The sequence below is a fragment of the Alloalcanivorax sp. genome (genome assembly GCF_964221125.1).
GTDB lineage: Bacteria > Pseudomonadota > Gammaproteobacteria > Pseudomonadales > Alcanivoracaceae > Alloalcanivorax > Alloalcanivorax venustensis.
In genome coordinates this window covers 1-43,399 of the sequence record NZ_CAXPXK010000059.1, presented here as the reverse complement: position 1 = coordinate 43,399, position 43,399 = coordinate 1, and the positions used below count along the sequence as shown (strand labels likewise).

General features: G+C 65.7%; 39 protein-coding genes. 21 read left to right on the top strand and 18 right to left on the bottom strand.

The window, feature by feature from the left end; translation table 11 throughout:
• On the bottom strand, nt 1–1,856 hold a 1,856-nt coding region (locus tag ACEQZD_RS07660), incomplete at its 3' end, for a TonB-dependent siderophore receptor (protein WP_370184783.1).
• 234 nt (nt 1,857–2,090) lie between these two features.
• Between ACEQZD_RS07660 and ACEQZD_RS07655 the strand changes: the two genes are divergently transcribed.
• The 6 genes from ACEQZD_RS07655 to ACEQZD_RS07630 all read left to right on the top strand — a co-directional run bounded on the left by ACEQZD_RS07655 (nt 2,091) and on the right by ACEQZD_RS07630 (nt 6,502).
• Nucleotides 2,091–2,768, top strand: a complete 678-nt coding sequence (locus ACEQZD_RS07655) for a phosphoribosyltransferase family protein (protein WP_370184781.1) — start codon at nt 2,091–2,093, stop codon at nt 2,766–2,768.
• Between the two features lie 56 nt (nt 2,769–2,824).
• Nucleotides 2,825–3,508: a 2-phosphosulfolactate phosphatase gene (locus ACEQZD_RS07650; protein ID WP_194854932.1), complete on the top strand. Its 684-nt coding sequence runs from the start codon at nt 2,825–2,827 to the stop codon at nt 3,506–3,508.
• A 111-nt stretch (nt 3,509–3,619) separates the two neighbouring features.
• Entirely contained in the window at nt 3,620–4,864 is a 1,245-nt protein-coding gene (locus ACEQZD_RS07645) for an acyl-CoA dehydrogenase family protein (protein ID WP_370184779.1), read from the top strand.
• A gap of 78 nt (nt 4,865–4,942) precedes the next feature.
• On the top strand, nt 4,943–5,287 hold the full coding sequence (locus ACEQZD_RS07640; protein WP_142948270.1) for a 4a-hydroxytetrahydrobiopterin dehydratase: 345 nt from the start codon (nt 4,943–4,945) through the stop codon (nt 5,285–5,287).
• 6 nt (nt 5,288–5,293) lie between these two features.
• A complete protein-coding gene (locus ACEQZD_RS07635; protein WP_335629208.1) occupies nt 5,294–5,944 on the top strand; it encodes a hypothetical protein in 651 nt (216 codons plus the stop codon).
• 99 nt (nt 5,945–6,043) lie between these two features.
• The gene (locus ACEQZD_RS07630) at nt 6,044–6,502 is read left to right on the top strand and encodes a PaaI family thioesterase (RefSeq protein ID WP_370184777.1); all 459 of its coding nucleotides are present in this window, start codon (nt 6,044–6,046) and stop codon (nt 6,500–6,502) included.
• A 181-nt stretch (nt 6,503–6,683) separates the two neighbouring features.
• Here the strand turns inward: ACEQZD_RS07630 and hemE are convergent, their stop codons facing one another.
• The 11 genes from hemE to ACEQZD_RS07575 form a co-directional block, all read right to left on the bottom strand.
• Nucleotides 6,684–7,748: a uroporphyrinogen decarboxylase gene (hemE, locus tag ACEQZD_RS07625; RefSeq protein WP_370184775.1), complete on the bottom strand. Its 1,065-nt coding sequence runs from the start codon at nt 7,746–7,748 to the stop codon at nt 6,684–6,686.
• Between the two features lie 5 nt (nt 7,749–7,753).
• Nucleotides 7,754–9,175, bottom strand: coding sequence for an FAD-dependent oxidoreductase (locus tag ACEQZD_RS07620; protein WP_194854937.1), 1,422 nt, complete (start codon nt 9,173–9,175; stop codon nt 7,754–7,756).
• A gap of 11 nt (nt 9,176–9,186) precedes the next feature.
• Entirely contained in the window at nt 9,187–13,650 is a 4,464-nt protein-coding gene (gltB, locus tag ACEQZD_RS07615) for a glutamate synthase large subunit (protein WP_142948265.1), read from the bottom strand.
• Nucleotides 13,651–13,822: 172 nt separating this feature from the next.
• Entirely contained in the window at nt 13,823–15,286 is a 1,464-nt protein-coding gene (locus ACEQZD_RS07610) for an SPOR domain-containing protein (protein WP_370184773.1), read from the bottom strand.
• The gene (gene aroB, locus ACEQZD_RS07605; RefSeq protein ID WP_142948263.1) at nt 15,276–16,355 is read right to left on the bottom strand and encodes a 3-dehydroquinate synthase; all 1,080 of its coding nucleotides are present in this window, start codon (nt 16,353–16,355) and stop codon (nt 15,276–15,278) included. The genes ACEQZD_RS07610 and aroB overlap by 11 nt, the downstream gene beginning before the upstream one ends.
• A gap of 33 nt (nt 16,356–16,388) precedes the next feature.
• Nucleotides 16,389–16,922: a shikimate kinase AroK gene (gene aroK / locus ACEQZD_RS07600; RefSeq protein WP_255442310.1), complete on the bottom strand. Its 534-nt coding sequence runs from the start codon at nt 16,920–16,922 to the stop codon at nt 16,389–16,391.
• Complete coding sequence (locus ACEQZD_RS07595; protein WP_142948261.1) at nt 16,919–19,066, bottom strand: type IV pilus secretin PilQ; 2,148 nt, start codon at nt 19,064–19,066, stop codon at nt 16,919–16,921. Before ACEQZD_RS07595 ends, aroK begins: the two co-directional genes overlap by 4 nt.
• 21 nt (nt 19,067–19,087) lie before the next feature.
• Nucleotides 19,088–19,624, bottom strand: coding sequence for a pilus assembly protein PilP (locus ACEQZD_RS07590; protein WP_142948260.1), 537 nt, complete (start codon nt 19,622–19,624; stop codon nt 19,088–19,090).
• A gap of 11 nt (nt 19,625–19,635) precedes the next feature.
• Nucleotides 19,636–20,322 carry a type 4a pilus biogenesis protein PilO gene (locus ACEQZD_RS07585; protein ID WP_142948259.1) on the bottom strand — a complete coding sequence of 229 codons (687 nt, stop codon included), beginning with the start codon at nt 20,320–20,322 and terminating at the stop codon, nt 19,636–19,638.
• Complete coding sequence (locus ACEQZD_RS07580) at nt 20,319–20,918, bottom strand: PilN domain-containing protein (RefSeq protein WP_142948258.1); 600 nt, start codon at nt 20,916–20,918, stop codon at nt 20,319–20,321. Before ACEQZD_RS07580 ends, ACEQZD_RS07585 begins: the two co-directional genes overlap by 4 nt.
• The gene (locus ACEQZD_RS07575) at nt 20,915–21,982 is read right to left on the bottom strand and encodes a pilus assembly protein PilM (protein ID WP_142948257.1); all 1,068 of its coding nucleotides are present in this window, start codon (nt 21,980–21,982) and stop codon (nt 20,915–20,917) included. The genes ACEQZD_RS07580 and ACEQZD_RS07575 overlap by 4 nt, the downstream gene beginning before the upstream one ends.
• A 197-nt stretch (nt 21,983–22,179) precedes the next feature.
• Between ACEQZD_RS07575 and ACEQZD_RS07570 the strand changes: the two genes are divergently transcribed.
• On the top strand, nt 22,180–24,717 hold the full coding sequence (locus tag ACEQZD_RS07570) for a penicillin-binding protein 1A (RefSeq protein ID WP_335629212.1): 2,538 nt from the start codon (nt 22,180–22,182) through the stop codon (nt 24,715–24,717).
• An 84-nt stretch (nt 24,718–24,801) separates the two neighbouring features.
• On the opposite strand, the gene ACEQZD_RS07565 is transcribed toward ACEQZD_RS07570, so the two are convergent.
• Both ACEQZD_RS07565 and rpmE read right to left on the bottom strand, forming a co-directional pair.
• Nucleotides 24,802–26,076, bottom strand: coding sequence for a malic enzyme-like NAD(P)-binding protein (locus tag ACEQZD_RS07565; protein WP_142948255.1), 1,275 nt, complete (start codon nt 26,074–26,076; stop codon nt 24,802–24,804).
• Nucleotides 26,077–26,207: 131 nt separating this feature from the next.
• Nucleotides 26,208–26,429, bottom strand: a complete 222-nt coding sequence (rpmE, locus tag ACEQZD_RS07560; protein WP_067612876.1) for a 50S ribosomal protein L31 — start codon at nt 26,427–26,429, stop codon at nt 26,208–26,210.
• Nucleotides 26,430–26,571: 142 nt separating this feature from the next.
• Here rpmE and ACEQZD_RS07555 point away from each other — a divergent pair, with 142 nt between their 5' ends.
• From ACEQZD_RS07555 to tatC, 13 genes are all read left to right on the top strand, one after another.
• Nucleotides 26,572–28,773 (top strand): primosomal protein N', encoded by a 2,202-nt coding sequence (locus ACEQZD_RS07555; protein WP_142948254.1) that lies wholly within the window; start codon nt 26,572–26,574, stop codon nt 28,771–28,773.
• 74 nt (nt 28,774–28,847) lie between these two features.
• Nucleotides 28,848–30,614 (top strand): arginine--tRNA ligase, encoded by a 1,767-nt coding sequence (argS, locus tag ACEQZD_RS07550; RefSeq protein ID WP_370184768.1) that lies wholly within the window; start codon nt 28,848–28,850, stop codon nt 30,612–30,614.
• On the top strand, nt 30,614–31,240 hold the full coding sequence (locus tag ACEQZD_RS07545; protein ID WP_142948252.1) for an SPOR domain-containing protein: 627 nt from the start codon (nt 30,614–30,616) through the stop codon (nt 31,238–31,240). The genes argS and ACEQZD_RS07545 overlap by 1 nt, the downstream gene beginning before the upstream one ends.
• A gap of 78 nt (nt 31,241–31,318) precedes the next feature.
• Nucleotides 31,319–31,855 (top strand): ATP-dependent protease subunit HslV, encoded by a 537-nt coding sequence (gene hslV / locus ACEQZD_RS07540; RefSeq protein ID WP_194854943.1) that lies wholly within the window; start codon nt 31,319–31,321, stop codon nt 31,853–31,855.
• Nucleotides 31,855–33,186, top strand: coding sequence for an ATP-dependent protease ATPase subunit HslU (gene hslU / locus ACEQZD_RS07535; RefSeq protein ID WP_067609724.1), 1,332 nt, complete (start codon nt 31,855–31,857; stop codon nt 33,184–33,186). The genes hslV and hslU overlap by 1 nt, the downstream gene beginning before the upstream one ends.
• Nucleotides 33,187–33,386: 200 nt before the next feature.
• Nucleotides 33,387–33,998, top strand: a complete 612-nt coding sequence (locus ACEQZD_RS07530; RefSeq protein WP_372530069.1) for a hypothetical protein — start codon at nt 33,387–33,389, stop codon at nt 33,996–33,998.
• Nucleotides 33,991–34,749, top strand: a complete 759-nt coding sequence (gene ubiE / locus ACEQZD_RS07525) for a bifunctional demethylmenaquinone methyltransferase/2-methoxy-6-polyprenyl-1,4-benzoquinol methylase UbiE (RefSeq protein ID WP_142948248.1) — start codon at nt 33,991–33,993, stop codon at nt 34,747–34,749. The genes ACEQZD_RS07530 and ubiE overlap by 8 nt, the downstream gene beginning before the upstream one ends.
• Nucleotides 34,749–35,375, top strand: coding sequence for an SCP2 domain-containing protein (locus ACEQZD_RS07520; RefSeq protein WP_370184762.1), 627 nt, complete (start codon nt 34,749–34,751; stop codon nt 35,373–35,375). The genes ubiE and ACEQZD_RS07520 overlap by 1 nt, the downstream gene beginning before the upstream one ends.
• Entirely contained in the window at nt 35,375–36,991 is a 1,617-nt protein-coding gene (locus ACEQZD_RS07515) for an AarF/UbiB family protein (protein ID WP_370184760.1), read from the top strand. Before ACEQZD_RS07520 ends, ACEQZD_RS07515 begins: the two co-directional genes overlap by 1 nt.
• A gap of 62 nt (nt 36,992–37,053) precedes the next feature.
• The gene (locus ACEQZD_RS07510; RefSeq protein WP_067609203.1) at nt 37,054–37,392 is read left to right on the top strand and encodes a phosphoribosyl-ATP diphosphatase; all 339 of its coding nucleotides are present in this window, start codon (nt 37,054–37,056) and stop codon (nt 37,390–37,392) included.
• 2 nt (nt 37,393–37,394) lie between these two features.
• Nucleotides 37,395–37,622, top strand: coding sequence for a Sec-independent protein translocase subunit TatA (gene tatA, locus ACEQZD_RS07505; RefSeq protein ID WP_370184758.1), 228 nt, complete (start codon nt 37,395–37,397; stop codon nt 37,620–37,622).
• 21 nt (nt 37,623–37,643) lie between these two features.
• The gene (gene tatB, locus ACEQZD_RS07500; protein WP_142948244.1) at nt 37,644–38,006 is read left to right on the top strand and encodes a Sec-independent protein translocase protein TatB; all 363 of its coding nucleotides are present in this window, start codon (nt 37,644–37,646) and stop codon (nt 38,004–38,006) included.
• Complete coding sequence (gene tatC / locus ACEQZD_RS07495) at nt 37,999–38,781, top strand: twin-arginine translocase subunit TatC (RefSeq protein WP_194854948.1); 783 nt, start codon at nt 37,999–38,001, stop codon at nt 38,779–38,781. Before tatB ends, tatC begins: the two co-directional genes overlap by 8 nt.
• On the opposite strand, the gene ACEQZD_RS07490 is transcribed toward tatC, so the two are convergent.
• The 4 genes from ACEQZD_RS07490 to dtd all read right to left on the bottom strand — a co-directional run bounded on the left by ACEQZD_RS07490 (nt 38,769) and on the right by dtd (nt 42,633).
• Complete coding sequence (locus tag ACEQZD_RS07490) at nt 38,769–39,725, bottom strand: alpha/beta hydrolase (protein ID WP_370184755.1); 957 nt, start codon at nt 39,723–39,725, stop codon at nt 38,769–38,771. The genes tatC and ACEQZD_RS07490 overlap by 13 nt on opposite strands.
• Nucleotides 39,710–41,530, bottom strand: a complete 1,821-nt coding sequence (locus tag ACEQZD_RS07485) for a DUF4105 domain-containing protein (protein ID WP_370184753.1) — start codon at nt 41,528–41,530, stop codon at nt 39,710–39,712. The genes ACEQZD_RS07490 and ACEQZD_RS07485 overlap by 16 nt, the downstream gene beginning before the upstream one ends.
• Nucleotides 41,531–41,598: 68 nt before the next feature.
• Complete coding sequence (locus ACEQZD_RS07480) at nt 41,599–42,078, bottom strand: DUF3015 domain-containing protein (protein ID WP_194854951.1); 480 nt, start codon at nt 42,076–42,078, stop codon at nt 41,599–41,601.
• Between the two features lie 117 nt (nt 42,079–42,195).
• Nucleotides 42,196–42,633: a D-aminoacyl-tRNA deacylase gene (gene dtd / locus ACEQZD_RS07475; protein WP_370184751.1), complete on the bottom strand. Its 438-nt coding sequence runs from the start codon at nt 42,631–42,633 to the stop codon at nt 42,196–42,198.
• A 106-nt stretch (nt 42,634–42,739) separates the two neighbouring features.
• Here dtd and ACEQZD_RS07470 point away from each other — a divergent pair, with 106 nt between their 5' ends.
• Nucleotides 42,740–43,285 carry a DUF3261 domain-containing protein gene (locus ACEQZD_RS07470; protein WP_335629219.1) on the top strand — a complete coding sequence of 182 codons (546 nt, stop codon included), beginning with the start codon at nt 42,740–42,742 and terminating at the stop codon, nt 43,283–43,285.
• Nucleotides 43,286–43,399 lie beyond the last annotated feature (114 nt).

Genomic DNA, 43,399 nt, shown 5'->3' with positions numbered 1-43,399 from the left:
TCCCCGTCCGGGTCCTCGGTGACCCGGTGGGTGTAGCCGGCCAGCATCTGCCAGCGCGGCAGGATCTCGCCGGAGGCGGTCAGCTCGAAGCCGTTGGTCTGGGCGCCGTCCACGGCCCGGTAGGCCTGGGAATTAGGTGGCGCATCAGGGCCGGGAAGAGGCTGCCCTGTGCCCTCGGCCAGGTTATCCTGGTCGACGCGGAACACCGCCACGCTGGTGTTAAGTCGGCCACCGCGAAATTCGCTCTTCAGGCCAGCTTCATAACTGTTGCCCTCTTCCGGCTCCAATACCTGATTGTTCAGATCCCGCACGGTCTGGGGCTGGAAGATGCTGGTGTAGCTGGCGTACACCGAGTGCCGCTCGGTAAGGTCGTAGACCACGCCCAGGAAAGGCACCACCTCGCCATTTTCCTGATGGTGCTCGTCCAAAGGTCCGGTCCAATTGAATCCGTCGAGGGTCCGGTCCCAATGCACCACTCGGCCACCGGTGATCACAGCGAGCGCATCCGTGGGCTTGAAGCGGGCCGTGGCATAAAACCCGGTTTGTTCGATGCGCTCGTTTTCGTTGGCGTTGATATCTCCCCAGGCAGGCTTGGCCCGGTTGCCGTCCCAGGTGAACAGATTGTCCAGGCTATTATCGAAATTCACCGACGGTTGACCGGTGTAATCACGTTTCGAATTGGAATGGCTGGCGCCGACGATCAACTCGTGGTGGCGGCCGAACAATTCGAAGGGCCCGTTAGCGTACAGATCGAAGGTATTCTGCTTCTTTTCTTCCCAATAACGGCCGGACCAGAGCGCCATACCACTGCCGTCACGGTTCAGACTGCCGCCGCCGGCGGAAGCAAGTTCCGCGTCGTAGTTGTTTTCCTGGTAGGTGTAGGCGAGCTTGCCGTACCAGCCGCCCTGGAACTGGTGCTCCAGATTGACGAAGGCGGTGCGGGCTTCCTGGGCCCAGCTGCTCCAGTCGGTGGCCGGGTTGGTGTCCCGGTCCAGATCGGCGATGCCGCCGTCGCTGTAGAACAGCGGCACGCCGCCCCAGGTGGAGCCTTCCGGGTCGTAGTCCATGGAATCCACGCCCAGGGTGATCATGGTGTCCTCGGACAGGTCCGCCTCGATAACGCCGTAGAACACCTGCTTTTCATTCTCGTAATGATCGAGAAAAGACTCGCCCTGCTGGTAAGCGGTGACGAAGCGGCCGCGTACCCGGCCGTCTTCGGTCAGCGGGCCGCCCAGGTCCAGCTCGCCCCGGTAGCCGTCCCAGCTGTTGGCTGAAAGTCCCGCCTGGCCGGCGAATTCCCGGGTGGGTTTCTTGCGCACCAGGTTGATGGTGGCGGACGGGTTGCCGATGCCGTGCAGCAGGCCGCTGGCGCCGCGCAGCACTTCGATGCGGTCGTAGATAAAGGTGTCCGCGTGGGCGCTCTGCTTGCCCAGGGTGCTGCTGCGCATGGACGGCATGCCGTCATAGAGAAAATTGGTGATCTCGAAGCCGCGGGCGCTGAAGGTGAGCCGTTCGGTGTCCTGGGCGTTGACGGTGACGCCGGGGGTCCGCTGCATCACCTCGGCGACGCTGTTGAGGTCGAAGTCTTCCATCTGCTCGCGGGTGATCACGGTCACCGACTGGGGCGTTTCCCGGGGCGAGAGCACCATGCGGGTGGCGGTGTTGCTGGCGCCGCTGGTGTAGCTGCCGGACCCTTCCGTGATCATGCCGGCGTCATAGCCGTCCACCGAAGCGCCGACCACGTCGACGGCGTCCAGCTCGTGGGTGTCATCGGTATCGTCGTCGGCGGCGTACAGGTTGGCGCTACCGGCCAGGATCAGACAGATGGAGAGGCGGGTAAAACGTAACGCAGACATAGCAGTCCCCCAGTTGGTGTTTTCGACGATGGCTGGGGTGGACCTGGCTACGTCACTGGGCGGCAATGATAACCATTCTTATCTTCATGTCAAAAATACGTGAACCTGTTGCTGCTTGGCTTACCGGATTTCCAGCCATGGCCTACACGGCTTTGGGTCGATGTCGGCTGGGCAGGGCCCGGCCGCCGCGCCGATGATGATGGCACCCGACACCAAGGAAGACGGAGGACACGGATGTTGTTCGACCTTGCCGAACCCTGCCTGCTGTGCGGCCGGCGCAGCCCGCAGGGCCTTTGCCGGTTGTGCGCCGGCGAGCTGCGTGACTGCGGCGCCCTGTACGACCCGCTCTGCCGCTGCGGGCTGCCCGGCACCGAGCAAGGGGGGCTGTGCGGACGCTGCCTGCAGCGGCCGCCGCCGTTCACCAGTACCTACTGCCACTGGGTCTATCAGTTTCCGCTGGACCGGCTGATCAACGCCTACAAACACAAGGGCTGCCTGCCGGCGGAACGGGCCCTGGAACCCTTGCTGCGTGAGCAGCCGCTGCCCTGGCCGGACGCCGAGGTGCTCTGCCCCCTGCCCGCCCACTGGCGGCGGCGGCTGGCGAGAGGCTTCGACCAGGCGGAGCGGCTGGCGCTGATACTGGCCCGCCACTGGCGGCGCCCGGTGGCGCCTCTGCTGTTGCGCCACCGGCCCACCGGCCACCAACAGGGGCGGGGGCGCGCGGAACGGGTACGCAACCTGCGCCACGCCTTCGTGGCGCGGCCCGACGCCCGCTACCGCCGGATTCTGCTGATCGACGACGTGATGACCACCGGCACCTCCGCCCGCGCCGCCAGCCGTGCCCTGCTGGAAGGCGGCGCCGAGGAAGTGCGCGTCTGGGCCCTGGCGAGAACATTGAACAGCGAACGCTGACACCGGCGGCGAACGTCCGTCATAATGTCCGCTTCGTTACGCAAACGGTCGCGCCCATGAAAATCAGCATCGCCCAAGGGCATAACCCGCCGCACAACATCAACGGCATCACCGTGATCATCGATGTGATCCGCGCCTTCACCACCAGTCACGAAGCGTTTCTGGGCGGCGCCAGCCATATCTACCCGGTGTCCAGCGCCGACGACGCCTTCCGGCTGCGCGAAGACTACCGGGAAGGCCTGCTGGTGGGTGAAGTGCAGGCGCTGCCCATCGACGGCTTCGACCACGGCAACTCGCCCTGGGAAATACGCCACACCGATGTGCGCGGCCGCTATCTGATCATGCGCACCACCAACGGCGTGGCCGCCACCCTGCGCGCCCGCGACAGCCGCCAGGTGCTGGTCGGCGCGCTGATCAATGCCGAAGCCACCGCCAACTACATCCGCGAACAGAACCCGGACACCGTGGTGCTGGTGGCGTCCCACCCCACCGGCGACGAGGACGTGGCCTGCGCGGAATACATCCGTGGCCTGCTGGGCGGCGAGGGCATCAGCCTGGAGCAGGCCCGCGAGCGCACCCGCAATGCCTTCGCGGCGAAGAAATTCCTGGACGGCAGCCACCCGCGCCTGCGCCCCCAGGACATCGACATGGCCGCCTCCAGCGCCGGCCCGGACGCCCTGATCATGGGCGTGACCTACGAGCCGGTGCCGCGCATCGACGTGATCCGACGCGCCTCCTGACCTTTTCCATCAACTCCGCCGCTCCCCTTGATCAATGACGGCCCGGCGGGCGCCTGATAGCGTCCCAGGGAGTTTTTTCAGAGGCTCCTTAACTCATTGATTGGAACCGTCATGATCGAGTGGAACGAACAACAGCAGATGATCCAGAAGATGGTGCGCGACTTCGTGGCCAAGGAAGTGGTGCCCAACCTGGACGATATCGAATACAACGGCGTACCGCCCTACGACATCCTGCGCAAGATGATCAAAACCTTCGGCATGGACGTGATGGCGACGCAGAACTACGAGAAGCAGATCGCCCGCGAGAAAGCCGCCGCCGAAAACGGCGAGGACGCCCCCACCAAGAAGAAGGACGGCCCCTCCGAGGGCGCCGGCGATCAGGCGGCGATGACCATGATCCCGATCATCGAGCTGAGCCGCCACGCCCAGGGGCTGGTGACCGCCATGGGCGTGTCCATGGGGCTCACCGGCGGCGCCATCATGAGCAAGGGCACCATCGAACAGAAAGAGCGCTGGGCGCTGCCGCTGCTGACCCTGGAGAAAGTGGGCGCCTGGGCGATCTCCGAGCCCAACTCCGGCTCCGACGCCTTCGGCCAGATGAAGACCCTGGCGAAGCGCGACGGCAACGGCGGCTACATCATCAACGGCAGCAAGACCTGGATCACCAACGGCCCCTACGCCGACACCATCGTGCTGATCTGCAAGCTGGATGAGGAAGGCGTGGAACCCAAGGACCGCAAGATCGTGTCCTTTATTCTCGACGCCGGCATGGAAGGCCTGGAGCAGTCCAAGCCGTTCAAGAAGATGGGCATCGGCTCGTCGCCCACCGGCGAGCTGTTCTTCAGTGACCTGAAGGTGGGCGCCGACCGCCTGCTCGGCGGCAGCGAGACCGGCTACGGCCGCTCCGGCGCCAAGGCCACCTTCATGCAGGAACGCGCCGGCGTGGCCGCCATGGCCCTGGGGATGGTGGAGCGCGCGCTGGAACTGTCCACCGCCTACGCCCGTGACCGCGCCCAGTTCGGCCGCCCGATCGGCGACAACCAGTTGATTCAGCTGAAGCTGGCGAAGATGGAAGTGGCGCGCGCCAACCTGCAGAACATGGTGTTCCGCTATATCGAGATGACCGCCGCCGGCAAGCAGATGAGCCTGGCGGAGGCCTCGGCGATGAAACTGTACGCCGCCCAGACCGCCATGGAGGTGTCCACCGAGGCGGTCCAGGTGCACGGCGGCTACGGCTACATGCGCGAATCCCGCGTGGAGCAGCTGATGCGCGACGCCAAGATCCTGCAGATCTACGCCGGCACCGACGAGATGCAGATCATCGCCATCGCCCGGGACCTGCTGGGCAGAGGCTGAGCGGCGCAAGCGGCAGGCTTGGAGCTTGCCGCTGGAAGCTTGTAGCCTTGAAGCTGCCAGCAACAAGGAGGATTCCCCATGGCACTACAGCAACAGCATTGCGAAGCCTGCCGCGCCGACGCGCCCCGTATCAGCGATGAGGAGGCGGGCAAGCTGCGCGGCGAGATTCCGGACTGGAAACAGGTGGAGGAAGACGGCGAAGAGAAACTGCAGCGCCAGTTCAAGTTCAAGGACTTCGCCCAGGCTCTCGCGTTCACCAACCAGGTCGGCGACCTGGCCGAAGAGGAGGGGCACCACCCTGCCCTGCTCACCGAATACGGCAAGGTCACGGTGACCTGGTGGACCCATAAGATCGGCGGTCTGCACCGTAACGACTTCATCTGCGCGGCGAAGACCGACGCGCTGTTCGACAAAAGGACCTGAGGTCGAATGGACGCACCCGCTCCCTGGACGCTGAGAGGGCACGCCTACGTGTGCGCCCTGGCGATGCCCGATGCCCTGCGTCGGCCGCAAGGCGGCACCGCCGAAGCACTCGGCCCGGCGACCGGCCGCCTCGGGGTGGTCATGTTCGTGGATTACCAGCGTTCAGAGGTGGGGCCGTATCGGGAGTTGTTGTTCATGCCCGGGCCCTGTCGCTTTCCGGACGGTCACCGGCGCTGGTCGATCGGCCGCATCTATGTGTCCAGCGAAGACAGCGCCCGCAACGGCAACCGCAACTGGGGCCTGGACAAGCGCGTGGCCTCCTTCCGGGTCGAGCGAACCCGCTACGGCGACAGCGTGACCGTGCGCTACCAGGACCGGGACATCGCCGGTCTGACCCTGAAGCGGCGCGGTCCCGCCCTACCCGTACTCGGACCCTGGCTGCCCGAGCGCTGGCGCCGGCTGGGCCAGGTGCGCGACAACCGGCAATTCGTCTTCGCGCCCTCGGTGCGGGGCCGCCTGGGCGTTGCCAGCCTGAGCGATGCCTGGGGCAACGGTAAGGATTTTCCGCAGTTGCAGTACGGACGCGGACGCGGCTCTCTGTACCTGCCGGACTTCCACCTCGACTTCCCCGAAGCGGATATCCGGCCCCTGTCCTGAACCTTACGGTGACCGGAAGCATCACCCGGCTGTCGCTTCGCGACAGCCGCCCCGCCCACGCCCTTTGCTAGCATGGGTCACGGCAATCAGGAGAGACCCATGGCTTTAAGCGAAGAGCAAAAAGAACAAATCAAAGCGGCGTCCGATAAAACCTTTCCGTTCGTGGAACGCTGCGGCGCCCGGACCGTGGACGTGGACCGTGGCTACTGCAAGATGATGATGCCGCTGGCGCCCAACCTGAACCACGTCGGCATCATGTACGCGGGCGCCCTGTACACCATCGCGGAGCTGCCCGGCGGCGTGATCTATATGTCGTCGTTCGACACGCGGCGCTTCTACCCGATCGTTAAGGACATGCGGATCCGTTTCCGTCGCCCGGCCGCCACCGATGTGACCGTGGAAGTACGCATCACCGACGAGGAAATCGAACGCATCCAGGCCGAGGCGGACGCCAACGGCAAATGCGATTTTGAATGGGATACCGAGATCAAGGACGAAAAAGGGGAAGTGGTGGCGCTCACGCATAACGTCTATCAGCTGCGCAAAATCGGCAGCTGAAGCGGTACAGGTGAAGGGTCAAAGCGACATCCGCAATTCGTTGCCGCTTTCGCAAAGGCGTATTGACAGGCTTTGTTCGTCGGGGCTAGCCTGAAATCGCACTCCGATGAGGCACGGAGCCCGGGGGTGCGTTTCCGACATGAGAGTCTGGAAATCTCGCGCGGCCTTCGGGCCGCGCTTTTCATTTACGCTCGCCCAGCTCCACCACCGCTTCGATAAATACCTTGGCGTGCTCCGGGTCCACTTCCGGCGTAATGCCGTGCCCCAGATTAAAGATGTGCCCCGGGTGATCGCCGAAGTCATCGAGGATGCGCGCCACCTCGGCGCGAATCGCCGCCGGTGAAGCGTACAGCACCGCCGGATCCATATTGCCCTGCAGCGCCACCCGGTCGCCGACGCGGCGGCGCGCCTCGCCGATGTTGATGGTCCAGTCCAGGCCCAGGGCGTCACAGCCGGTATCCGCCATGGATTCCAGCCACAGTCCGCCGTTCTTGGTGAACAGGATCACCGGCACCTTGCGGCCCTCGGCGTCCGGCTCCAGCCCGTCGACGATGCGCTGCATATAGCGCAGCGAAAACGTCTGATAGGCCTCCGCGGACAGAGCGCCGCCCCAGGTATCGAAGATCTGCACCACCTGGGCGCCGTGGCGGATCTGGGCGTTCAGATAATCGGTCACCGCCAGAGCCAGCTTGTCGAGCAGCGCGTGGGCCAGTTCCGGCCGGTTGTAGACCATCCCCTTGAGATGGCGGAAATCCTTGCTGGGCCCGCCTTCCACCATATAGGTGGCGAGCGTCCAGGGGCTGCCGGAGAAGCCGATCAACGGCACCCGCCCGTTCAACGCGCGGCGGATGGTGCTCACCGCGCGCATCACGTAATCCAGGTCCGCTTCCGCGTCCGGTACCGGCAGCGCGGCGATCTCCTGCTCGGGGCGCACCGTCTTGCGGAATTTGGGACCCTCGCCGGGCTCGAAGTACAAACCCAGCCCCATGGCGTCGGGAATGGTGAGAATGTCGGAAAACAGAATCGCCGCGTCCAGCGGGTAACGCTCCAGCGGCTGCAGCGTCACCTCGCAGGCCAGTTCCGCGTTGCGGCACAGGTCCATGAAGGACCCGGCCTGCTCCCGGGTGGCCCGGTACTCCGGCAAATAACGACCGGCCTGGCGCATCATCCAGATCGGCGTACGGTCCACCGGCTGGCGGGCCAGGGCTTTCAACAAGCGGTCATTCTTCAGCGGCGCGTGCACCATAAAATTCAAACGTCCAGGTAATCGAGGATGCCTTTGGCGGCTTCGCGGCCTTCCCAGATGGCGGTCACCACCAGGTCGGAGCCGCGCACCATGTCGCCGCCGGCGAAGATCTTCTCGTTACTGGTCTGGAACGGGAAGGTCTGCTTCTCCACGGCGGTGACGCGGCCGGCGTCGTCGGTGACCACGTTCTTGGCGTCGAACCAGTCGGACGGACTGGGACGGAAACCGAACGCCACGATCACCGCGTCGGCGGGCAGCACTTCCTCACTGTCGGGAATCGGCTCCGGACGACGACGGCCGTTGTTATCGGGCTCGCCGAGTTTGGTCTCCACCACTTTCACGCCCACCACCTTGCCGTTTTCACCGACCACCTCGATGGGCTGGCGGTTGAACAGGAACTGCACGCCCTCTTCCTTGGCGTTGGCCACTTCGCGGCGGGAGCCGGGCATGTTTTCCTCGTCGCGGCGGTAGGCGCAGACCACGCTGTCGGCGCCCTGGCGGATCGAGGTGCGGTTGCAGTCCATGGCGGTGTCGCCGCCACCCAGCACCACCACGCGCTTGTTGCTCACGTCGATGAAGTCCGCCGGATCCTTTTCAAAGCCCAGGTTGCGGTTGGCGTTGGCGACCAGGAACGGCAGCGCTTCGTGCACGCCGTCCAGATCCTCACCGGGGAAACCGCCTTTCATGTAGGTGTAGGTGCCCATGCCCATGAACACCGCGTCGAACTCTTCCAGCAGTTCGTCGATGGTCACGTCGGTGCCGACATCGGTGTTGAGGCGGAACTCGATGCCCATGCCCTCAAACACTTCGCGGCGCTTGGTCATCACCGGCTTTTCCAGCTTGAACTCGGGGATGCCGAAGGTCAGCAGGCCGCCGATTTCCGGATAACGGTCGAACACCACCGGCTTGACGCCGTTGCGCACCAGCACATCGGCGCAGCCGATGCCGGCCGGGCCGGCGCCGATCACCGCCACCCGCTTGTCGGTCCACACCACCTTGGACATGTCCGGGCGCCAGCCCATGGCCAGCGCCGTGTCGGCGATGTACTTCTCGGTGGCGCCGATGGTCACCGCGCCGAAGCCGTCGTTGAGCGTGCAGGCGCCTTCACAGAGACGGTCCTGCGGGCAAACGCGGCCGCACACTTCCGGCAGGGAGTTGGTCTGGTGCGCCAGCTCCACCGCTTCCATCAGGTTGCCTTCGCTGATCAGCTTCAACCAGTTGGGGATGTAGTTGTGCACCGGGCACTTCCACTCGCAGTACGGGTTGCCGCAATGCAGACAGCGATGCGCCTGGTGTTCCACTTCCCGGGTTTCATACGGGTAGTAGATTTCCTCGTAGCGGTCCTTGCGCTGCTCGATGTCCTTTTTCTTCGGGTCCACCCGGGGGACATCAAGAAACTGGAAATGGTTGTTTAAACGTTCAGCCATGTTGTTCCCCGTTATGCCGGATTCGCACGCGTGCTTTTGAGCAGATCTTCCAGGCTGGCCGCCTTGGGCTTAACCAGCCAGAATTTACGGCTCATGGCATCGAAATTATCAAGAATGTACTGGCCCCATTCGCTGCCGGTCTCTTCCACGAATTCATGGATCACGTGGCGCAGATGGCTGCGGTGGGATTCGGTGGCCTCGGAGCTGATGCGGTGCAGCTCGATCAGTTCCGGGTTCACCCGGTCGAAGAAATCGTTGTCTTCGTCCAGCACATAGGCGAAGCCGCCGGTCATGCCGGCACCGAAGTTATGCCCGGTGCGGCCCAGAACGGTGACGCAGCCGCCGGTCATGTACTCACAGCAGTGATCGCCGGAGCCTTCCACCACGGCGTGCACGCCGGAGTTACGCACCCCGAAACGCTCGCCGGCGGTGCCGGAGGCGAACAGCTTGCCGCCGGTGGCGCCGTACAGGCAGGTGTTACCGATGATCGCGGTGTCCTGGGTCTTGAACGGGCTGCCCTTGGGCGGACGGATCACCACCTTACCCCCGGCCATGCCCTTGCCGACGTAATCGTTGGCGTCGCCTTCCAGGTACAGGTGCAGACCGCCGGCGTTGAACACCCCGAAGCTCTGCCCGGCGGTGCCGGTGAAGCGCGCCCGGATCGGCGCGTGGTCCATGCCCAGGTTGCCGTGGTGCTTGGCGATTTCGCCGGACACGGTGGCGCCCACGGAGCGGTCGCAGTTGGTGATGGTGTAGTGGAACGAGCCGCCGGACTTGTTCTCCACGGCGGTGCGCATTTCCTCCACCATCTTGCGGTTGAGCGTGCCCTTGTCGAACGGCTCGTTGCGCTCCACCTGACAGTGGGTCGGCTTGTCCGCGGCGATGTGGTCGTTGCGCAGCATGGGCGTCAGATCCAGACGCTTCTGCTTGTCGGTGTTGCCTTCGATGCGCTCGAGCAGATCGGTGCGGCCGATCAGGTCCGGCAGGCTCTTCACACCCAGCGCCGCGAGCAGTTCACGCACTTCCCGCGCCACGAAGGTGAAGTAGTTGATCAGCAGTTCCGGGGCGCCGATAAAGTGCTCCTGACGCAGATCCTCACGCTGGGTCGCCACGCCGGTGGCGCAGTTGTTCAGGTGACAGATACGCAGGTACTTACAGCCCAGCACCACCATCGGCACGGTGCCGAAGCCGAACGACTCGGCGCCGAGAATGGCCGCCTTGATCACGTCCAGGCCGGTCTTCAGGCCGCCGTCGGTCTGCAGGCGGATCTTGTCGCGCAGGTCGTTGGCGCGCAGCGCCTGGTGCGCCTCGGACAGCCCCAGCTCCCAGGGGGAGCCGGCGTAGCGGATCGAGGTGAGCGGGCTGGCCGCGGTGCCGCCGTCGTAGCCGGAGATGGTGATCAGGTCGGCGTAGGCCTTGGCCACGCCGGACGCCACCGTGCCGACACCGGGCTCGGACACCAGCTTCACCGACACCTGGGCCGCCGGGTTGACCTGCTTGAGGTCGAAGATCAGCTGCGCCAGGTCCTCGATGGAGTAGATGTCGTGGTGCGGCGGCGGAGAGATCAGCGTCACGCCGGGCACCGAATGCCGCAGGCGGGCGATCAGCGCGTTCACCTTGCCGCCGGGCAGCTGGCCGCCCTCGCCGGGCTTGGCGCCCTGGGCCACCTTGATCTGCAGCACTTCGGCGTTGACCAGGTAATGCGGGGTCACGCCGAAACGGCCGGAGGCGATCTGCTTGATCTTGGACACCCGCTCGGTACCGAAGCGGGCCGGGTCTTCGCCGCCCTCACCGGAGTTGGAGCGGCCACCGAGGCGGTTCATCGCCGTGGCGATGGCCTCATGGGCCTCCGGGCTGAGCGCGCCCAGGGACATGCCGGCGGAGTCGAAGCGCGGCAGGATGTTCTCGATCGGCTCGACCTCGTCCAGGTCGATGGCGGGCACATCCTGGCGCACGTGCAGCAGGTCACGCAGGGTGGCGATGGGGCGGTCGTTGACCAGCGCCGCGTACTCCTTGTACGCGTCGTAGTCGCCGTCCTGGGTGGCCCGGTGCAGGGCATGGATCACGTCCGGGTTGAAGGCGTGGTATTCCTTGCCGTGGATGTACTTGAGCACACCGCCCGGATCGATCGGCTTGCGCTGCTTCCAGGCGTCCTTGGCGATGATCTTCTGGTCGTTCTCGAAGTCCTCGAAACCGGCGCCCTCGATGCGGCTCTGCACGCCGCGGAAACACAGGTCCACCACGTCGCTGGCGACACCCACGGCTTCGAACAGCTGGGCGCCACGGTAGGAGGTGATGGTGGAGATCCCCATCTTGGAGAGGATCTTCATCAGGCCTTTGTTGATGCCCTTGCGGAAATTCTTCTGCAGCTCCACCGGGTCACCGATCAGCTCCCCGCTTTTCACCATGTCCGCGATCACGTCGTAGGTGAGGTAGGGGTAGACGGCGGTGGCGCCGAAGCCGAACAGCACCGCGAAGTGGTGCGCGTCGCGGGCGGTGGCGGTTTCCACCACGATGTTGGCGTCGCTGCGCAGGCCGCAGGCGGTCAGGTGGTGGTGCACCGCGCCGGTGGCCATCAGCGCGTGGATGGTGAGCTGGTCCTGCTGAATGCCGTGGTCGGACAGCACCAGGATGATCTTGCCGTCGCGCACCGCCTGGGCGGCCTGCTCGCACAACGCCTTGACCGCGCTTTCCAGACCCTGGTCGGGCTGGTAGTGCAGCGACAGACGGGCGTGGGCGTAGCCGGGCCGGTCGATCTTGAGCAGGTTGGTGAACTTGGAATGCGACAGCACCGGCGTGGACAGGATCGCCCGGTCGGCGTGGTCGGAGGTTTCCTCGAACACGTTCCGTTCGGAACCGACGCAGGTTTCCAGGCTCATCACGATCGCTTCGCGGAGCGGGTCGATGGGCGGGTTGGTGACCTGCGCGAACTGCTGCCGGAAATAATCGTAGAGCGGACGCTGGCGTTCGCTGAGCACCGCCATGGGGGTGTCGTCGCCCATGGAACCGGTGGCTTCCTGGCCGGCTTCCGCCAGCGGACGGATCACCTGATCGCGCTCTTCGAAGCTGATCTGGAAGAACTTCTGGTAGCTCAGCAGATCCTGCGGATCGATGTCGTCGGTGCGCTCCACTTCGTGGTCGTAGTTGGCTTCGATGCGCAGCGCGCTTTCCTTGAGCCACTGACGATAGGGGTGACGCACCTTGAGGCGGTTGTCGATATCGCTGGTGTGCAGCAGCTCGCCCTTCTCGATGTCCACGGCGAGAATCTGGCCGGGGCCGACACGGCCCTTGGCGACCACGTCTTCCGGCTGATAGCTGTACACGCCGATCTCGGAGGACAGGGTGATAAAGCCGTTCTTGGTGATCACCCAGCGGGCCGGACGCAGACCGTTACGGTCGAGCATGCAGACCGCGTGGCGGCCGTCGGTCATTACCAGACCGGCGGGGCCGTCCCACGGCTCCATGTGCATGGAGTTATATTCGTAGAAGGCGCGCAGATCCGCGTCCATGGTTTCCACGTTCTGCCAGGCCGGCGGCACCATCATGCGCACCGCGCGGAACAGGTCCATGCCGCCGGAAACCAGCACTTCCAGCATGTTGTCCATGCTCGAGGAGTCGGACCCTTCGCGGTTGACCAGCGGGCTCAGGTCGCTGAGGTTGGGCAGCAGTTCGTTCTCGAACTTGTTCTCCCGCGCCAGCGCCCAGTTGCGGTTGCCCTGGATGGTGTTGATCTCGCCATTGTGGGCCAGATACCGGAACGGCTGGGCCAGCGGCCACTGCGGCGAGGTGTTGGTGGAGAACCGCTGGTGGAAGACCACGATGGCGGTTTCCATGGTCTCGTCGCTGAGATCCGGATAGAACGCCGGCAGGTCCACCGGCATCATCAGGCCTTTATAGGAGACCACCGCCGAGGACAGGGAGCAGACGTAGAAGTAGCCGTCCGCTTCGATGCGCTTTTCCGCGTGCCGGCGGGCGAAAAACAGACGCCGGTTGAGCTGGTCGTCGGTGTCGCCCTCGGCGGCCACCAGCACCTGGTGGAAACCGGGCAGGGACTGCTTGGCCAGATCGCCCAGGCAGGACGGATCCGTGGGCACTTCCCGCCAGCCCAGCACGTTGACGCCCTGAGCTTCCATCTGCTCCTGGAGCACCGCTTTCTGGGCGCGGGCGCGCTCGGCGTCCGGGTGGGTGAAGACCATCCCCACGGCATAGGTGTCGGGCAGGTCGATACCCTGCTCGCCGGCCACCTTGCGGAAGAAGGAGTCGGGCTTTTTCAGCAACAGACCGCAGCCGTCACCGGTTTTTCCATCGGCATTAATGCCGCCCCGGTGGGTCATGCAGGTGAGTGCTTCGATCGCGGTTTGCAGGAGCTCGTGGCTGGCCTTGCCCTCCATATGGGAGATCAGGCCGAAACCACAGTTGTCCCGGAATTCTCCGGGCTCATAGAGCCCACGCACCAGCTTGGAATTCTGCTGCATCAAAACCTTTCCTCTTGAAATTCAGAGACTTACAGAAGGCGGAACAGGCGTCGAAAAGACGGCGACGGCAAAAAAGGGATGTGCATTCTACACTTTGCGCCGATCAGCCACAAACGGGAAGACGGCACCGTCCAAACCGCACAGTGCCGGGTGGACCGCGCCGCGGGCAACTCTAGCGCAATTCGTTGCGTATCGAGCCCATATCCCGCGGGAAGGGGCCGCCGCGCCGCAGCGCCTCGGGCAGTTCGTCCCGGGCCGCCAAAGCCGCGTCACGGCTGGGATAGGGGCCCGCCAGCACCAGGTAGACCCGTTCATCACCCCGTTCCGCCCGGTAGTAGGCGCCGTTACGGTCGATCTGGTCAAGTACCCCGCGCGCTCCGTCTTCCCGGCCGGTGGCCACCAGCTGCAGAAACCACTCCCCATCGTCGCGGGTGGCCAGCCAGTCTTCCTGCTGGTAACCGAGGCGGGCGTCCAGCCCGGACAATTGCGGCTCGCCGCTGGAAACGGTGTCCGGCGTTTCTTCCTGCGCCGTTTCGGCGGGTTCCGGATTGGTTTGGGTAGCGCGCGGCTCGGAAGGCGCGGTTTCGGCGGGTTCGGCCTCGGCGGGCTCAGCGTCGGCCGTGGCGGCCTGCTCACCGGCGGGCTCCGGGGCTTCCGGCGCCGGCGGCGTGCGCGCGTCTTCCGCTGCCGGCTCGGCGGCCACCTGCTCCGGCACGTTTTCCGCCTCTTCGAAGGTGCGGGCGGAATCATGGTATTCGGCCAGGGCGCGGCGGGTGGTTTCCGGGTCGCCGCGTTCGCCGCTGCGTGCCGAACTCTCGCTTTGCGTGGCTTGCGGGGCCGGCTCCGCCGGATCTTGTGCCTCGGCCACCGGCTCCTTGGGCAGGTCCAGGCTCACCACCTGATCCTGCTCGGCTTCGTCGTCACCGCCGCTGGCCAGCCACAGCACCAGCACCACCAGCACCAGCGCGCCCACCGCCAGACCGTGCCGCCACGGCACCGGCTTGTTGGCCAGCAGGCCGCCACCGCCGCCGGCTCTTGCCTCCAGCATCGGCAACAGCGCCGCGATGCGGCCGTCGCTCTCGTCGCTCAGATCGCGGGCTTCCTGGTCGTCCAGCGCCAGGGCGAAGCCCTGATCGGCGAACAAGGCCACGTCGTCCGCGTCCAGCGGCGGCAGCACCAGCACGTCCTCCACGTTCAGTCCGGCGTCGCGCAGGTGTTCGGCGCTGCCCGGCTCGCCGCCGAACACATAGGTGAGGCGCTGCCCCAGCTTGGTTTTCAGGGACGCCATGGTGGCCAGGGCCTCGGACGGGGCCAGGTGGGCGTTGTCCACCACGATCACCAGGCTGGTGTCCGCCAGCGTCTGTTTGAGGGTGTCGGCCAGGTCGGCGCGCTCGATATCGAAGTGCACCAGCATGGCGTCCACCACCGCGTTGGCGCCCAGTTCCTCGGCGCCGTCCAGGCGGATCAGTTCGAAGTCCCCCACCAGGGACATGGAGAGCATGCCCAGCAGGGAGGAGACGCCGCTGCCGGCCTCGCCTTCCAGCACCGTGGTGGCGCCGTCGTGGGCGTGGCCGTTCAGGGCGTCGAGAAGGTCGCCGCGCTCGGCGCCCTCGTAGAAAAAATCCTCATCTCTCACAAAAGGCCTCGAGCGTTCGCGTCAATGCGTTCGGGTCGTATTCGCCTGTGACCAGGGCATCACCGATTTGGTTCAGCAACACCAGCCGCAGGCGGCCGTTCTGTACCTTTTTATCCAGCGCCATCAGCTCGCTGAAATCCGCCCGCGCCATCCCTTCCGGCGCGGTCACCGGCAGCTTCCAGGCCGCCAGACTGTCGCTCACCCGGTCCAGGTCGGCCTGCTTCAGCCAGCCCAGCTCCAGGGACATGCGCGCCGCCATCACCATGCCGGCGGACACCGCCTCACCATGCAGCCAGTCCCGGTAGCCGGTAAAGGTCTCCATGGCATGGCCGAAGGTGTGGCCCAGATTAAGCAGCGCGCGGTTGCCCTGCTCGGTTTCATCGGCGGCCACCACCTCGGCCTTGTTGCGGCAGCTGCGCAGGATCGCTTCCGCCACCGGCGCCGTGTCGCGGGCGGCCAGCGCCGCCTGATTGTCCAGCAGCCACTGGAAGAATTCCGGGTCGCGGATCAAGCCGTACTTGATCACCTCCGCCATGCCGGCGGCGAATTCCCGCTCCGGCAGGGTGTCGAGCACGGCGGTGTCGATCACCACCGCGCGCGGCTGATGGAAGGCGCCGATCATGTTCTTGCCGCGCGGGTGGTTGACGGCGGTCTTGCCGCCCACCGAGGAATCCACCTGCGCCAGCAGCGTGGTGGGCACCTGGATGAAGTCCACGCCGCGCTGGTAGCAGGCGGCGGCAAACCCCACCATATCGCCGATCACGCCACCGCCCAGCGCCACCAGCGTGGTGGTGCGCGAATGCCGGTGGGCCATCAGGGCGTCGAAAATACGCTCCAGCGTGGCCAGGGTTTTATGCTGCTCACCGTCCGGCAGGATCAGGGTGTCGCACTGCAGGTCGCCCAGACCGCGGGTGACCGCGTCCAGGTAAAGCGGGGCGATGGTCTCGTTGGTGACCACCATCACCTGATTGCCGCGCACATGGCCGCGGATCAGGTCCTGCCCGAGCAGGCCGCGATCGATATAAATGGGGTAGCTGCGTTCGGCCAGCGACACATCAAGCTTCTGCATACGGCCTCGTAAAGCGGAGTGGGAGTGCGGGCATTATCGGCTGGCGTGGTCGGCCAGACAACCGAGTACCTGATCGGTCACTTTCTTGAGGTTACCGGAAGCGGTGGAGACCACGCCGTGCGCCACTTCCCGGTAGAGCGGATCCCGTTCCTGGAACAGCGCCTGAAGACGGGCCTCCGGGTCGCTGGTCTGCAGCAGCGGCCGGTTGCGGTCGTTGCGGGTGCGGGCCAGTTGCACCTCCACCGGCGTCCACAGATAGACCACGCAGCCACGCTCATGGAGGTGGCGGCGGTTCTCCTCCTGGGTGACCACGCCGCCGCCGGTGGCCAGGACGATGCCCGCCATGCCGGTCAGTTCGTCGATCACGTCGCGCTCGCGGCGTCGAAACCCCTCCTCGCCTTCCATATCGAAGATCCAGGGGATGTCGGCACCGGTTTTCTCTTCGATCACGCGGTCGGAATCGTAAAACGGGCGGCCCAGAACCTGGGCGAGGTGTCGGCCCAGGGTGCTTTTACCCGCACCCATGGGCCCGACTAGATACAGAGACGTGGAATCCTTTGGGTTCACCGACTAGCCATTGCGTCTTTCACCAGGCGAGGCGTGATAAAGATCAGCAGTTCCTGCTTGTTATCACGGTTCACCTTCTTGCGGAACAGGGCCCCCAACCAGGGGATATCACCCAGGAAGGGGGTTTTGACCGTGGATTCTATCTTTTCCTGCTGGAAAATGCCGCCCAAAACCACGGTTTCGCCGTCATTGACCAGAACCGTGGTTTCCACCCGGTTGGTGTTGACGGTCGGCGCGCTGGTGTCGGTGCCCAGGGAGTCGTTGTTGACCTTGAGCTGCATGATCACGTCGCCTTCCGGGGTCACCTGCGGGGTCACTTCGAGGCGCAGTTCCGCCTCAATGAACTCCACCGCGGTGGCGCCGGACGCGGTGGCCACGTTGAAGGGCACCTGCTGACCGGAGGCGATCACCGCCGGCTGCTGATCGGCGGTCAGAACCTTGGGCGTGGCGACCAGCTCGCCGTGGCCTTCCGCTTCCAGGGCGGACAGCTCGAGCTCGATCAGGCCGGAATCCAGGGAGGTGAAACCGATCGCGAAGCGGGTGGCTTCCTGGGAGGCCACGCCCATGTCGACGATCAGGTCGTTGTTCTGCTCTTCGTCGAACTCCTCGAACTCACCCAGGGAGCCGTCGTCTTCCCGGTCGATGTTGGCGTAGTGCAGCTCACGCAGGGAGGTATGGCGACCGGAGATCGCCACGCTCTTGCCTTCGTTGACCAGGCTGTCGCCGTCGTAGGCGAGACCGCCCCAGCGCACGCCGAATTCGTCGGCCACGTCGGTGCTGGCGATCACCACCCGGGCTTCGATCAGCACCTGCTGAACCGGGATGTCGAGCTGCTGAATCAGGCCGCGGATTTCCTGCAGCTTGGCCACGGTGTCCTGCACGATCAGCGTGTTGGTGCGCTGATCCACGGTCACCGAGCCGCGTCCGCTGACCAGGGCGGAGCCTTCCCCGCCCTGGGAGGTGATCAGCGTCTTGAGCTCCTCGGCGCGGGCGTAGTTGATGCTGATGTACTCGGTGCGCAGCGGCGCCAGGGAGGCCAGCTGTTTCTGGCTCTCCAGTTCCTGCTTTTCGCGGGCGGCGATCTCATCCGCCGGCGCCACCAGCAGCACGTTGCCGACCTTGCGCTTATCCAGGCCCTTGGTCTTGAGGATCAGATCCAGCGCCTGGTCCCAGGGCACGCTCTGCAGCCGCAGGGTGATCTTGCCGCTGACGGTGTCGGACGCCACCAGGTTGAGGTCGGTGAAGTCGGCGATCAGCTGCAGCACCGAGCGCACTTCGATGTCCTGGAAATTCAGCGACAGTTTCTCGCCGGTGTATTTGAAGGCATCACGGCGCTGGCGGTCCTTCTCGGCCTCGGTGAGCGGCTTGACGTTGATGCTGAACTGGTTGTCCGCCTGGTAGGCCAGGTAGTCCCAGCTGCCTTCCGGCTCAATCGTGATCACGGTGCTGCCGTCCACTTCCTTGGTGTCGACGAACTGCACCGGGGTGGCGAAGTCGCTGACGTCCAGTCGGCGCAGCAGGTCCTCCTCCACATCGGCGCCGACGAAACGGGCGACGATACGGCCGCCCTCTTCGCGCACGTCCACCGGCATGGCGTCGTCCGCCAGCTCCACCAGCACCCGGCCCTCGCCGTCGTCGCCGCGGCGGAAATCAATATCACGCACGCCGGCGCTGCTGGGCGCCACCTTGCGCTGCACGGTCTCGCTGGCCGGGTCCATGGACGGGGTGGCGTTGTCCGCGCCCAGGGTGATCACCAGCTCCTGGCCTTCGATCCGCGTTTTATAGCCGGTCAGCTGGTCCAGGTTGAAGATCAGGCGGGTGCGCTCCTTGGCGCCGAGCACCATCAGGCTGCGCACGTTGCCGGACCCCAGGTTGTGCTCTTTCACCTCGATCTGGTTACGGGTGTCGAGCAGATCCAGCGCCACCCGCGCCGGTTGCTCGATGCTGTAGCCCTTGACCTCCGGGGCGTCGCCCTCGAAGGACACGCGCACTTCCACGCCGTCGCCGGGCAGGGTATTGGCGCGCAGGTCGGTTACCGTCGCCGCTCGCCCCAGGGTGGCCGCGCTCAACCCCACCAGCATCAGCAGCAATGCCGCCCAACGCCGGGACGCAGCCCTTGTTTTTGTTGATGTGAAGATAATCATAACTGGCATCCCCAGCAGCGGTTATTCAGCAAGCGAAATGTTTCGGGAGCGTTCCACCCAGCCGTCCTGTCCATCCGGGACGATCTCGACCAGCGCGATCTGGTCGCTGGACACTTCCACGACGCGTCCGAAGTTCCTACCCATGTAGCTTCCCACCCGTACCCGGGTCACCGAGCCGGTAGGGTCTTCGATCAGGGCCTCCAGCGGATTGCTGGGCTTGGTGATGGTGCCCACCATGGCCAGCGCGTCCAGGCTGAAGCCCTCCAGGTATTGCTTGGGCCGGCTCAGATCCGGCTCCACCGGGCGCCCTTCCGGCACCTCCAGCAGCTTCTCGTCCACCGGCCGCGAAAACGGCGCCCGCAGTTTATGCGCCGCGTAGGCGTAGGTGGCGATCGGCTTGAATTCCGGCGGTGGCTCGATCCGGCCCCTCGGACGCGCCTTGATCTCCGTCATCCGCGCGTCCAGTTCATTGATGCCGGCACCGGAACCGCAGCCCTGCAGCAGCGCGGCGGCCGCCACCAGCACCAATCCGTACGCAATGGATTTACGTCCATTCATGTTCGTTCCCCTCAGGACCGGCCGCCTTTGGCCCGGTTATTCTTCTCCGTACCCTGATCGCCACCGTCGTCGTCGCCCCCGGCGTAACGGTAGGTCTTGGCGGTGATCGACATGTCCAGCATGCCCCGCGACCCGGCTTCCTCCTTGACCGGCACGATCTTGAAATCATGCAGGGTAACGATGCGCGGCAGCGCCGCCACCCCGGACACGAAAGCACCGAAACCGTGGTAATCGCCGCTCACCTGGATATCAATGGGCAACTCCGCGTAGAACTCCTTCTCGATTTCGTCCTTCAGGGCGATGGTTTCGAATTCCAGGCCACTGCCGAGACCGGTATGGGTGATGTCCTCGAGCAGGCCGGGCACCTCGGTGTCCTTGGGCAGCTGGCTTTTGAGGGTTTCAAAGCTGGCTTCCAGCTCCACCAGCTGCTGGCGGTACTGGTCCAGGTTATGGGCGCGGAACGCCTTCTGCTCGAAGCTTTCCAGCAGCGTGACTTCCTCGCGCTGCAGCTGCTCGTGGCGGGTATTGAGATCCTTGATGCTCAGGAAATAGCCCAGGCCGAGAACGAAGCCGAACACCAGCACCGCGGCGCCGATCTTCACCGGCATCGGCCAGCCGCCGACGTTCTCGAAATCCAGGCTGTTGAGCTCGTCGATCAGCTCGCGCACATCCAGGTTCTTCAGTTCGGATGCTTTCATTGCCCGGCCTCCTCGTCATCGCTGCGCGGCGAGCCCTGCTTCACGGTCAGCGCAAAGGTGTTGGCCTGGGCGCTGTCCGCGCCGTCGGCGCCGCCGCGCTCGCTCTCGTCCAGAGCGTTCACGTTGAGCAGGTTGGGCTCCACGAACCAGTCCGAAGCGGCCAGGTTACGCATCAGCCGCGAAATCCGGTTGTTGGACTCCGCCACCCCCTCGATCCGGTAGCTGTCACCGGTCCGCTCCACCAGCGTGTAGTACACGCCTTCGGGCAGGGTGCGCACCAATTGGTCGAACACATAGACGATGGTCGGGCGGTTGCCCTGCAGCTCCTGAATCACCTTCATGCGCGCCACCAGCTGGTCACGGCGGCGCTGCAACTCGTTGATTTCCTTGATCTGGGTGTCGAGTTTGGCGATCTCGCTCTGGATATGGTTATTGCGGGTCTGCTGGTCGGCGATCTGGCCTTCCACCATGCCCTTCCAGAGCCAGAAAATAAGACCCGCCAGCAGCGCGGCGAACGCCAGCATGGCGATGAACTCATGCTGGCGCTGCTTGCGTCGCTCTTCGCGCCAGGGGAGCAGGTTAATCATGGTTGTCATTGCTCGAAGCTCCTCAGGGCCAGGCCACAGGCGATCATCATCGCTGACGCGTCGTTCTCGAGCGCCTTGGCGTTAACCTTGTTGGCCAATGCCATATCGGCGAAGGGATTGGCCAGGGAGCATCCGGTGCCCACCTTTTGCTGAATCAGGTCGGGCAGTCCGTCGATCGAGGCGGAACCGCCGGCGAGCAGGATGTAGTTCACTTCGTTGAACTGGGTGGAGCCGTAGAAGAACTGCAGGGAGCGGTTGATCTGCTGGACGATGGCGTCCTTGAACGGCTGCAGAACCTCGTTTTCGTAGTCCTCCGGCAGCTCGCCGGTCTTCTTGGCCAGCCCGGCCTCCTCCATGGAGATGCCGTAGCGGCGCTGGATTTCCTCGGTGAGCTGCTTGCCGCCGAACAACTGCTCGCGGGTGTAGACGCTGCGCCCCTGGTGGAACACATTGAGCGTGGTCATGGTGGCGCCGATATCGAACACCGCCACGGTATCCAGCTCCTCGGCGTTGGGCAGGCCGGGCAGGATCAGCTGAAAGGCCCGCTCCATGGCGTAGGCCTCCACATCCACCACCTTGGGCTGCAGCCCGCCGATCTCCAGGGCGTCGGCGCGCATTTCCACGTTCTCGGTGCGCGACGCCACCACCAGCACTTCCACCCGCTCCGGGTTGTCCTCCACCGGACCGACCACCTGGAAGTCCATGCGGACCTCGTCCAGCGGAAACGGAATATACTGATCGGCTTCCACCCGGAGCTGATTTTCCATGTCGTCCTCGCTCAGCGAGGCGTCCATTTCAATCACCTTGGTGATGGTCGCCGAGCCGGGCACGGCCACCGCGGACGTCTTGATCCCCGGACGGGCACGGCCCACCAGACGGGCGACCACATCCCCGACCCCCTCAACGTCATTGATGTTCTTTTCCACCACGGCGTTTGGCGTTAGCGGTTCGACGCCGTAACTTTCGACCTTGTAGCGGTTCCCCGTTCTGGACAATTCCAGCAACTTAACCGCGGTGGAACTGATATCGATCCCCAGCAGTGTCTGGGCCTTTTTTCTGAGAAAAGGCAGCACAGTCGTCGTCCCGTGTGATTGTTTTAGAGATGTTTTTACTTCAAAAATATATACTTACGTGATTCTTATGCCTAATCACTTTAGGAGTAAGTAATAACAGAACAGATATTAGATCACAACAACCTTTCCACCGTATAATGACCTGCTTCACGGGTCTGCTAGCCCTTTCTTCTGATCGCCACAGCAGTTGCCACTTTATGCGCTCTACCGTCGTCTGGATCCGCTCCCTCGTTCTCCTCGCCCTGGCCGGTGCCGGCGGCGCTCTTCTGGTCCTCGCCGCCTGCTACTTATACCTCGCGCCTCAGTTGCCCGCCGCCGGAGCGATCCGCGAGGTGGAGTATCAGATCCCGCTGCGTATCTACACCAGCGATCACAAACTGATCGCCGAGTACGGTGAGAAACGCCGCGAGCCGATCACCTATGAGGAGGTGCCCGAGCCGTTCATCCAGGCGGTGCTGGCCGCCGAGGACGAGCGCTTCTTCGAGCACCCCGGGGTCGACCCCAAGGGCCTGCTGCGCGCCGCCGTGGAGCTGTTGCGCTACCAGGAGATCCGCTCCGGCGGCTCGACCATCACCATGCAGGTGGCGCGCAACTTCTTCCTCGACCGGGAGCAGCGCTTCCTGCGCAAGTTCAACGAGATCGTGCTGGCGATCCAGATCGAACGGATCCTCGAGAAGGAGGAGATCCTCGAGCTGTATCTGAACAAGATTTACCTGGGCCACCGGGCCTACGGCGCGGAAGCCGCCGCCCAGGTCTATTACGGCGAATCGATCAAGGACCTGTCGCTGCCCCAGTGGGCGATGATCGCCGGCCTGCCCAAGGCGCCCTCGGCCTACAACCCGATCACCAACCCGGAGCGGGCCCGCCAGCGCCGCAACTGGATCCTGTTCCGCATGGAAGAGACCGGCGCCATCGACAGCGAGCAACGCAAGCAGGCCCAGGCCGCGCCCGTCACCGCCCGCTACCACGCCGCCCGGCCGGAGGTGGAAGGCGCCTACATGGGCGAAGTCGCCCGGGTACTGGCGGAGGATCTGGTGGAGCCGGACCTGTACACCGAGGGCCTGCGCATCATCACCACCCTCAACAGCAAACGCCAGAACGCCGCCGTCACCGCCCTGCGCCAGGGTCTGCACGCCTACGACGAACGGCACGGCTGGCGCGGCCCGCTGGCGCGCATCGACGCCGGCGAGCTGCCGGAACTGGGCTGGCCCGCCGAGCGGGACACCGAGGCCGCCCCCGACACCGACCAGCCGGAGCCGGAAATGGCCCAGGAGAAAGAGCCGGACCTGCTCGACGAACTCGACGAGGACCTGGCCGCCTGGGTGGAACAGTTCAAGGACCAGGCCGATTTCGGCCCGCTGCGCACCGCCGCGGTGACCGCCGTGCGGGATCGCCAGGCGGCGGCACTGCTGCGCGACGGCAAGCAGGTGGTGCTGGACTGGGATGCCATCCGCTGGGCGCGGCCGGCCCTCAATAAAGGCTACGTGGGCGAAGCGCCGCAAACCGCCGCCGACGTGCTGGCCCCCGGCGACGTGGTCTACGTGCGCCCGGACGGCGGCGGCGAGGACGACCCCAGCTGGCGTCTGGCGCAGTTGCCGGTGGCGCAGTCCGCGCTGATCTCGCTGAACCCGGACACCGGCGCCGTGGAAGCGATGCAGGGCGGCTACAGCTTCTATGCGTCCAAGTTCAACCGCGCGCTGCAGGCCCGCCGCCAGGCCGGCTCGGTGTTCAAACCCTTCATCTACACCGCCGCCCTGGAAAGCGGCTTCACCCCGGCCACCATTATTAATGACGCGCCGCTGGTGTTCGACGACGACAAACTCAAGGACGCCTGGCGCCCGACCGGCGCCAGCGACCGCTTCTACGGCCCGACCCGGCTGCGCGAAGCGCTCTACCGCTCACTCAACCTGGTGTCGATCCGCATCCTGCGTCAGGTCGGTATCAGCCAGGCCATGAACACCCTGGACCGGTTCGGGCTGCCCACCAAACGCTTCCAGCGCGACCTGTCGTTGGCGCTGGGCAGCGCCTCGGTGACACCGCTGGAGATCGCCCGCGCCTACTCGGTGTTCGCCAACGGCGGCTACCGGGTGGACCCCTGGTTCATCGAACGCATCGAGGACAAGGACGGCAAGGTGCTCTGGAAGGCCCCGCGGGTGGAGCGCTGTGAAGCCCCCTGCGCGGTGGTCACCGCCGACAGCGAGGTCGCCGCGGAGCCGGAAACCGACGACGACGGCAAGCCGATCCAGCCGCCGCCGACCATGGCGCCCCGGGTGATCGACGAGAACACCGCCTGGCTGATGCATTCCATCCTCCAGGACGTGGTCAAGCGCGGCACCGGCAGCGACGCCCGTCGCCTGGGCCGTTCGGACCTGGCCGGCAAGACCGGCACCACCAATGACCAGGTGGACGCCTGGTTCTCTGGCTATTCACCGGAGCTGGTGGCCACCGTGTGGGTGGGTTTCGACAACCCGGCTTCCCTGGGTAACGGCGAGTACGGCGGCCGCGCCGCCCTGCCCACCTGGATCGACTACATGGGCGTGGCCCTGGAAGGGGTCGAAGAGATCCAGCCGCCGCAGCCGCCGGGCGTGGTGTCGGTGCGCATCGACCCGGACAGCGGCCTGCAGGCCCGCCCGGAGAACGAGGCCGCGATCTTCGAATACTTCCGCGAGGACAATGTGCCGGAGCTGGAAGCGCCGCACAGCGGCGACGGCCGCTCGCCGGAACAGATCTTCTAGGCGGCGGAGGCCGCTCCCACAGAAGCATAAAAAAGGGCCGGCAATGCCGGCCCTTTTCGATTGGCGCTTAGCGAGCGGTCCGCTTTACAGCTCGGGGAAAATCTCGTCGAGCGAATTCAGCGGGTAGTGGGACGGGTAACCCTTGCGGGCCACGCCGGATTCCACCGCCGCGTTGGCCACCGCCGCCGACACCCGGCCCAGCAGGCGCGGGTCGTTGGGCTTGGGAATGATGTATTCCGGCCCGAAGTTGAGCGGCTCGCCGCCGTAGGCGTCCAGCACTTCCTTGGGCGGCGCTTCGCGCACCAGCTCGGCGATGGCGTGCACCGCCGCCAGCTTCATCTCCTCGTTGATCGAGGTGGAGCGCACGTCCAGGGCACCGCGGAACATGTACGGGAAGCACAGCACGTTGTTCACCTGGTTCGGGTAGTCCGAACGGCCGGTGGCGATGATGGCGTCGGAGCGCACCGATTTGGCCACTTCCGGGCGGATCTCTGGGTCCGGGTTGGCGAGCGCGAAGATGATCGGCTTGTCGGCCATCTTCTTGACCATCTCCGGCGTCAGCATGTCCGGGCCGGAGACACCGATGAACACATCGGCGCCTTCCACGGCATCGTCCAGGGTGCGCTTGTCGGTGTCGTTGGCGAGCGCCGCCTTGTACTGGTTGAGGTCGTCGCGGCGGCTGTGGATCACGCCCTTGCGGTCGAGCACCAGGATGTTCTCCTTGCGCGCGCCCATCTCGATCAGCAGCCGCACGGAGGCGACGCCGGCGGCACCGGCGCCCACGCACACCACTTTGATGTCCTGGATGCGCTTCTTCTGGATCTCCAGCGCGTTGAGCAGGCCGGCGCCCACCACGATGGCGGTGCCGTGCTGGTCGTCGTGGAACACCGGCACGTCGCACAGCTCCTTGAGCACGCGCTCGATCTCGAAGCATTCCGGCGCGCGGATGTCTTCCAGATTGATGCCGCCGAAGGTGCGGTGGATGCGCACCACGGTATCGATAAAGGCCTGCGGGTCCTCGGCGTCCACTTCGATATCGAACACGTCGATGCCGGCGAACAGCTTGAACAGGATGCCCTTGCCTTCCATCACCGGCTTGGACGCCAGCGCGCCCAGATTGCCCAGGCCAAGGATCGCGGTACCGTCGCTGATCACCGCCACCAGGTTGCCCTTGGAGGTGAAACGATAGGCCAGTTCCGGTTCCCGGGCGATTTCACGCACGGGCTCCGCCACGCCGGGGCTGTAAGCCAGGCTGAGGTCGCGGCTGGTCTTGGCCGGTTTGGTCACCTCAACGCTGATCTTCCCCGGACGCGGTTTGGCGTGATATTCCAGGGCCGCCTTTTTTAAATCCTCGGACATGGTGGTCTCCGCTTCCCGCTCTGGGACAAAGCCAGTCTAGGCTGATAAAAGAGTATGACGCGTGATTCCGAACGCAAAAAGCACCCTGGCGGGTGCTTTTTGCAGGCAAGAAACAGTGGAAGCAGACTCGCTTACTTTTTCTTGCCTGAGCTGATCACGCCGAAACGTTGCTTGAACTTGTCGACCTGGCCACCGCTCTCGGCCTGCTTCTGCTTGCCGGTGTAGAACGGGTGGCACTGCGAGCACACGTCCACCTCGAAAGAGCCGCCACGAGTGGAACGGGTTTCGATCACATTCCCGCAGCTGCAGGTAATGGACACGTCCTGGTAATCGGGATGAATCTCTGATTTCATAGCAAAGCTCCTTCAGGTGTCGCCACCCGAACCTGCGCTGGACTGCGCTCTGTCGGGCACCACACTTGCTTGCGCCGGGCAAAAGTGAGCGCGAATCATAACAGCTTGACACCGATGCGCAAGAGATAAACCGGAACCTTCCGTGCCTTCTGAGTCCATCATACAGGTCGCCCTGCCGGTGCCCCTGCCGGGATGCTTCGACTACCGCCTGCCGGCGGGATCGCCGACGCCGCCCCGAGGCGCCCGCGTGCAGGTGCCGTTCGGCCGCCGCACCCTGGTGGGGCTGGTCCACGGCCACCAGCCCAGCCAGTTCGCCAAACTCAAGAACGTGCAGCGCGTCCTCGACCAGGAAGCGGTCATCGACGAGGCGCTCTATACCCTTTGTGAGCGGGCCGCCCGCTACTACCACCATCCGCTCGGCGAAGTGCTGGGGTTCGTGCTGCCGGCGCTGCTGCGCCAGGGCCAGCCGGCGCTGGCCGGCGGCGAGGTGCGCTGGCGGCTCACCGACCGTGGCCACCACGTCAGCGACGACCGCCTGACCCGCGCACCCCGCCAGCTACAGGCGCTCACCGTATTAAAGGAACACCCGGACGGCCTGACCCCGGCGATGCTGGAGGCGCTGTCGGTCTCCAAATCGGCGCTGCAGGCCCTGCGCGACAAGGAATGGGTGGAACGGGTGGAGCTGCAGCCGGAGGCCGCCGGCACCCCCGCCGAAGTGCTCGCCGAGCCGGCCCTGGCCGCCAACCCGGAACAGCGCGCCGCCATCCACGCCATCGTCGACGCCCAGGGCTTCCAGCCGTTCCTGCTCGACGGCGTCACCGGCAGCGGCAAGACCGAGGTCTACCTGCAGGCCATGGCGCCGGTGCTGGCCGCCGGCAAACAGGTGCTGATGCTGGTGCCGGAGATCGGCCTGACGCCCCAGACCCTGCGCCGCTTCCGCCAGCGCTTCGCGGTGCCGGTGACGGTGCTGCATTCCGGCCTCACCGACCGCGAGCGCCTGGACGCCTGGGTGGCCGCCCGGGACGGCCGGGCGCGCATTATCATCGGCACCCGCTCGGCGGTGTTCACGCCGCTCGCCCACCCGGGGCTGATTATCGTCGACGAAACCCACGACGCCTCCCTGAAACAGCAGGACGGCTTCCGCTACCACGCCCGCGACCTGGCCACCTGGCGCGCCCAGCAACTGGCGGTGCCGGTGGTGCACGGCAGCGCCACCCCGGCGCTGGAGACCCTGCACCTGGCCCGCACCGGCCGCTACCACTGGCTGCGCCTGACGCGCCGCGCCGGCGACGCGGGGGCGCCGCCCATCGAGCTGCTCGACGCCCGCGACACCACCCCGGACCGTCCGCTGCTGCCCACCGCCCTCAAGGCGATCCGCGACACCCTGGCGCGCGGCGAGCAGGCGCTGGTGTTCCTTAACCGGCGCGGCTTCGCCCCGGTGATTCTGTGCCGGGACTGCGGCTGGCAGGACGAATGCCCGCGCTGCGACAGCCTGATGACCTGGCACCGCAGCGAACAGCAACTGCGCTGCCACCATTGCGGCCACCAGCACCGGGTGCCGCAGCGCTGCGGCGACTGCGGCTCCACCAACCTCACCGACGCCGGCGCCGGCACCGAAAAACTGGAAGCGCTGCTGGAAAAGGAGTGCGAGCAGGTCAAAGGCGGCGCGCCGGTGGTGCGCATCGACCGCGACACCACCCGCCGCAAGGGCAGCCTGGACGCCAAGCTGGCGCAGATCCAGAAAGGCGAACCGGCGGTGCTGGTGGGCACGCAGATGCTCGCCAAGGGCCACCATTTCCCGCGCCTGAGCCTGGCGGTGATCACCAATATGGACGCCGGCTTCCTGAGCGCCGACTTTCGCGGCCCGGAGCAGGCCGCCCAGCTGCTGCTGCAGGTGGCCGGCCGCAGCGGCCGCCAGGACCGCCCCGGGCGGGTGCTGATGCAGAGCCGCCACACCGACCACAACCTGGTGCAGCTGGCCGCCGCCGGCGACTATCAGGCGCTCGCCAATACCCTGCTGGAAGAACGGCGCGGCGCCGGCTGGCCGCCGTTCGGCCACCTCGCCCTGCTGCGCTGCGAGGCGATGACCATGGCCCAGGCGCTCACCTTTCTGGACGAGTGCGCCGCCGGGCTGCCGGCGCTGGACAACGTCCACGTGCTGGGGCCGGTGCCGGCGCCGATGGAGAAGCGCGCCGGCCGCTACCGCGCCCAGCTGCTGCTGCAAAGCAACCAGCGCCCGGCCCTGCACGGCCTGCTCGATGCGCTGATGGAACACGCCCGCGCCCTGCCTTCCGGGCGCCGCTGCCGCTGGCACCTGGACGTGGACCCGATCGACCTATTGTGAACGGGGCCTAGGGGGCGGCATTCCCTTTCCGATTGCCGTACAATCGCCCGTCCATCCAATGGCCGCGATGAAGCATGAAAGACCGCCTGATACCCCTGATCGAACACGCTCTGGACACCCTGCGCGACAACGGCACCCTGCCCGGCGATGCCCGGCCCCCGGTGCAGATTGATCGCACCAAGGACAAAAGCCACGGCGACTTCGCCACCAACATCGCCCTGATGCTGGCCAAGCCCGCCGGGCTCAAGCCCCGCGATCTGGCCCAGTCCCTGATCGAGGCGCTGCCCGATGACCCGGCGGTGGCCAAGGTGGAAATCGCCGGCCCCGGGTTCATCAATTTCTTCCAGGCCGCCCAGTGGCTGAGCGGTCAGCTGGAAGCGGCGCTCGACGACCCCTACCTGGCGGTGCCGCGCCCGCAGCACGCCCAGACCGTGGTGGTGGACTATTCCTCACCCAACCTGGCCAAGGAAATGCACGTCGGCCATCTGCGCTCCACCATCATCGGTGACGCCGTGGTGCGCACGCTTTCCTTCCTGGGCCATAAGGTGGTGCCGCAGAATCACGTCGGCGACTGGGGCACCCAGTTCGGCATGCTGCTCGCCTACCTGGAAGAGCAGAAAGACCAGGAGAGCGGCGAGCAGCTCAACCGGGAACTGGGCGATCTGGAGAACTTCTACCGCGCCGCCAAGCAGCGCTTCGACGAGTCACCGGAGTTCGCCGACCGGGCCCGGGCGCTGGTGGTCAAGCTGCAGTCCGGCGACGATTACTGCCTGTCCCTGTGGCGCGAGTTCAACCAGGTGTCCCTGAGCCACTGCGACGCGGTCTACCGCCGCCTGGGCGTCACCCTGGGCCCCGACGACGTGCGCGGCGAAAGCGCCTACAACGACGACCTGGCCCGGGTGGTCGCCGACCTCGACAAGGCCGGCCTGCTCACCGAGGACCAGGGCGCCCAGTGCGTGTTCCTGGACGAGTTCAAAAACAAGGACGGCGACCCGCTGCCGGTGATCGTGCGCAAGGCGGACGGCGGCTACCTGTACGCCACCACCGACCTGGCGGCGCTGCGCTACCGCGCCGGCACCCTGGGCGCCGACCGCATCCTGTATTTCGTCGACCAGCGCCAGGCGCTGCATTTCCAGCAGATTTTCACCGTCGCCCGGCGCGCCGGCTTCGTCGGCGAAGGCGTGGACCTGGCGCATATGGGCTTCGGCACCATGAATGGTCCGGACGGCCGCCCCTTCAAGACCCGCGACGGCGGCACCGTCAAACTGATCGACCTGCTCGACGAAGCGGAGCAGCGCGCCTATGACCTGGTGCGTTCGAAAAACGCGGATCTGGAAGACGGCGAGCTGCGCGACATCGCCCGCTCGGTGGGCATCGGCGCGGTCAAGTACGCCGACCTGAGCAAAAACCGCAGCAGCGACTACATCTTCGATTTCAATCAGATGCTCAGCTTCGACGGCAACACCGCGCCCTATTTGCTGTACGCCTACACCCGGGTGGTGAGCGTGTTCCGCAAGGCCGGGCTGGCGCTGGACCAGGTGCAGAGCCAGGTGAGCGGCGATTTTCAGCTTGAGCACGACGCGGAGCAGGCGCTGGCCGCCCGCCTGGTGCAGTTCGGCGAAGTGATCGGCCAGGTGGCCGACAAGGGCCAGCCGCACTTCCTGTGCGCCTACCTGTACGATCTCGCCGGCCTGTTCTCCGCCTTCTATGAACACTGCCCGATTCTCGCCGTGGACGACCCGGCGATCCGCGCCAGCCGCCTGAAACTGGCGGCGCTCACCGCGCGCACCCTGTCACGGGGCCTGGCGCTGTTGGGCCTGACACCCCTGGAGCGTATGTAATGGCGAAGAACACCTCGCGCCGTGGCGCCAGTCGCGGCGGCTCGAAAAAGCAGTCGCGCCAGGTACCCGGCTGGGTCTGGCTGTTCACCGGCGTCATCGGCGGCCTGTTCGTGGCGTTTCTGGTCCATCTCGCCCAGGTGCAGATGGAACAGGGCCGCACCGGCGGCGGTGACCGCACCGCGGTCGAGAAACCGCAACCCGAGGAAAAAGACAGCGACGGCGCCGCCAAGGACGACCAGCCCAAGTTCGACTTCTACGCGGTCTTGCCGAAGATGGAAGTGATCGTGCCCAAGGGTGAAGGCGACGAGCAGGAAGCCAGCCGGGGCGGCGGTGACGATACCGCCGAAGGCGAAAAGACCGCCGACAAGCCGGTGGCCGGACGCCACGACAAGCGCTTCCTGCTGCAGGCCGGCAGCTTCCGCAACGAGAAGGACGCCGACCGGCGCCGCGCGGAGCTGATCCTCAAGGGTTACCAGGCGCGCATTCAACCGGTGGACATGGACAACGGCGACACCTGGCACCGGGTGATGATCGGCCCCTATGACAACATCAACACGCTGCACCGCGCCCAGGACAAACTGGCCGCCAACGGCGTGGAGACTCTGCCGATTCAGTTGAAAGACTAACAGGCGTCTGAAAACCCGCGCTTGAAAACCTCCTGCCCCACCCGCACATCCTGTTCAAATCAGGATAAGGAGGTTTCCGTGGAGCAATATCACGGCACGACCATCGTCTCGGTCCGACGCGGCAATAACGTCGTGATCGGCGGCGACGGCCAGGTAACGCTGGGCAATACCATCATGAAGGGCAACGCGCGCAAAGTGCGCCGCCTCTACCACGGCAAGGTGATCGCCGGTTTCGCCGGCGGCACCGCCGACGCCTTCACGCTGTTCGAACGCTTCGAAGCCCAGCTGGAAAAACATCAGGGCCACTTGGTGCGCGCCGCCGTGGAGTTGGCCAAGGACTGGCGCACCGACCGCGCCCTGCGCCGCCTGGAAGCGCTGCTCGCCGTGGCGGACAAGGAAAACTCCCTGATCATCACCGGTAACGGCGACGTGGTGGAGCCCGAAGAAGGGCTGATCGCGATCGGCTCCGGCGGCCCGTTCGCGCAATCCGCCGCCAGCGCCCTGCTGCACAACACCGACCTGCCGGCCCGCGACGTGGTGGCGCAAAGCCTGAAAATCGCCGGCGACATCTGCATCTACACCAACCAGAATCACACCTTTGAGGAGATCGAATAGTGTCCTCCTTGTCTCCCCGTGACATCGTCAGCGAACTCAACCGGCACATCGTCGGCCAGGAAAACGCCAAGAAGGCGGTGGCCCTGGCCCTGCGCAACCGCTGGCGGCGCATGCAGCTGCCGGAAGAGATGCGCGCCGAAGTGGCGCCCAAGAACATCCTTATGATCGGCCCCACCGGCGTCGGTAAAACCGAAATCGCGCGGCGCCTGGCGAAACTGGCCGACGCGCCCTTCCTGAAGATCGAAGCCACCAAATTCACCGAGGTGGGCTATGTGGGCCGGGACGTGGAATCCATCATCCGCGATCTGATGGAAGTGGCGATCAAATTGCTGCGCGAAAAGGAAATGGCCCGCGTGCGGCACAAGGCGGAGGACGCCGCCGAGGACCGGGTGCTCGACGCCCTGCTGCCCAACGCCCGCGGCGAGCAGGCCGACAATGATTCCAACACCCGCCAGATCTTCCGCAAAAAACTGCGCGAAGGCGAACTGGACGACAAGGAAATCGAAGTCGAAGTCAGCGCCAACCCGCAGGGCGTGGAGATCATGGCGCCGCCGGGCATGGAAGAAATGACCAGCCAGCTGCAGCAGATGTTCTCGCGCATGGGCGGCAGCGGCCGCAAAAAATCGCAGAAGCTGAAAGTGCGCGAAGCACTGCGCCTGCTGCGTGACGAAGAGGCGGCCCGCTTCGTCAACGAAGACGAGCTCAAGGTGCAGGCCATCGACGTGGTGGAAAACCACGGCATCGTCTTTATCGATGAGCTGGACAAGGTGGCCAAGCGCTCCGAGACCGGCGGCACCGACGTGTCCCGCGAAGGCGTGCAGCGCGATCTGCTGCCGTTGATCGAAGGCTCCACGGTCAGCACCAAGTACGGCATGGTGCGCACCGACCACATTCTGTTCATCGCCTCCGGCGCCTTCCACCTGGCCAAGCCCAGCGACCTGATCCCGGAGCTGCAGGGCCGCCTGCCGATCCGCGTCGAGCTGAGCGCGCTCACCCCCGAGGAATTCGAGCGCATCCTTACCGAGCCCAAATGCTCGCTCACCGAGCAGTACAAGGCGCTGCTCGCCACCGAGGGGCTCAACCTGGAACTCACCGACGACTGCATCCGCCGGATCGCGGAAGTGGCCTGGCAGGTCAACGAGCGCACCGAGAACATCGGCGCCCGCCGCCTGCACACGGTGATGGAAAAGCTGCTCGAGGAAATCAGCTACGACGCCGACGACCTGGCCACCCAGTACCACGACAAACCGCTGGTGCTGGACGCCGAAGCCGTCGACCGCTACCTCGGCGAACTGGCCTCCGACGAAGACCTCAGCCGCTACATCCTCTAGCGGCTTGTAGGAGCGGGCCTGTGGGAGCGGGCCCGCTCCCACAATTCACCTGCCATCAGGCACCGTCCCCGCTTTCTGCTATCATCGCCCGCCGGAGGATCCGTCATGAACGCCGGTAGCAACTGCAAAATCATCTGGAACGTTTCTTCGCGCTGCGCCAGCACGGCGATGATGCGCTGTTCCTGGCCCGCCTGGGCCGGGTGCAGGCGTTCCAGCGCCAGCGCCTGATGGACACCCACCAGGCCCTGCTCGAGGACCCGGCGCTGCGCCCCGGCGTCACCTTCCTGCTCGACGACGTCTACGGCGGTCGCGACCTGCTGCCGGTGGCGCGCGAGATCCGTCGCGCCCTGCCCAAGGCCATGCGCCTGCTGCCGGAAAAAGTGATGGCCACCTCCGCCGACGCGCTGGAAGCGGCGATCATCACCCAGGAACTGGACGAGGCCCTGGTCGGGGTGCTCGGCGAGCGCCTCGACCTGCCCCTGGACGACGATGCCTACGGCGACGGCTACCGGGCCGCCGGCCACCCCGAACAGCGCCGCCGGCAACTGCAACTGGTGGCCGGTTTAGGGCATCATATCGACCGCTATGTGCGCTCGCGGATGGTGCAGACCACCTTCCGGCTGGTGCGCCGCCCGGCCCATGCGGCGGGCTTCGCGAACCTGTATGATTTCATGGATCGCAGTTTCCGTGTGATGAAACCGGTACCCAGCGTGGGCCGCCTTCTCGAGCGCATCGCCGCCCGTGAAGCGCGCATCATGGACCGGCTGTTCGACCGGCATCCCGCTCCCTTCAAGGACGTCCCCAATGAGTAACAACGACGACAACAAGGTCACCCACTTCGGCTATCAACAGGTGCCCTGGCAGGAAAAACAGCAGCGGGTGGCGGGCGTGTTCCGGTCGGTGGCGGCCAAGTACGACGTCATGAACGACCTGATCTCCATGGGCAGCCACCGGGTGCTCAAGCGCATGACCCTGGAGCTGGCCGGCGTGCGCCCGGGCCAGAAGGTGCTGGACCTGGCCGGCGGCACCGGCGACCTGGCGATCAAGTTTTCCCGCCTGGTGGGCGACAGCGGCCAGGTGGTGCTGGCCGACATCAACGACGCCATGCTGGCGGTGGGCCGCGACCGGCTGATCGACGCCGGCTGCGGCCACAATACCCAGGTCGCCCAGGTCAACGGCGAATGCCTGCCGTTCGAGGACAACAGCTTCCACTGCATCACCATCGCCTTCGGCCTGCGCAACATCACCGACAAGGACGCCGCCCTGCGCTCCATGCTGCGCGTGCTCAAGCCCGGCGGCCGGCTGCTGGTGCTGGAGTTTTCCCACCCGGTGCACAAGCCGCTGTCCAAGCTTTACGACCTCTACTCCTTCGCGGTCTGGCCGCGGCTGGGCAAGCTGGTGGTCAACGATTCCGAAAGCTACCGCTATCTCGCCGAATCGATCCGCATGCACCCGGATCAGGACACCCTGAAGGGCATGATGACCGAAGCCGGTTTTCAGCGTAGCGAATACTTCAACATGCTGGGCGGCATCGTCGCCCTGCACCGGGGGTTCAAGGTCTGATGCGCGAGCCCGGTCTTATTTCCACCACCGCCATTGCCAGCGTGGAGCGCGCCATCAACGCGGCGCTGCGCTCCGACCCGGCCACCGCCGCGCGGCTCAGCCGCCACGCCGGCCGTCTGCTGGCGGTGCATCTGACGCTGCCGCCGCTGCGCCTCTATACGTTGATCGTCGAGGAAGGCGTGGAGCTTTACCTGCGCAGTGACGCCGAACCGGACGTGAGCGTTACCGGCAACCCGGTGGATCTGGCCGCCCTGCTGCTGGATTGGCGCCGCCAGCCCAATGTGATCGGCGGCACCCTGCGCGTGGAAGGCAACCGGGAACTGCTGCAGGACGTGCGCGACCTGGCCGCCAACCTGGACCTGGACTGGGGCGCCCTGCTGGAACCGGTGATCGGCGGCGAGATGGCCCAGCAGCTGGACCAGGGCGCGCGGCGCCTGTTCGGCTGGGCCCGCCAGGCGTTCGACCGCCTCGGCCACCAGATGGGTGACTACATCGGCGGCGAGTCCGGCCTGCTGGCGCTGCGCCGCGACGTCTACGAGTTCTACCAGGACGTGGACGAGCTGCGCGGCGACGTGGACCGGCTGGACGCCCGGATACAACGCCTGAAAGGGAGCCCGCGCCCCTGATGCCGCCGATCAGCCGCCTGCTGGTGGTCGCCCATGTGGCGTGCCGCTACCGCCTGTTATCCCTGCTGCCGCCCCACCCGGCCCGTCCTTTTCTGGTGCTGCTGCAGTATCTGGTGCCCTCCAGCTGGCTGGGCACCGGCCAACTCAGCGAGGGCGAGCGCCTGAAGCTGGCGCTGGAGCGCCTGGGCCCGATTTTCATCAAGTTCGGCCAGCTGATGGCCACCCGCCGGGACATGCTGCCGCCGGAATGGACCGAGGCCCTGGCGCACCTGCAGGACCGGGTGGCGCCGTTCGACGGCGCCCAGGCCCGGCGGCTGGTGGCGGCCAGCCTGCCGCGTCCGCTGGACGAGGTCTTCGAGCATTTCGACGACACGCCGCTGGCCTCCGCCTCGGTGGCCCAGGTGCACCCCGCCACCTTGCTCGACGGCGGCCAGGTGGTGGTCAAGGTGCTGCGCCCTGGCGTCGAGCAGCGCGTGGAGCGCGACCTCAAGGTGATGGGCTTCGGCGCCCGGCTGCTGGAAGCGCTGTGGGCGGACTCGCGCTACTTCCACCCGCGCAAGGTGGTGCACGACTATCAGACCGTGATCCGCGCCGAGCTGGACCTGGGGCGCGAAGCAAGCAACAGCGAGGCCATGCGCCGGCACTTCCTGTTCAGCCCGCTGCTGTACATCCCCGCCGTGCATCTGGCGCTGTCGTCGCGCCGGGTGATGGTGTCCGACCGCATTCACGGCATCCCGGTCAACGACATCGAAGCGATCCGCGCCGCCGGCATCGACCCGCGCGTGCTCGCCGAACGCGGCGTGGAGATCTTCTTCGCCCAGGTGTTCCGGCATAACTTCTTCCACGCCGACATGCACCCGGGCAACATCTTCGTTAATCCGGAGCACCCGGAGTCACCACAATACATGGCGGTGGACTGCGCCATCGCCGGGCGCCTCTCCAAGCAGGACCTGAACGTGCTGGGCCGCATGGTGCTGGCGGTGATGCGCGAGGATTACCCGGGCCTGGTGGACCAGGTGATCCGCGCCGGCTGGGCACGCGGGCCGGTGGACCGCCACCGCTTTGAGCAGGCGGTCACCGAGATCATCGCGCCGGTGCGCGGCGCCGACCTGGAGAGCATGGAGTTCGCGCCGCTGGTGCTGCGCCTGTTCGACCTGGCCCGGGACTACCACATCGAAGCGCCGGTGCAGTACATCCTGCTGATGAAGACCCTGGTGCACATCGAAGGCCTGGGGCGCAGCATCTACCCGCGGCTGGACATCTGGACCGTGGGCCGGCCGCTGCTGGAAGCCTGGATGATGGAGGAGTACGGCCCCGCCGCCACCGCCAACAAGCTGCGCAACCGGCTGCCGGAGTGGGCGGCGCAGCTGCCGGACATGCCGGAGCTGCTGCGCGACGGCCTGGAGAGCCTGCGCCACCAGCCCCAGCAGCAGCGGGAAATGGCGCACTACTTTGAAACCGGCCTGCGCCGCCACCGGCACAAGATGCTGGGCGGCCTGGGCGGTCTGGGCCTGGCCGCGCTGGCGGCGGTGGACGCCCTGCACGGCGCCGGCCAGTGGGCCTGGCCGATGGCCGCCGGCGCCCTGGTGCTGCTGGCCTGGGCCTGCCGGCGCTAGTCATGTCCACGTTAGGGTCTGGCGCCGGCCGGTGCTAAACTGGCGCTGTATTTGGAGACACCATGTCCGATATCCTCAACCAGCTTCACCAGGTCCTGGAACAGCGCAAAGGCGCCGCGCCGGATTCGTCCTATGTGGCCAGCCTGTACGATAAGGGCCTGAACAAGATTCTCGAGAAGGTCGGCGAGGAAGCGGTGGAAACCCTGCTCGCCGCCCGCGACACCGACGCCGGCGGAGACCCCAAGGCGCTGATCAACGAAACCGCCGACCTGTGGTTTCATTCGCTGATCATGCTGGCCCATCTGGGGCTCGGTCCGGACCAGGTCCTGGCAGAGCTGGAGCAACGCTTCGGCCTGTCCGGCCATGACGAAAAAGCCGCTCGTAGCGAGCGAGGAGACTAACCATGTTTTCCGGTATCAGTATCTGGCAACTGCTCATTATCCTGGCCATCGTGGTGCTGCTGTTCGGCACCAAGAAACTGCGCAACATCGGTAACGATCTGGGCGGCGCGGTCAAAGGCTTCAAGGACTCGGTCAAGGACGGCGAGGACGAGCAGAACAGCAAGCGCCTGGCCGACGACGACAGCGACACGCACACCAGCAAGCAGGAAAAACACAAGGACCAGGTCTGATACGCCACGGAGCGACGGCCCATGTTTGATATCGGCTTTTCCGAACTGGCGTTGATTTCCATCATCGGTCTGGTGGTGCTGGGCCCGGAGCGTCTGCCCAAGGCGGCGCGCACGGTGGGCTATTGGGTCGGCCGGGCGCGCTCCACCTTCAACCATCTGCGCAATGAGCTGGAGCGCGAAGCGCTCAACCAGGACATGCGCGAACGGATGGAAAAGCAGATGCGCGAAATGGGCCTGGACGAAGACAGCATCCGCGAGGCCCGCGACAGCCTGCTGTCGCCGGACGAAGTGGCCCGCGCCCGGCGCCGGCCGGAGACCCTCGACCAGCCCGACAATCAGGACAACGGCCAGACGCCGGAGGCCGAGAAGAAACCGAATGAGTGAAGAGCGCCGCGACGACCAACGCCCCGATGACACCCCGCAAACCCTGGTCAGCCATCTGCTCGAACTGCGCAACCGCCTGCTGAAAACCCTGGTGGTGGTGTTGGTGATCTTCCTGGGGCTGTTCTACTTTTCCCGCGACCTCTACACCCTGGTGGCACGCCCGCTGATGGACGCCATGCCGGCGGGCACCAACATGATCGCCACCGGCGTGGCATCGCCCTTCCTGGCGCCGTTCAAGCTGACGCTCTACCTGAGCATCTTCGTGGCGATGCCTTTCATTCTCCACCAGGCCTGGGCGTTCGTGGCGCCGGGCCTGTACCGCCACGAGAAAAAGCTGGCGGTGCCGCTGCTGGCCAGCAGCGTGCTGCTGTTCTACGGCGGCGCCGCCTTCGCCTACTTCGTGGTGTTCCCGCTGATGTTCCAGTTCTTCACCACCATTGCCCCGGAAGGGGTGGCGGTGACCACCGACATCAGCAGTTATCTGGATTTCGTGCTGGCGCTGTTTCTGGCCTTCGGCGTCGCCTTCGAGCTGCCCATCGCCATCGTGCTGATGGTGGCCACCGGCATCACCACCGTGGAAAAGCTGGCCGCGTCACGGGCCTACGTGGTGGTGGCCTGCTTCGTGATCGGCATGATGCTGACGCCACCGGACATCATCAGCCAGACCCTGCTGGCGGTGCCCATGTGGCTGCTGTTCGAGATCGGCCTGGTGTTCGGGCGCATGGTGCGCCGCCAGCAACTGGACCGCGAACAGGAAGACCCTCAGAACCGGTAGCCCGACGCCGGCGTGGCCCGGGCCTCGACGCCGGACTCCGACACCGGGGCCGGCGCCCGATCCGGCTCGGCCGGGGTGGAAGCCGGCGCCTCCGCCGGCGCCGGGGGACGCGCCGCGCATTCGTTATCCTGCATGAACGCCACCAGACGATCACGCACCGCCGGATCGCGAACGCTCTGGGTATGCCCGCCCTTCAGGGGTTGAAACGTCTTGGGGGGCCGAGCCGCCGCATAGAGCCGACGGCCCTGCTGGTAAGGCACCACCGGATCCTCCTTGCTGTGCAGGATCAACAGGGGCCGGGGCGCCAGGTCCGCCACGTGGCGCTCGGGATCGTTGGCGCGCGCCGGCAAGGTGGGCAGCACCATCCAGCGCAGCGGCCAGAGCAGCCAGCTGCGCGCCATCACGTCCGAGGCCACGTCCCGGTAGCTGGCGAACGGCGCCTCCAGCATCACGCAATCGACAAAGCCGTCGTTACGCTCGCGGGCCAGCACCCCGGTGGCCATGGCGCCGCCCAGGCTTTGCCCGAACAGCACCAGCGGGGCGCCCTCCAGGCGGCGCGATTGCGCCAGCCAGTCCAGGCCCAGCTGAATATCGGCCTGGGCGCCCTCCAGATCCGGATCCCCCTCGGACAAGCCGTAACCCCGGTAGTCGAGCAGGAAGACGTTATATCCCCGCTCCGGCAACCAGTGCACGTTCATCAGATGGGTGCTGATGTTCTGGGCATTGCCGTGCAGGAAATAAACCGTCCCGCGGGCGGTGCCCCGGGCGGGCAGCCACCAGCCGTGGATACGCAGGCCGTCGGGGTGTATCAGCACCACGTCTTCATAGTCGAGCCCCTGGCGGGCCGGGTTCTGGACCCAGGGCTCCATGGGGTAGAAGAACAGGCTGCTGCAACCCTGGAGAAGCAAGGCCAGACAAACGGCCGGAATCAGTCGAAATACCATCGCCACTGTACTTTGAATTCGGTTTCGCCGTCGCCGCGCCAACCCTCGCGCTCCAGTGAGGCGCGCAGGCCGTGCTCACGGGCCAGGGCATACTGTACCGCCAAGGTGGAACGGTGGCGGTACACGTCATTACTGAAATAGTGGCCGGCACTGCTCACCTGCCACTGCCAGCGACCGGCATGATACAGCATCCCGGCTTCGGCGCCGCCGCCGGGCGTGATCAGGGGGCCGAAATCACTGTTGTTCTCCGCCCGAACGCTGGCCAGCAGATAGGGCTGCCAGGGTCCGCTGCGCCAGCTGCCGCCGGCGCCGCCCTGCACATAACGGGTCAGCCGCCGCCGTCCGGCCCAGGCCCTCTCCAGGCCGCCCTCCACATACCAGCTCAGCGGTTTGGAGAAGCGGCCACGCGGCGACAGCGAGCGAATGCTCACCAGGTCCAGCTCTTCAAGCCGGGCGGCGCCGGATTCGGTGCTGCGCAGGGTGATGCCCAGCCCCTGGATCTGGGCGCCGTCCAGAAAGCCGCGGCGGTTGTCCAAAAGGTCGTGGTAGGTAAGCCGGTAGCTGACTTCACCGAAGTCGTCACTGCCCCGCTGGCCACCGGACGCCGCCAGCATCTGCGACCCGTGGCCGGATTCCGGCGGCGCTTTATCCGGCAGCTCCGGGTCCTCCACCGAGGGCAGCCGGTTGACCAGCGTCAGCAACGCGAAGGAACGGCCGGCGATGTCCTCGGTGCGTGCCGCCTTGCGGTTAACGAAGCGCACGTAGCTGTAGGCGGTACGCGCCATCATCGCCTGCCGCCGGGGCGGCCGCGACTGAAAGGCGTCACTCTCCGCCACCGCCGGGTCCGCCGCCAGGCGCCGGGCCAGCGCCTGCTCCTGGTCGTCGAGCCGGTCACGCAAAGCGGCCAGCTCCACTTCCTTGGAGGGCCGGTAGTGGCGCTCCGTCACCAGGCCGCGCTGATCCAGCGCGCGCACCGTATTCACCGGCAGCTCGGCGAAACGCAGCTCATCCAGCAGCCCGCTTTGCGGACGCGCCACCTGAATCAGCTCGAGCAGGCGGAAAGAGCAGTTCTCGTCGAAGAAGTAGTAGTCGAAGTTAATATCCTTCAGCTCCCAGAGGTGGTCGATCATCCAATCGATCTGGCTCTGGTCCAGCTTCAGGGTGTACTCCCAGATATCCCGGCTCTCCATGTTCGAGTACTGCTGGATCTTCTGAACATAGGGCACCAGGTTGAAGCGGCCCGGATAGCCGCCCGCCAGCCCCCGGTAAATATAGAACAGCGAGTTATCCTGCTCGGTGGTCACGGCGCCGAAGTTGATCGCCCAGGACAGCCACACGGCGCCGTCGTCATCGCCCTGGTCCAGCCGCAGCAGGGTGTGACCGAACATGGAGGACGGGCTGTTCAAATAGGAGGCGGGGAAAACCAGCACCGCGCGCTTGGCGTGCACCGAGCGACGCCACTCCTGATACTCCGCGCAATGGGCGAACGGCTCCGCTTCCCGCCAACCGAGTGCTTCGGCGACGAAACGATAGCGGGCGGGAAAGCGGCAACGGGCCGGGGAGGCTTCCTGCTTCAGCGCCTCCACCGTGGACGCCAGCTCCGAGACCGGATTAGCGGCGCCGTCGGCGGCCAGGAAAAAGTCCGCGTCATCCACATAGCTGCGCTGGCGGTCGCGCAGGGTGGCGCCGGGGTTGATATGCAAAAGCGCCTGCCAGCGTGGCTGTTGTGCAAGCTGTTCCAGGTCCCGGGCCTGGGCGACGGTTGTGCAAAACAATACCAGGACGCACAGCAAGGCGGCACGCATGCGAATTCCATCTTCAGGTGGGGACTTAAAACCCGCCTCCGGACGGAGGCGGGCTCATGGGGCAGTTTTTATACGTACTTAGCCAGTTTTTGATCGTTCTGCATGACGGCGGTGATCTGCTGCATCACTTCACCGGCACTGACGTCCTGACGGGGAAAGATGGACGCGAAGTTTTCGTGCATCACGCTGTTGAAATAAGCGCGGTCGTCACCGGAAACGCCGATGGAAACGGACAGCGCAGTCAGGGCTTCGCCCTCGCCGGTGGCCATGTCCTGAGCCACTTCTTCCAGCACGCCGTTCATGCTGAGCAGGCTTTCGCCGCTGTAGGTCAGCGCACCGTTGGTGTCACAACCGTTGGTGCCACTGGTCATACCGAAGGTGGCGTTACCGGAGGTGCCGTTAACGATGGTAGCCAGCAGGTGTACCGGCATGCCGGACTTGCCTTCAAAAATCAGGTTACCCCAACCACAGCCGGGACCACCCGGAGCGACGGCTTGAGCGGAAACGGAAGCGCCCAGCAGCGCTGCTGCCAACAATACTTTTTTCATAAATATCTCCATTTATTTACGCTTTCTGGTTGCGCCCCCATGCGGTTTCCCCCGGGAGCTTAAAATTCATCATAAAGCAGGGTCACGTCTTTGCAACATAAGGGGACAGCAACGGCGTCACAGATTGATAAGGAAGGTTACCGGCCCGTCGTTGACCAGGCTCACCTGCATATCGGCGCCGAATTCCCCCTCGGCGACCGGCAGCCCCGAATCACGCAGGCCGGCGGCCAGCGCATCGCACAGGCGCCGAGCCTCCTGAGGCTCCGCGGCCCGGGAAAAACTGGGCCGCAGGCCTTTCCCGGTGTCCGCCGCCAGGGTGAACTGCGACACCAGCAGCACCGAGCCGCCGACATCGCCCACGCTGCGGTTCATCCTGCCCTGCTCATCGGCGAACATCCGGTAGCCGGCGATCCGGCCGGCCATCCGTTCCACGGTGGCGTCGTCATCGCCACGCTCCATGCCCACGAACGCCAGAAGCCCGGAATCGATCGCGCCGACCACCCGGCCGGAAACCCGCACTTCCGCCGACGTTACCCGCTGCAATAAAACTCTCACCCGGCCTCCTTAATTTGCACGCCTTGAACCCGATCGCCGGGCCATCATTGCCCGTCCGTTATGGGCGCACCATAATCGGTTCTGGTTCCCACTGCTATTGAGGCCTATGCCGCACCGACCGCTGTTTCTCATCGCCCTGCTCGTGTCACTCTCCGGCTGCCAGTTATGGGCGCCGCCCGACGAAGGCAGCCGCCTTCCGGCGCCGCCGTTCGGCGAGTACCGGGAGATTCAGCGGGGCCTGGAAATGCGCGTCGGCGACGACATCCATGCCGCCCGGGCCCGCTTCAGCCTGACGCCGGACAGCACCCATATCGTGATCACCAATGAGCGTGACGAACTGATGGTGGAAATGCGCTACCAGCAGAAGCGCCTGCAGGTTCGCCGCACCCCGCGGCTGCCGCCGGCGATATCCGCCGACGATCTGATCGCCGATCTGCAGCTGGCGCTGTGGCCGCTGGAACGGCTGCGCGCCGGGCTCACGCCGGGCTGGACCCTGGCCGCCGACGACGAGGGGCGGATACTGCGGTTCAACGGCACCACCGAGGCCCAGGTGGACTACCAGAGCGACGAGCCGTCCAGCCGGCCGCTGCCGGTGTATAACGCCCGCCACGATTACCTGCTGATTCTCAGCCCCGCCGACCCAGGCGCCTGACCGCCGCCACCAGCGCCTCGGCGATGGCCGGCTCGGCGCTGCTGTGCCCCGCCGCCGGCACCCAGTTGAGCCGGCTGTCAGGCAGCGCCTGGTGCAGCAGCCAGGCCTGCTCCG

Excerpts from the sequence above, each read along its gene's own strand:
- tatA (WP_370184758.1), top strand. The coding sequence starts at position 37,395 with ATGTTTTCCGGTATCAGTATCTGGCAACTGCTCATTATCCTGGCCATC.
- hemE (WP_370184775.1), bottom strand. The coding sequence starts at position 7,748 with ATGGTGCACGCGCCGCTGAAGAATGACCGCTTGTTGAAAGCCCTGGCC.
- ACEQZD_RS07620 (WP_194854937.1), bottom strand. The coding sequence starts at position 9,175 with ATGGCTGAACGTTTAAACAACCATTTCCAGTTTCTTGATGTCCCCCGG.
- ACEQZD_RS07515 (WP_370184760.1), top strand. The coding sequence starts at position 35,375 with ATGCCGCCGATCAGCCGCCTGCTGGTGGTCGCCCATGTGGCGTGCCGC.
- ACEQZD_RS07545 (WP_142948252.1), top strand. The coding sequence starts at position 30,614 with ATGGCGAAGAACACCTCGCGCCGTGGCGCCAGTCGCGGCGGCTCGAAA.
- ACEQZD_RS07520 (WP_370184762.1), top strand. The coding sequence starts at position 34,749 with ATGCGCGAGCCCGGTCTTATTTCCACCACCGCCATTGCCAGCGTGGAG.
- argS (WP_370184768.1), top strand. The coding sequence starts at position 28,848 with ATGAAAGACCGCCTGATACCCCTGATCGAACACGCTCTGGACACCCTG.
- tatB (WP_142948244.1), top strand. The coding sequence starts at position 37,644 with ATGTTTGATATCGGCTTTTCCGAACTGGCGTTGATTTCCATCATCGGT.
- ACEQZD_RS07590 (WP_142948260.1), bottom strand. The coding sequence starts at position 19,624 with ATGAATGGACGTAAATCCATTGCGTACGGATTGGTGCTGGTGGCGGCC.
- ACEQZD_RS07655 (WP_370184781.1), top strand. The coding sequence starts at position 2,091 with ATGTTGTTCGACCTTGCCGAACCCTGCCTGCTGTGCGGCCGGCGCAGC.
- gltB (WP_142948265.1), bottom strand. The coding sequence starts at position 13,650 with ATGCAGCAGAATTCCAAGCTGGTGCGTGGGCTCTATGAGCCCGGAGAA.
- ACEQZD_RS07580 (WP_142948258.1), bottom strand. The coding sequence starts at position 20,918 with ATGACAACCATGATTAACCTGCTCCCCTGGCGCGAAGAGCGACGCAAG.
- ACEQZD_RS07630 (WP_370184777.1), top strand. The coding sequence starts at position 6,044 with ATGGCTTTAAGCGAAGAGCAAAAAGAACAAATCAAAGCGGCGTCCGAT.
- ACEQZD_RS07635 (WP_335629208.1), top strand. The coding sequence starts at position 5,294 with ATGGACGCACCCGCTCCCTGGACGCTGAGAGGGCACGCCTACGTGTGC.
- ACEQZD_RS07485 (WP_370184753.1), bottom strand. The coding sequence starts at position 41,530 with ATGCGTGCCGCCTTGCTGTGCGTCCTGGTATTGTTTTGCACAACCGTC.
- ACEQZD_RS07470 (WP_335629219.1), top strand. The coding sequence starts at position 42,740 with ATGCCGCACCGACCGCTGTTTCTCATCGCCCTGCTCGTGTCACTCTCC.
- ACEQZD_RS07650 (WP_194854932.1), top strand. The coding sequence starts at position 2,825 with ATGAAAATCAGCATCGCCCAAGGGCATAACCCGCCGCACAACATCAAC.
- aroB (WP_142948263.1), bottom strand. The coding sequence starts at position 16,355 with ATGCAGAAGCTTGATGTGTCGCTGGCCGAACGCAGCTACCCCATTTAT.
- ACEQZD_RS07510 (WP_067609203.1), top strand. The coding sequence starts at position 37,054 with ATGTCCGATATCCTCAACCAGCTTCACCAGGTCCTGGAACAGCGCAAA.
- ACEQZD_RS07490 (WP_370184755.1), bottom strand. The coding sequence starts at position 39,725 with ATGGTATTTCGACTGATTCCGGCCGTTTGTCTGGCCTTGCTTCTCCAG.
- ubiE (WP_142948248.1), top strand. The coding sequence starts at position 33,991 with ATGAGTAACAACGACGACAACAAGGTCACCCACTTCGGCTATCAACAG.
- ACEQZD_RS07480 (WP_194854951.1), bottom strand. The coding sequence starts at position 42,078 with ATGAAAAAAGTATTGTTGGCAGCAGCGCTGCTGGGCGCTTCCGTTTCC.
- ACEQZD_RS07645 (WP_370184779.1), top strand. The coding sequence starts at position 3,620 with ATGATCGAGTGGAACGAACAACAGCAGATGATCCAGAAGATGGTGCGC.
- ACEQZD_RS07640 (WP_142948270.1), top strand. The coding sequence starts at position 4,943 with ATGGCACTACAGCAACAGCATTGCGAAGCCTGCCGCGCCGACGCGCCC.
- ACEQZD_RS07565 (WP_142948255.1), bottom strand. The coding sequence starts at position 26,076 with ATGTCCGAGGATTTAAAAAAGGCGGCCCTGGAATATCACGCCAAACCG.
- tatC (WP_194854948.1), top strand. The coding sequence starts at position 37,999 with ATGAGTGAAGAGCGCCGCGACGACCAACGCCCCGATGACACCCCGCAA.
- ACEQZD_RS07585 (WP_142948259.1), bottom strand. The coding sequence starts at position 20,322 with ATGAAAGCATCCGAACTGAAGAACCTGGATGTGCGCGAGCTGATCGAC.
- ACEQZD_RS07570 (WP_335629212.1), top strand. The coding sequence starts at position 22,180 with ATGCGCTCTACCGTCGTCTGGATCCGCTCCCTCGTTCTCCTCGCCCTG.
- rpmE (WP_067612876.1), bottom strand. The coding sequence starts at position 26,429 with ATGAAATCAGAGATTCATCCCGATTACCAGGACGTGTCCATTACCTGC.
- ACEQZD_RS07595 (WP_142948261.1), bottom strand. The coding sequence starts at position 19,066 with ATGATTATCTTCACATCAACAAAAACAAGGGCTGCGTCCCGGCGTTGG.